General features: G+C 73.3%; 44 protein-coding genes and 1 pseudogene (2 of these 45 cut by a window edge). 26 read left to right on the top strand and 19 right to left on the bottom strand.

Annotated features, from left to right (window positions below):
• On the bottom strand, positions 1-238 hold the start of the coding sequence (gndA, locus tag ACIQ9G_RS06220; RefSeq protein WP_403607063.1) for an NADP-dependent phosphogluconate dehydrogenase. Its footprint begins 1,202 nt before the window's first position; only the first 238 of its 1,440 coding nucleotides appear in the window; its start codon is at positions 236-238; its stop codon lies off the left edge, out of view.
• A gap of 314 nt (positions 239-552) precedes the next feature.
• Between gndA and ACIQ9G_RS06225 the strand changes: the two genes are divergently transcribed.
• Positions 553-1,845, top strand: a complete 1,293-nt coding sequence (locus ACIQ9G_RS06225; protein WP_403607065.1) for a transglycosylase family protein — start codon at positions 553-555, stop codon at positions 1,843-1,845.
• Here the strand turns inward: ACIQ9G_RS06225 and ACIQ9G_RS06230 are convergent.
• On the bottom strand, positions 1,835-3,007 hold the full coding sequence (locus ACIQ9G_RS06230; RefSeq protein WP_403607067.1) for a DMT family transporter: 1,173 nt from the start codon (positions 3,005-3,007) through the stop codon (positions 1,835-1,837). The two genes, ACIQ9G_RS06225 and ACIQ9G_RS06230, sit on opposite strands and share 11 nt — an antisense overlap.
• Before the next feature lie 496 nt (positions 3,008-3,503).
• On the opposite strand from ACIQ9G_RS06230, the gene ACIQ9G_RS06235 reads away from it, so the two are divergent.
• The 8 genes from ACIQ9G_RS06235 to ACIQ9G_RS06270 all read left to right on the top strand — a co-directional run bounded on the left by ACIQ9G_RS06235 (position 3,504) and on the right by ACIQ9G_RS06270 (position 13,661).
• Complete coding sequence (locus ACIQ9G_RS06235; RefSeq protein ID WP_403607069.1) at positions 3,504-4,340, top strand: (2Fe-2S)-binding protein; 837 nt, start codon at positions 3,504-3,506, stop codon at positions 4,338-4,340.
• 39 nt (positions 4,341-4,379) lie between these two features.
• On the top strand, positions 4,380-5,540 hold the full coding sequence (glgA, locus tag ACIQ9G_RS06240; protein WP_403607071.1) for a glycogen synthase: 1,161 nt from the start codon (positions 4,380-4,382) through the stop codon (positions 5,538-5,540).
• 50 nt (positions 5,541-5,590) lie between these two features.
• Positions 5,591-6,811 carry a glucose-1-phosphate adenylyltransferase gene (gene glgC, locus ACIQ9G_RS06245; RefSeq protein ID WP_403607073.1) on the top strand — a complete coding sequence of 407 codons (1,221 nt, stop codon included), beginning with the start codon at positions 5,591-5,593 and terminating at the stop codon, positions 6,809-6,811.
• Between the two features lie 241 nt (positions 6,812-7,052).
• Entirely contained in the window at positions 7,053-9,374 is a 2,322-nt protein-coding gene (locus ACIQ9G_RS06250; RefSeq protein ID WP_403607075.1) for a GH92 family glycosyl hydrolase, read from the top strand.
• A 175-nt stretch (positions 9,375-9,549) separates the two neighbouring features.
• Positions 9,550-10,911 carry a wax ester/triacylglycerol synthase family O-acyltransferase gene (locus ACIQ9G_RS06255; RefSeq protein WP_403607077.1) on the top strand — a complete coding sequence of 454 codons (1,362 nt, stop codon included), beginning with the start codon at positions 9,550-9,552 and terminating at the stop codon, positions 10,909-10,911.
• Between the two features lie 105 nt (positions 10,912-11,016).
• On the top strand, positions 11,017-12,510 hold the full coding sequence (locus ACIQ9G_RS06260) for an SDR family NAD(P)-dependent oxidoreductase (RefSeq protein ID WP_403607079.1): 1,494 nt from the start codon (positions 11,017-11,019) through the stop codon (positions 12,508-12,510).
• 441 nt (positions 12,511-12,951) lie between these two features.
• Positions 12,952-13,125, top strand: coding sequence for a hypothetical protein (locus tag ACIQ9G_RS06265; RefSeq protein ID WP_403607081.1), 174 nt, complete (start codon positions 12,952-12,954; stop codon positions 13,123-13,125).
• A 53-nt stretch (positions 13,126-13,178) separates the two neighbouring features.
• Positions 13,179-13,661 (top strand): GNAT family N-acetyltransferase, encoded by a 483-nt coding sequence (locus ACIQ9G_RS06270; protein ID WP_403607083.1) that lies wholly within the window; start codon positions 13,179-13,181, stop codon positions 13,659-13,661.
• Positions 13,662-13,682: 21 nt separating this feature from the next.
• Here ACIQ9G_RS06270 and ACIQ9G_RS06275 read toward each other — a convergent pair whose 3' ends face one another.
• The gene (locus ACIQ9G_RS06275; RefSeq protein ID WP_403607085.1) at positions 13,683-15,026 is read right to left on the bottom strand and encodes an amidase; all 1,344 of its coding nucleotides are present in this window, start codon (positions 15,024-15,026) and stop codon (positions 13,683-13,685) included.
• Positions 15,027-15,308: 282 nt separating this feature from the next.
• On the opposite strand from ACIQ9G_RS06275, the gene ACIQ9G_RS06280 reads away from it, so the two are divergent.
• Positions 15,309-18,332 (top strand): alpha-mannosidase, encoded by a 3,024-nt coding sequence (locus ACIQ9G_RS06280; protein WP_403607087.1) that lies wholly within the window; start codon positions 15,309-15,311, stop codon positions 18,330-18,332.
• A gap of 60 nt (positions 18,333-18,392) precedes the next feature.
• Here the strand turns inward: ACIQ9G_RS06280 and ACIQ9G_RS06285 are convergent, their stop codons facing one another.
• Positions 18,393-19,814 carry a lipase maturation factor family protein gene (locus ACIQ9G_RS06285; RefSeq protein WP_403607089.1) on the bottom strand — a complete coding sequence of 474 codons (1,422 nt, stop codon included), beginning with the start codon at positions 19,812-19,814 and terminating at the stop codon, positions 18,393-18,395.
• A 147-nt stretch (positions 19,815-19,961) separates the two neighbouring features.
• Here ACIQ9G_RS06285 and ACIQ9G_RS06290 point away from each other — a divergent pair, with 147 nt between their 5' ends.
• The 3 genes from ACIQ9G_RS06290 (at position 19,962) to ACIQ9G_RS06300 (ending at position 24,279) form a co-directional block, all read left to right on the top strand.
• Positions 19,962-21,095 (top strand): DUF6777 domain-containing protein, encoded by a 1,134-nt coding sequence (locus tag ACIQ9G_RS06290; protein WP_403607091.1) that lies wholly within the window; start codon positions 19,962-19,964, stop codon positions 21,093-21,095.
• Between the two features lie 118 nt (positions 21,096-21,213).
• Entirely contained in the window at positions 21,214-23,301 is a 2,088-nt protein-coding gene (locus ACIQ9G_RS06295; protein WP_403607093.1) for a SpoIIE family protein phosphatase, read from the top strand.
• 114 nt (positions 23,302-23,415) lie between these two features.
• Entirely contained in the window at positions 23,416-24,279 is an 864-nt protein-coding gene (locus ACIQ9G_RS06300) for an Fpg/Nei family DNA glycosylase (protein ID WP_403607095.1), read from the top strand.
• Positions 24,280-24,306: 27 nt separating this feature from the next.
• On the opposite strand, the gene ACIQ9G_RS06305 is transcribed toward ACIQ9G_RS06300, so the two are convergent.
• From ACIQ9G_RS06305 to ACIQ9G_RS06315, 3 genes are all read right to left on the bottom strand, one after another.
• Complete coding sequence (locus ACIQ9G_RS06305) at positions 24,307-24,969, bottom strand: zf-HC2 domain-containing protein (protein ID WP_403607097.1); 663 nt, start codon at positions 24,967-24,969, stop codon at positions 24,307-24,309.
• A 144-nt stretch (positions 24,970-25,113) separates the two neighbouring features.
• The gene (locus tag ACIQ9G_RS06310; protein WP_403607099.1) at positions 25,114-25,629 is read right to left on the bottom strand and encodes a hypothetical protein; all 516 of its coding nucleotides are present in this window, start codon (positions 25,627-25,629) and stop codon (positions 25,114-25,116) included.
• Between the two features lie 144 nt (positions 25,630-25,773).
• Complete coding sequence (locus ACIQ9G_RS06315) at positions 25,774-26,328, bottom strand: sigma-70 family RNA polymerase sigma factor (RefSeq protein ID WP_403607101.1); 555 nt, start codon at positions 26,326-26,328, stop codon at positions 25,774-25,776.
• Between the two features lie 227 nt (positions 26,329-26,555).
• On the opposite strand from ACIQ9G_RS06315, the gene ACIQ9G_RS06320 reads away from it, so the two are divergent.
• A complete protein-coding gene (locus ACIQ9G_RS06320) occupies positions 26,556-26,747 on the top strand; it encodes a hypothetical protein (protein WP_403607103.1) in 192 nt (63 codons plus the stop codon).
• Positions 26,748-26,850: 103 nt separating this feature from the next.
• Here the strand turns inward: ACIQ9G_RS06320 and ACIQ9G_RS06325 are convergent, their stop codons facing one another.
• Both ACIQ9G_RS06325 and ACIQ9G_RS06330 read right to left on the bottom strand, forming a co-directional pair.
• Complete coding sequence (locus ACIQ9G_RS06325) at positions 26,851-28,263, bottom strand: amino acid permease (protein ID WP_403607105.1); 1,413 nt, start codon at positions 28,261-28,263, stop codon at positions 26,851-26,853.
• A gap of 153 nt (positions 28,264-28,416) precedes the next feature.
• The gene (locus ACIQ9G_RS06330; protein WP_403607107.1) at positions 28,417-28,878 is read right to left on the bottom strand and encodes a universal stress protein; all 462 of its coding nucleotides are present in this window, start codon (positions 28,876-28,878) and stop codon (positions 28,417-28,419) included.
• Between the two features lie 111 nt (positions 28,879-28,989).
• Between ACIQ9G_RS06330 and lysX the strand changes: the two genes are divergently transcribed.
• Positions 28,990-32,274, top strand: coding sequence for a bifunctional lysylphosphatidylglycerol synthetase/lysine--tRNA ligase LysX (gene lysX, locus ACIQ9G_RS06335; RefSeq protein WP_403607109.1), 3,285 nt, complete (start codon positions 28,990-28,992; stop codon positions 32,272-32,274).
• 96 nt (positions 32,275-32,370) lie between these two features.
• On the top strand, positions 32,371-33,231 hold the full coding sequence (locus ACIQ9G_RS06340; RefSeq protein ID WP_403607111.1) for a polysaccharide deacetylase family protein: 861 nt from the start codon (positions 32,371-32,373) through the stop codon (positions 33,229-33,231).
• A gap of 173 nt (positions 33,232-33,404) precedes the next feature.
• On the opposite strand, the gene ACIQ9G_RS06345 is transcribed toward ACIQ9G_RS06340, so the two are convergent.
• The 4 genes from ACIQ9G_RS06345 to ACIQ9G_RS06360 all read right to left on the bottom strand — a co-directional run bounded on the left by ACIQ9G_RS06345 (position 33,405) and on the right by ACIQ9G_RS06360 (position 35,949).
• Positions 33,405-34,073 (bottom strand): class F sortase, encoded by a 669-nt coding sequence (locus ACIQ9G_RS06345; RefSeq protein WP_403607113.1) that lies wholly within the window; start codon positions 34,071-34,073, stop codon positions 33,405-33,407.
• A 157-nt stretch (positions 34,074-34,230) separates the two neighbouring features.
• On the bottom strand, positions 34,231-34,770 hold the full coding sequence (locus tag ACIQ9G_RS06350; RefSeq protein ID WP_403607115.1) for a hypothetical protein: 540 nt from the start codon (positions 34,768-34,770) through the stop codon (positions 34,231-34,233).
• Positions 34,771-34,965: 195 nt separating this feature from the next.
• The gene (locus ACIQ9G_RS06355) at positions 34,966-35,730 is read right to left on the bottom strand and encodes a hypothetical protein (protein ID WP_403607117.1); all 765 of its coding nucleotides are present in this window, start codon (positions 35,728-35,730) and stop codon (positions 34,966-34,968) included.
• A gap of 90 nt (positions 35,731-35,820) precedes the next feature.
• On the bottom strand, positions 35,821-35,949 hold the full coding sequence (locus ACIQ9G_RS06360; RefSeq protein WP_403607119.1) for a hypothetical protein: 129 nt from the start codon (positions 35,947-35,949) through the stop codon (positions 35,821-35,823).
• Positions 35,950-36,596: 647 nt separating this feature from the next.
• Between ACIQ9G_RS06360 and ACIQ9G_RS06365 the strand changes: the two genes are divergently transcribed.
• The 3 genes from ACIQ9G_RS06365 (at position 36,597) to ACIQ9G_RS06375 (ending at position 40,725) form a co-directional block, all read left to right on the top strand.
• Positions 36,597-37,556: an SCO0930 family lipoprotein gene (locus tag ACIQ9G_RS06365; protein WP_403607121.1), complete on the top strand. Its 960-nt coding sequence runs from the start codon at positions 36,597-36,599 to the stop codon at positions 37,554-37,556.
• 218 nt (positions 37,557-37,774) lie between these two features.
• Entirely contained in the window at positions 37,775-38,587 is an 813-nt protein-coding gene (locus ACIQ9G_RS06370) for an SAM-dependent methyltransferase (protein WP_403607123.1), read from the top strand.
• The gene (locus ACIQ9G_RS06375; RefSeq protein WP_403607125.1) at positions 38,584-40,725 is read left to right on the top strand and encodes a putative bifunctional diguanylate cyclase/phosphodiesterase; all 2,142 of its coding nucleotides are present in this window, start codon (positions 38,584-38,586) and stop codon (positions 40,723-40,725) included. Before ACIQ9G_RS06370 ends, ACIQ9G_RS06375 begins: the two co-directional genes overlap by 4 nt.
• A 924-nt stretch (positions 40,726-41,649) precedes the next feature.
• On the opposite strand, the gene ACIQ9G_RS06380 is transcribed toward ACIQ9G_RS06375, so the two are convergent.
• Positions 41,650-42,534 (bottom strand): LysR family transcriptional regulator, encoded by an 885-nt coding sequence (locus tag ACIQ9G_RS06380; RefSeq protein WP_403607127.1) that lies wholly within the window; start codon positions 42,532-42,534, stop codon positions 41,650-41,652.
• Positions 42,535-42,654: 120 nt separating this feature from the next.
• Here ACIQ9G_RS06380 and ACIQ9G_RS06385 point away from each other — a divergent pair, with 120 nt between their 5' ends.
• The 6 genes from ACIQ9G_RS06385 to ACIQ9G_RS06410 all read left to right on the top strand — a co-directional run bounded on the left by ACIQ9G_RS06385 (position 42,655) and on the right by ACIQ9G_RS06410 (position 49,443).
• Positions 42,655-43,326 (top strand): succinate dehydrogenase, encoded by a 672-nt coding sequence (locus ACIQ9G_RS06385; RefSeq protein ID WP_403607907.1) that lies wholly within the window; start codon positions 42,655-42,657, stop codon positions 43,324-43,326.
• A 1-nt stretch (position 43,327) separates the two neighbouring features.
• Positions 43,328-45,277: a fumarate reductase/succinate dehydrogenase flavoprotein subunit gene (locus ACIQ9G_RS06390; RefSeq protein ID WP_403607129.1), complete on the top strand. Its 1,950-nt coding sequence runs from the start codon at positions 43,328-43,330 to the stop codon at positions 45,275-45,277.
• On the top strand, positions 45,274-46,023 hold the full coding sequence (locus ACIQ9G_RS06395) for a succinate dehydrogenase/fumarate reductase iron-sulfur subunit (RefSeq protein ID WP_403607131.1): 750 nt from the start codon (positions 45,274-45,276) through the stop codon (positions 46,021-46,023). The genes ACIQ9G_RS06390 and ACIQ9G_RS06395 overlap by 4 nt, the downstream gene beginning before the upstream one ends.
• A gap of 183 nt (positions 46,024-46,206) precedes the next feature.
• Positions 46,207-47,715 carry a glycosyltransferase family 39 protein gene (locus ACIQ9G_RS06400; protein ID WP_403607133.1) on the top strand — a complete coding sequence of 503 codons (1,509 nt, stop codon included), beginning with the start codon at positions 46,207-46,209 and terminating at the stop codon, positions 47,713-47,715.
• 142 nt (positions 47,716-47,857) lie between these two features.
• Positions 47,858-48,634, top strand: coding sequence for a GNAT family N-acetyltransferase (locus ACIQ9G_RS06405; protein WP_403607135.1), 777 nt, complete (start codon positions 47,858-47,860; stop codon positions 48,632-48,634).
• A complete protein-coding gene (locus ACIQ9G_RS06410) occupies positions 48,634-49,443 on the top strand; it encodes a lysophospholipid acyltransferase family protein (RefSeq protein ID WP_403607137.1) in 810 nt (269 codons plus the stop codon). The genes ACIQ9G_RS06405 and ACIQ9G_RS06410 overlap by 1 nt, the downstream gene beginning before the upstream one ends.
• A gap of 79 nt (positions 49,444-49,522) precedes the next feature.
• On the opposite strand, the gene ACIQ9G_RS06415 is transcribed toward ACIQ9G_RS06410, so the two are convergent.
• Positions 49,523-51,022, bottom strand: a complete 1,500-nt coding sequence (locus ACIQ9G_RS06415; RefSeq protein WP_403607139.1) for an alpha/beta fold hydrolase — start codon at positions 51,020-51,022, stop codon at positions 49,523-49,525.
• 161 nt (positions 51,023-51,183) lie between these two features.
• On the bottom strand, positions 51,184-53,514 hold the full coding sequence (locus ACIQ9G_RS06420) for an ABC transporter (protein ID WP_403607141.1): 2,331 nt from the start codon (positions 53,512-53,514) through the stop codon (positions 51,184-51,186).
• Between the two features lie 136 nt (positions 53,515-53,650).
• On the opposite strand from ACIQ9G_RS06420, the gene ACIQ9G_RS06425 reads away from it, so the two are divergent.
• Complete coding sequence (locus ACIQ9G_RS06425) at positions 53,651-53,983, top strand: deoxyxylulose-5-phosphate synthase (RefSeq protein ID WP_403607143.1); 333 nt, start codon at positions 53,651-53,653, stop codon at positions 53,981-53,983.
• A gap of 67 nt (positions 53,984-54,050) precedes the next feature.
• Here the strand turns inward: ACIQ9G_RS06425 and ACIQ9G_RS06430 are convergent.
• The 3 genes and pseudogenes from ACIQ9G_RS06430 to ACIQ9G_RS06440 form a co-directional block, all read right to left on the bottom strand.
• Positions 54,051-55,112 (bottom strand): annotated as a pseudogene (locus ACIQ9G_RS06430) (MerR family transcriptional regulator); the annotation flags it as partial.
• A 61-nt stretch (positions 55,113-55,173) separates the two neighbouring features.
• Positions 55,174-57,180 carry a serine/threonine protein kinase gene (locus tag ACIQ9G_RS06435; RefSeq protein ID WP_403607145.1) on the bottom strand — a complete coding sequence of 669 codons (2,007 nt, stop codon included), beginning with the start codon at positions 57,178-57,180 and terminating at the stop codon, positions 55,174-55,176.
• A 202-nt stretch (positions 57,181-57,382) separates the two neighbouring features.
• Positions 57,383-57,671, bottom strand: partial view of an LLM class flavin-dependent oxidoreductase gene (locus ACIQ9G_RS06440; protein ID WP_403607147.1) — the 3' end only. Its footprint extends 725 nt past the window's final position; 289 of the gene's 1,014 nt are visible here — the last part of the coding sequence; its start codon lies beyond the right edge, outside the window — the gene reads right to left on this strand; it ends in the stop codon at positions 57,383-57,385.

Raw genomic sequence — 57,671 nt, forward strand, 5'->3', positions numbered from 1 at the left:
CGCCCGCCTTGACCATGATGACCAGGCGGCGCGGCCGCTCCAGCGCCGCCACGAAGTCCTTGGCTGTCTCCGCCGCGACGAAGTCGCCCTCGTGCCCGAACTCCTCCACCAGGGCGTGCGTCCGCGACGACGTGCGGTTGTGCACCGCGACCGTGTAGCCGTTGCGGGCGAAGTTGCGGGCGAGGTTGCGGCCCATGACCGCGAGGCCCGTGACGCCGATCTGGGCTGTAGTGCTCATACCGCCTGCTCCTCAAAGATGCGATGGATCGCGTGGGTACTGCCGTCGGGGGTGCCGACCGTGGCCGTCAGTATCGCTGTTCCCGGCCCTGCGACCATCCTGACGTGCCGGTACGGCGACCGGACATCCGGCCCCCGCGGGCTTGAATACGCGCGGGGGGTGCCCCGCGGCTCAGTGCGGAGGCGGACGATCCGGCCAATGGCGACCTCGTACCGGCCACTTGGGGTGACGAAGCGGCTGATAGCCGTCTTGTCATGGCCTGTTGGCGGCGTTTACTTTTGCCCCTCCTGACGCATGTCGAGGGGGCTTGAGACATGGCCGCACGCGGCCGGCATCGCCGGTACCAGCCGAACAGGATCAACCGCGCCTCACTCACCGTCACGGCGGGCGGCGTCGGCATGGCGATCCCGCTGATCGGCTCCGGAGCGGCCCACGCGGCCGACGCGTCCGTCTGGAACAAGGTCGCGGCCTGCGAGTCGAGCGGCGACTGGGGCATCAACACCGGCAACGGCTACTACGGCGGGCTCCAGTTCACCCGGTCCACGTGGGAGGCGTACGGCGGGACCCGCTACGCGCCGCGCGCGGACCTGGCGAGCCGGGACCAGCAGATCGCCGTGGCGGAGCGGGTGCTCGACGGGCAGGGGCCCGGCGCCTGGCCGGTGTGTTCCGTACGGGCAGGCCTGACCCGGGGCGGCGGCGCCCCCGAGGTCCACCCGGACGGTACGGCGACCCGCACCACGAAAGCCGCCAAGGCCACCGAGTCCGCCGGGGTCGCCAAGGCCGCCGGTGCGGCCAGGGCCGCCAAGACCTCCGTGCGCGACGTGCAGCCGCACACCACGCCCCAGTCCCGGGCCGGCACCGCCGAGATGTACACGGTGGTCCGCGGCGACTCCCTCTCCGGCATCGCGGACGAGCGTCAGGTCGCGGGCGGCTGGCGGCAGTTGTACGCGGCCAACCGTACGGTCGTCGGCGACGACCCCGACCTGATCCTGCCGGGCCAGCGGCTCGCCCTCCGCCCGGCGTCCGCGCCCCACCACCCCGACGCCGGACCCTCGACCCACAGGACGCCCAAGACCCACCACACCCACACGACGCCCAAGACGCACGAGAAGCCGGCGACGCACGAGTCGGGCAGGTCCTCCCAGTCCGCCCCGCACTCCACCTCGCGCTCGACCTCGCACGCCACCTCCCGCTCCGCCTCGCACACCGTCGTCGCCCCGGTGACCGGTGCCGTCGGCACGCCGTACCACGCGGCCGGCAGCCACTGGTCGAAGGGCTACCACACCGGGGTCGACTTCGTGGTTCCCACCGGCACGTCGGTGCAGGCGGTGGAGGCGGGGCACGTGGTGAGCGCCGGCTGGGGCGGGTCGTACGGCTACCAGGTGGTGATCCGGCACGGCGACGGGCGCTACAGCCAGTACGGGCACCTGTCGGCGATCTCCGTGCGGGCCGGGCAGGGCGTCGGCGCCGGACAGCGCATAGGCCGCTCGGGCGCCACCGGCAACGTCACGGGTCCGCATCTGCACTTCGAGATGCGGACGGGGCCCGGCTTCGGTTCGGACATAGACCCGGTCGCCTATCTCCGGGCCCGCGGCGTCAGGATCTGACCCGCGCGCGATGCAGGTCGGGGTCCGGTACCGGGACGTACACGCCCGCGTAGAACGGGCCGAGCACGATCAGTGAACCCGTCTGTGCCGGCACGGCCGGGTCCGGCAGCGCCGGTGGAGCCTGGACGAGGAGGTCCGCCGCCGCTGCTTCGGGCCGACGGCCGGGGACCTCCGCGACTGCCGCCGACGTCCTCGCGGGCGTGGGGGCGGGGGCGGGCACGGACGCGGGCGCTGCGGGCACGGGTATGGCGGGCACGGGCGCTGCGGGCGTGGGCGCGACGACCGGGAACTCGTACGGCTCGGAAACCGGGACCCGGCCCGCGGCAGGCGCCGTGTGCTCCAGGCGCTCGGTCGTCAGCAGGATCAGGCCGCCCGCGGCCACCACACCGCAGCCGAGCGCGAGCGCCGTGCCCGTCGGCCCATAGCGGAAGGTTTCGCCGAACATGGTGATGCCGACCGCCGCCGCCACCACCGGGTTCGCCACCGTCAGCGTCGCCAGCGGCGCCGCGAGGCCGCCGCCCCGGTAGGCCGCCTGCGACAGCAGCATGCCGGCCGTGGCCAGCACGCCTATGACGGCGAGGGACGGCAGGTCCGCCGCCGAGACCCCGTCGGTCCAGTCGACCGCGACCGTCTTGGTGAACACCGAGGAGACGCCGAAGGCGAGGCCGGAGGCGGTGGCGAGCAGCACGCTGCGCACCGCCGGATGCCGGTGGGCCGCGCGGCCCGCGGCCATCAGGGCCACCACCACGCCACCGGTGACCACGGCCACGGCCGCGCGCTGCGCGGTGTCCAGCGACTGCGCCTGCGAGGAGCCCACCAGGGACAGCAGGCCCGCGAGGCCCACGGTCGCCATGATCGCGCCCCGCCAGGCGGCGGCACCGGCGCGGCGTCCGACGAAGAGCGCCGCCATCGGCAGCGCGACCACGATGGTCAGGGCGCCGAGCGGCTGGACGAGGCTGAGCGGACCGTAGGCCAGGGCCACTACGTGCAGCAGCCCGCCGAGACCGTTCAGTGCCACCGCCGCCCACCAGGCCCACCGGCGCAGCGGCGCGTAATGCTCGCCGGGGGAGGACACCGCGACCTGCTCCTGCACGATCGCTCCGCCCGCGTAGGCGAAGGCGGAGACGAGCGACAGCAGCACGGACAACGCGAGGGCGCTCATGAGCTGCTCCTCTGCGTGAGGCGGGGGCGGTGACCCCGGCGCGACGAACGGTCTGCGTTCATGGGGAACACCCTGCCGTGCCGATCACTTCCCGTCGTCGTCCCTGAGCACGCAATGGGTCCTACTGCCGATGGAGTACGCCCGGGGCCCCCTCCTACCCCGGGTGGGCGACGGACGGCGGAGCAGCCCCGACGACACCCTTAGGGCCTGTCCGGCGGATCATGCCGCAGACGCGGGGTCCGGCACGCCCTCCCCCAAGCTCTTCGAGCAGGGGGTACCCCCAGCGGCGTTGTCGTCGGTCGCCGACTCCCCCAAGCTCTCGGCTTCGCTCGAGCAGGGGGGACCCCCATCGCGTCGACTCCCTCCTCCGCCTTGCAGGTGCACGCACCCGACCCCGCTCACCTGCGCTGATGAGGCGCCGTTGCCTCTCTGCGACTTGATCCGCCGGACAGCCCCTAGGGGGCGCGGGAAAGCACTGCTGGTACTACTGCTCTTCGTGGACCTCGACCCCGAACTCGCCGCGCTGCGCCCGCTCGGCGGCTTCTTCCTCCTGCGCACGGGCGGCGGCGCGCCCCGCGGGGACCTGCCCACGCTGGCGCACGCCTACGAACGCCCGGCGACGGACGGCCGCGGGGACGATCCGCTGACGCTGCGGGTGCGCAAGGTGGCCGACGGCATCCGCGCCCCCGAGGCACGCGTCGCCGCCTCCGTGGCGCAGCAGGCGCTCGCGGCCCGGCTGTGGTCGGTGGCGCTCGGCTCCGCCGCCGTGTACGGGCGGGTCCCGGACCTCGGTCCGCGCCTGCTGCGCTGGGACCCGCGGGCCGGCGCCCCCGACGACCTGTGGCTCACCGAGGTGCGCCCGCGGCCCGCGGACGCCGCGACCCTCGCGGAGGCCGTCCTGCACGGCCATCTGGCGCCCCTCGCGGCGGCCCTGCGCGCCCGCCACCGGATCGCTCCGGGACTGCTGTGGGGCAACGCGGCGTCCGCGCTGGTCGGCACGGTCCGCCAACTGGGCCGGTGGGCGCACGCCCACGGCCGTCCGGAGACGGCCCGGCGATCCTGGGACCTGGCCGCGCGCCTCCTCGCGCACCCCCTCCTCGCCGGCACCGGCACACTCACCCCCCTCACCGGCGCCGGCGCCAACACCGACACCGGCACCGGTACCGACGCCGGCACCGCCCCCCGCCCCGGCAAAGGCCCCCGCACCGCCGCCTCCGCCGTCTTCCGGCGGCGCAGCTGCTGCCTCTACTACCGTGTGCCGGGCGGCGGTGTGTGCGGTGACTGTTGTTTCACACGAGCCCCGCGCTCTTCCCCACGCGCCGCATCTGGGTGACCATGAAAGCGACCGGCCGCTGAGATCAGGGGGTTGCGGGTGCGAGTGGGACTGCTGACCCGGGAGTACCCGCCGGATGTGTACGGCGGTGCGGGCGTCCATGTCGAGTTCCTGGCGCGGGAGTTGCGGCGGCTCGTCGACCTGGAGGTGCACTGCTGGGGCGAGGGCCGCGCGGACGGCGTGGTGCGGCACCGCTCCTGGCGCGCCCTGGACGGCGCCAACGACGCCCTGCGCACCTTCTCCGTCGATCTCGCCATGGCCGCCGCCGCGGAGGGCCGCGAACTGGTCCACTCCCACACCTGGTACGCCAACCTCGCCGGCCACTTCGCCAAGCTCCTGTACGGCGTCCCGCACGTGCTGACCGCCCACTCGCTGGAGCCGCTGCGCCCCTGGAAGGCCGAGCAGCTCGGCGGCGGGTACGCCCTGTCCAGCTGGGCCGAGCGCACCGCGATCGAGTCCGCCGACGCGGTGATCGCGGTGTCCGGCGCGATGCGCGAGGACGTCCTCGGCTGCTACCCGGCGCTGGACCCGGCCCGGGTGCACGTCGTCCACAACGGCATCGACACCACCCTGTACCGGCCCGCCCCCGGCACCGAGGCGCTGTCCCGCGTCGGCCTCGACCCGCACCGCCCGTATGTGCTGTTCGTCGGCCGCATCACCCGGCAGAAGGGCGTGCCGCACCTGCTGCGCGCGGTCCGGGGCATCGACCCGGCAGCCCAGGTCGTGCTGTGCGCGGGCGCGCCCGACACCCCGGAGATCGAACGCGAGTTCCGGCAGCTGTACCAGGAGCTGAGCCGGATCCGCGAAGGCGTGTTCTGGATCCCGCAGATGCTGCCCCGCCCGGACGTGATCCAGCTCCTCACCCACGCGGCCGTCTTCGTCTGCCCCTCGGTGTACGAGCCGCTCGGCATCGTGAACCTGGAGGCGATGGCCTGCGGAACCCCCGTGGTGGCCTCGCGGGTCGGCGGCATTCCGGAGGTGGTCGAGGACGACCGCACCGGGGTACTCGTCGCCGTGGACGACGACGAGGAGGAGTTCGAGGCGGGCCTGGCCCGCGCCCTGGACCGGGTGCTGGGCGACCCGGAGAGTGCGCGGCGGATGGGCGAGGCCGGCCGGGAGCGTGCGGTGGAGGAGTTCGGCTGGGACGCGGTCGCCCGGCGCACGGCGCGGCTGTACGAGGAGATCCTCAAACAGGCTTAGTGCTCCCTGCTCAGGGGCAGGAGTGGTGCAACCGGGTGAGGGGAGCGGCCATGCGTCGTGGTGGACCTTCGGTCCTCGGAATCGTCCTGGCGGGCGGGGAGGGCAAGCGCCTGATGCCCCTGACCGCCGACCGCGCCAAACCGGCGGTCACCTTCGGCGGCACCTACCGGCTCGTGGACTTCGTGCTCTCCAACCTCGTCAACGGCGACATCCTGCGGATCTGCGTGCTGACGCAGTACAAGTCGCACTCCCTGGACCGGCACGTCACCACCACCTGGCGGATGTCCAGCCTGCTCGGCAACTACGTCACCCCGGTGCCGGCACAGCAGCGGCTGGGACCCCGCTGGTACCTGGGCAGCGCCGACGCGATCCTCCAGTCGCTCAACCTGGTCCACGACGAGCAGCCCGACTACGTGGCGGTCTTCGGCGCCGACCACGTCTACCGCATGGACCCGCGGCAGATGCTCCGCCAGCACATCGAGGGCGGCGCGGGCGTCACCGTGGCCGGGATCCGGGTGCCGCGCGCGGAGTCCTCCTCGTTCGGGGTGATCACCCCGGGCTCCGACGGCCAGACCGTGGAGCGCTTCCTGGAGAAGCCCGCCGATCCGCCGGGCCTGCCCGACGACCCCGGGTGCGTCTTCGCCTCCATGGGCAACTACATCTTCACCACCAAGGCGCTGATCGAAGCGCTGTACCGGGACGCCGAGGACGCGAACTCGGTGCACGACATGGGCGGCTCGATCCTGCCCCAGCTCACCGACCGGGGCGAGGCGCAGCTGTACGACTTCAGCGCCAACCACGTGCCGGGGGAGACCACCCGCGACCAGGGCTACTGGCGCGACGTGGGCACCCTCGACGCGTACTACGACGCCCACATGGACCTGATCGCGGAGCGCCCGGCCTTCAACCTCTACAACCGCAGCTGGCCCGTCTACACGCACTCGTACCAGCTCTCACCGGCCCGCTTCAACGCCGGCGGCATCGCCAGCGAGTCGATCATCAGCGCCGGCTGCCTGATCCGCGGGCAGGTCACCCGGTCCGTGCTCTCCCCGGGGGTCGTGGTGGACCCGGGCGCGGTCGTCCAGGGCTCGGTGCTGCACGACAACGTCCACATAGGCCGCGGCGCCATCGTGCGGGGCGCCGTCCTGGACAAGAACGTCGAGGTGCCGCCGGGCGCGACCATCGGCGTCAATCCGGAGCGCGACGCGGAGCTCTACACCGTCTCCAAGGGCGGTGTGATCGCGCTGGGGAAGGGGCAGCGGGTGCCGTAGCCCCCCGCCCCGACCCACCCGCACCGCCCGCACCACCCCGCGCCCCACTGCCGTGGGCCCCACAGCCAAGCGTTCGATCGCCGTGCCTCCGATGGGTGTGTGTTCGACGGAGAGGCCCGTCCGCGCCGCGTCGAGGCGCCGATCCGCGACGCGTCGCACGCGACACTCGCCGGATGCCCGGCTGACCGCCCGTCAGACGTGATCATGCAGGAATCGATGTCTCCCCGCGGAGGTCTCCTGCATGAGATGGACCCGGCGCCTGCGCCTGTGCGTGGCCGGCACGGTGGCAGCGTCCGCGCTGTCCGCCGCTCCCGGAGCGGCACGGGCCGCCGCGCCCCGTGACGGCCGGCTCACCGACCTGGTCGACCCGTTCATCGGGACCGCGAACGAGGGCAACACCTTTCCCGGCGCGGCGGTGCCCTTCGGCATGGTGCAGTTCTCGCCGGACACCGGGCACAGCACCGGCTACGACCACGGCCAGGACCACATCCGCGGCTTCTCCCTGGTCCATCTCTCCGGCGTCGGCTGCCGCCTCGGCGGCGACCTGCCGGTGCTGCCGACCACGGGCGAGGTGACGCGGACCGACGACGCGAAGTACGCGGCGGGCTTCCGCCACGAGCACGAGGCGGCGAGCCCCGGCTACTACCAGGTCGCCCTGGACTCCGGCATCGAGGCCGAACTGACCGCGACCGCGCGCACCGGCGTGCAGCGGTACACGTTCCCCGCCACCGACAAGGCCAATGTGCTGCTCGACGCGGCGCAGGCGCTGCACAAGGGCGTCTCCTCCGAGGTGGAGATCCTCGACGACCGCACCGTGCGCACCGCCGTCACCGGCCGCGGCTTCTGCATGGACACGCTGCCCTACACGGTCTACACGGTCACCCGGTTCGACCGGCCCTTCACGGCGTACGGCACCTGGGACGGCCCGACCGTGACCGCGGGCTCGTCCACCGGGCGCGGCGGCGCCTACGTCCGCTTCGACACGACCAAGGACCGTACCGTCGAGGCGACCACGTCGCTGTCCTACGTCGACGCGCGGGGCGCGGCGGGCAACCTCAGGGCCGAGGGCGGACGGCCCTTCGACGCAGTACGGGACGCGGCCCGGCGGGCCTGGGAGGACCGGCTCGACGACGTGCGCGCGCAGGGCGGCACCCCCACGCTGCGCCGCACGTTCTACTCGTCGCTCTACCGGGCGTTCCTCGCGCCCAACGTCGGCAGCGACGCCGACGGCCGCTACACCGGCTGGGACCGGAGGATCCACCGCGCGCGCGGCTTCACGTACTACCAGAACTGGTCCCTGTGGGACACCTACCGCACCCAGGCCCAGTTGCTGGCCCTGTTCGCGCCCCGCGAGTCCCGGGACATGGCGCTGTCCGTGCTCCGGATCGAGGAGGAGAGCGGCTGGCTGCCCAAGTGGGGCTACGGCACGGTCGAGACGAACATCATGACCGGCGACCCGGTCACCCCGTTCCTCACCAACGCCTACCAGCAGGGCCTGCTCAAGGGCTACGAGGACCGGGCGTACGCGGCGCTGAGGAAGAACGCCGACGGGGTGCCGCCGGCCGATTCCCCCGCGGTGGGCCGGGACGCCAACCCGGACTACCTCACCAAGGGCTTCGCGCCCTACGTCAAGGGTCACTCGCCCACCAAGGCCGGCCACTCCGACTACGCCTTCGGTGCCTCGGCGACCCTGGAGTACGCCCTCTCCGACGCGATGCTCGCCCGGATGGCACGCGACCTGGGCCACCGGGAGGACGCCGAGCGCTACGCCGCCCGGGCCCAGAACTACCGCAGGATCTTCGACCCCTCGACGGGCTTCTTCCGCGCCCGTGACGCCTCGGGAGCGTTCACCGGCCCGGCGGACCCGGCCAGGAGCGAGGGCTTCCACGAGGGCACGTCCTGGCAGTACCAGTGGCTGGTGCCGCAGGACCTGCCCGGCATGGTCGACCTGATCGGCGGCGCGCGGGCCGCCAACGAACGGCTGGACGCGTTCTTCGCCTACGACCGGGTGCTGCGCGACCCCGTGGGCACCGCGCGGGACGTGTGGGTCAACGGGCCGTACGCGTACTACAACGCGGACAAGTACAACCTGCAGAACGAGCCCGACCTCATCGCCCCGTACACCTACCTCTCGACCGGGCAGCCGTGGAAGACCACCGACGTGGTGCACGCCGCGCTCACCCTCTTCACGGACACCCCCACCGGCATCACCGGCAACGACGACCTCGGCACCATGTCCGCCTGGAACGTGCTGTCGTCCATCGGCCTCTTCCCGGTGCAGCCCGGCTACGACACCTGGGGCCTGTCCACCCCCGTCTTCGAGCGCGTCGACCTGAGGCTGGACCGCCGCTACTACCCGCGCGGCGCACTGACGATCAGGACGCCGGGCACCTCGGACCGCGACCGGTACATCCAGACGGTCCGCGCCAACGGGGTGACGTACGACCGGACGTATCTGACCACCGGAAAACTGCGCACGCTGGGGACGCTCGACTTCACGGTCGGGCCGCGGCCGTCCCGGTGGGGCACCGGCCCGGAGGCCGCGCCACCTGCGCTGAAGTGACCCGTCACCGGGGAGGGTGACACCTCGTACGCCTCTTCCACCCCGTCCGTCCCACCACTTTCTCCCCGGGTGGGACTTAATCTGCTGTTAACTGAGCGTAGCTTGATCGTACTTGACCGTAATCGGTTGAGGGCGGTTGACTGCAGACTCACCCACCGCCGATGCGAGGAAAGCCTTGACCTCTGACCTGCTCGCGCCCCTCGACCTGGCGTTCTGGAACATCGAGTCCGCCGACCATCCCATGCACCTCGGTGCGCTCGGGGTGTTCTCGGCCCACTCGCCGACCGCCGGCGCGCACGCCGCCGACCTGCTCGCCGCCCGCGCGGCCGCCGTGCCCGGACTGCGCATGCGCATCCGGGACGTGTGGCGCCCGCTCGGCGCGGGGCGGCCGCTGGCGGCCGGCCTCGGGCGGCCCCTGGCCTTCGGCGGCGCGGCCCGCGAGCCCGACCCCGGCTTCGACCCGCTGCACCACGTCCGGCTGCACGCCCCGGCCGCGGACTTCCAGGCGGTGGCCGGCCGGCTCATGCAGCGGCCGCTCCAGCGCAACCGGCCGCCGTGGGAGACCCATGTGCTGCCGGGGGAGGACGGTGTCTCCTTCGCCGTGCTGTTCAAGTTCCACCACGCCCTCGCCGACGGGCTGCGCGCACTCACGCTCGCCGCAGCGATCATGGACCCGATGGACATGCCCGCGCCCCGGCCCCGCCCCGCCGAGCCGCCGCGCGGTCTGCTGCCCGACGTGCGCAAGCTGCCCGGACTGCTGCGCGGCGCGCTGTCCGACGTGGGCCGGGCCCTCGACATCGGCGCCGCGGTCGCCCGCTCCACCCTCGCCACCCGCTCCACACCGGCGCTCACCGCCGAGCCCACCGGCACCCGGCGCACCGCCGGAGTGGTCGTCGACATCGACGACGTGCACCTGGTGCGCAAGGCCGTCGGCGGCACCGTCAACGACGTCCTCATCGCCGTCGTCGCGGGCGCCCTGCGCCGCTGGCTGGACGAGCGCGGCGACGGCAGCGAGGGCGTCGCGCCCCGCGCGCTGATCCCGGTCTCCCGGCGCCGGCCCCGTACCGCGCACCCGCAGGGCAACCGGCTCTCCGGTTACTTGATAGAGCTTCCCGTCGGCGACCCGGACCCGCTGCGCCGGCTCGGCGCCGTCCGCACCGCCATGGACCGCAACAAGGACGCCGGCCCCAACCGGGGCGCGGGCGCGGTCGCGCTGCTCGCCGACCACGTGCCCGCGCTCGGCCACCGGCTCGGCGGTCCGCTGGTCGGCCAGGCGGCCCGGCTCTGGTTCGACATCCTGGTCACCAGCGTGCCGCTGCCGAGCCTCGGCCTGAAGCTCGGCGGCCATCCGCTCACCGCCGTCTTCCCGTTCGCGCCGCTGGCCCGCGGGCAGTCACTGGCGATCGCGATCTCCACCTACCGCGGCAGCGTCCACTACGGGCTCGTCGCCGACGCCAAGGCCGTGCCGGACCTGGGCCGGCTCGCCGCCGCCGTGTCCGAGGAGGTGGAGGCCCTGATCACGGTCTGCGGACGGTGATCATCACGCGTTTGGCGATGCGGCCCGGCGCTGAAGTAAAATTCCGCGTTCGAAAGCGGGCGCGAGTCGGAGCGCCGCGCGGGTGACCCAGGGAACGGCAGCGCGATGACGGTGACACAGGACGGCCCGAAGGCCACCGAGGAGATGGTCCACGGCCCCGGCATCGACCCCGAGCGCCTCGCCGTCTGCCTCAGTGTGCTGGAGGAACTCGACCAGCTGGAGGTCGACCACCCCGACGCCGTCGCGGTGCGCCGGGCCACGGCCGGCGTCTACCGGACGGTCAAGCAGCGCCGCCGCCAGGAGCGCCGGGCCGCCAAGACCGCCCACGACAAGGAGGTCACCGAGGCCACCGCGACCGGCTCCGCCCAGCGCATCGACGACGAGACCGAGGGCATCCTGCCGTCGTCGATGACGGAGGAGGGGCGGATCGCGGGGATACTCCAGCGCCCCCGCTCCTGCTACACCTGCAAGGCCCGGTACGTCGAGGTCGACTACTTCTACCACCAGCTCTGTCCGGACTGTGCCCGGACGAACCGGTCCAAGCGGGACGCGCGCGCCGACCTGACCGGCAAGCGCGCCCTGCTCACCGGCGGCCGCGCCAAGATCGGCATGTACATCGCGCTGCGGTTGCTGCGCGACGGCGCGCACACGACGGTCACCACGCGATTCCCCAAGGACGCCATCCGCCGGTTCAAGGCGATGGACGACTCGGCGGACTGGATGCACCGGCTCGAGGTCGTCGGCATCGACCTGCGCGACCCGGCGCAGGCCGTGGCCCTGGCCGAGCGGGTCGCCGAGGCGGGGCCGCTCGACATCCTGATCAACAACGCGACGCAGACCGTGCGCCGGCTGCCCTCCGCGTACGCGGCGCTGGTCGACGGCGAGAGCGCCCCGCTGCCCGCCGGTGAACTCCCCGCCCACCACGTCATCGGCGCCTTCAACTCCGGCGCGGTCGACGGCATCGCCGCGCTGCCCCTCGGCACCGGCGGCCTGGACGCGCAGAAGGTCGCCGACCTCGCGCTCGTCGCGGGCAACGCCAGCGTCGCCCGGCACCTGGACGGCACCGCCATCGACGCGGGCGGCCTCGTGCCCGACGTCGTGGAGAGCAACACCTGGGTGCAGACCATCGAGCAGATCTCGCCGGTGGAGCTGCTCGAGACGCAGCTGTGCAACTACACGGCGCCGTTCATCCTCATCAGCATGCTGCGCCCGGCCATGGCCGACGCCGCCCGGAAGGCGGACCGCGGACGCTCGTACGTCGTCAACGTCTCCGCGATGGAGGGCGTCTTCGGCCGCGGCTACAAGGGCGCCGGGCACCCGAACACCAACGCCGCCAAGGCGGCCATGAACATGGTGACGCGGACCAGCGCCCAGGAGATGTTCGAGACCGACGGCATCCTCATGACCTCCGTCGACACCGGCTGGATCACCGACGAGCGTCCGCACTACGACAAACTGCGCCTGGCCGAGGCCGGTTTCCACGCCCCCCTCGACCTGGTGGACGGCGCCGCCCGCGTCTACGACCCGATCGTGCGCGGCGAGGCGGGCGAGGACCTGTACGGCGTCTTCCTGAAGGACTACGCGCCGGGCAAGTGGTGAGGGGGCGGGGCCGGTTGCGCCCGTAGGCGCCCGCGCCCCGCCTCAACGGCACCCTTTTCGCGGCCCGTCGGCCCGGTGCCCCCCACCCCTCGCTCGCTTAGCCCGGACGGGTGAATTACGCGTCGCACATGATGTGACAAATCCGCTCGTACATGGCCCAATGAACACAGCGGACTTCAGATAGTTACGCGTTGTTTGCAGCCCCATCGAGCAGGGGGCCGCTCATTTGGTTAACCTGAGGTGGACGGACAGCACCAAGGGGTCCCATCCACACCCACGGTCCGTCCCGGGGCAAGCCGTTGCACCACGGCCGGCTCGGACCTTCAGTGCCGGCGCCACCGCGTCCGACCAGCCTACGACCGAAATCCGAGCGGGCGTCAGGTGCCGGACCGCAGACTGGCCACGACGCCCCGAGGGTGACCGACACAGAAGGAGTGCGCGGTGACACCGGAGAAGACGAATCGCGATCAGGGCCCCACGGAACGCACGGAGCGCGCGGGCCGGCGGCCCGGAGACCTCGGCAGCCTGGACGTGTGGGCCAGGTCCGCCCCGATCCGCCTCGCGGGGTACGAGGACGACCTCGCCGAGCCGCACATCCTGCCCAGCGTGGACTGACCCGCGGGACCCGTCGCGATCGCCGGCAGCATGGGCGTGCCAGACTCACGCCCATGCTGATCAGACAAGCCGTGGCCGAGGACTGGCCGCGGATCTGGCCCTTCTGGCACCGGATCGTCGCCGCCGCCGAGACCTACGCCTGGGACCCGGACACCTCCGAGGAGGACGCCCGGGCGCTGTGGATGAACCCCGCCAAGAGCGTGTACGTCGCCGAGGACGAGACCGGCGCCGTCGTGGGCTCCGCCTATGTCACCCCCAACTACGGCGGCCCCGCAGCCCGCATCGCCAACGCGGGCTTCATGGTCGACCCCGACCACGCCGGCCGGGGCATCGGCCGCGCCCTCGCCGAGCACGTCCTGGAAGCCGCCCGGGCCGACGGCTACCGCGGGATGGTCTTCAACGCCGTCGTCGAGACCAACCCGGCCGTCGCGCTGTGGACCTCCCTCGGCTTCCGCGTCCTCGGCACCGTGCCGGAGGCGTTTGAACACCCCCGGCACGGACGGGTGGGACTGCACATCATGTACCGGGCCCTGTGACCTCCCGAACGTGGCGGGCCGCTACTCCAGCCCGGCCGTCCGCTGCCACGGGCGCAGCCGCTCCAGTTGCTCCGCCAGGTCGAGCAGCGCCGCCTCCGAGCCCGGGCGGCCCACCAGTTGCACCGCGCAGGGCGCGCCGGAGGGCAGCGTGCCGAACGGCACCGCCATCGCGGGCCAGCCGGTCAGGTTCCACGGGGGCGTCATGGGCGAATAGGTGGTGTTGGCCAGCACATTGCGCAGCCAGCCACGTTCGTGCCAGGGCCCGGCCTGCGGTGAGCGGCGGGCCAGCGCCGGAGTGAGCAGCACGTCGTGCTCGGTGAAGAACGGCTCCATCCGCCGGCGCAGTTGCTCCCGCGCCTCGCCCGCTCGCACCCCGTTCACGAAGCGCCGTCCGACGGCGGCGTGGGCCCGGGTACGCCGCGCCAGCTGGCGCGGGTCCAGGCCCGCCGCGTCCACGGCCGTGCCCGCCGTCCAGTGCCGCAGGGCGGTGACCCCGAGCGACAGCGGATACGGCGGATCGGCCCGCCGGACCCGGTGCCCCGCCCCGGCCAACAGCCCGGCCGCCTCCCGCGCGGCGGTGACGTACGGCTTGCTGATTGCGGTCCCGGCGAGCGGGCTGCGCACCGAGACGGCTATGGTCCGAAGCCCGGGCTCCTCCGCGCGCGCGACCTCGGTGTCCGCGAGCACCGACAGCATCAGGCGGACGTCCTCGACCGTCGTGGCCAGCGGCCCGTTCTCCGACATGCCGAACCAGTCGCCGTCGCTGATGCCCGCCGGCACCACCCCGTGGCCCGGCTTGACGGTGACCAGTCCGCAGTTGGCGGCCGGGATGCGCAGCGAGCCCATGCCGTCGTTGCCGAGCGCGATCGGCACCATCCCGGCGGCGACCGCGGCCGCGCTGCCGCCCGACGAGCCGCCCGCCGTGCGCGAGGTGTCCCACGGATTGCGGGCGGTGCCGTACACGCCCTCCGTGGTGCCGAAGACGCACAGTTCGGGCACGTTCGTCAGGCCGACCACCACGGCGCCCGCCGCCCGCAGCCGGGCCACGGTCACGTGGTCCTCGTCGGCGGGTGTGTCCGGGGTCGCCGCGGTGCCGACCCGGGTCGACTCGCCGCGCACCGCCAGGTTGTCCTTGACGGCCACCGGCACGCCCGCGAGGGGCAGTTCGGCCAGGTCCGGCCGGGCGGCCACCTCGTCGGCCTCGGCGAGCGCGGCCTCGGCGCGGACGGTCCGGAACGCGCCGACACGGCCGTCGAGCCGCTCGATCCGGGCGAGGTGCTCGGCCACGACCTCGCGGGGCGTGGCCCGCTTCTCGCGTACGGCGGCGGCGATCTCGGCGGCACTCCGGCCGGCCCAGCTGGTCACGGGCGCTCCTCGGAAAGAAAAAAGGGGGGGACGGGCATGGTCGTACTCGCGAGTACGTAGGGAGAACTGTGCCCGCACTCGGGCCTCACGTCGAGAGGTCCGCCGCGCCGCCGTCCGTGAAGGAGTCCGCATGGTTCTCCGCGGGTCCGGCGCCCGCACCGGGCGGTCGGGCGGCGCGGTTGGAACCGGGCGCGGTGGGGGAGCTGTATACCTCGTCCGCCCCCGTGACCGTCGTCCACCCTGGTAGTCACCCGCCGACGTACGACCTACGGAGCATCCCCCATGCATGACGACCGCAGCCTGGTCGAGGCCCGTCTCCGGCGTGTCCTCGACGAGCGCATCCGCCCCGCCGTGTACCCGGAGTGCGTCCCCCTGGACGTGGCGGTGTGGCACGCACCCGGCGAGCCCGTGCCGGTCGCGGAGGGACTGGCCGCCGAGCCGGAGCCGATCGAGGTGGGCGCCCGGTGGGGTGCTCCGTGGGGCACCAGCTGGTTCCGGGTCACCGGCACCGTGCCCGAGGCGTGGGCCGGGCGGACCGTCGAGGCCCTCCTCGACCTCGGCTTTGACGAGAACATGCCCGGCTTCCAGTGCGAGGGCCTGGTCTACCGGTCCGACGGCACCCCGGTGAAGGGCCTCAACCCGCGCAACCAGTGGGTGCGCGTCGGCGCCCCCGTGGCGGGCGGAGAGGAGGTGCGGCTGCACGTCGAGGCCGCCTCCAACCCGGTCGTCTTCGGCCGCCACCCCTTCCGGCCCACCCCGCTCGGCGACAAGGAGACCGCCGGCAGCGAGCCGCAGTACACCCTCGCCCGCATGGACCTCGCCGTCCTCGACGAGACGGTGTGGGAGTTGGTGCTCGACCTGGAGGTGCTCGGCGAGCTGATGGCCGAACTGCCGGTGGAGTCGCCGCGGCGCTGGGAGATCCTGCGCGCGGTGGACAGGGCGCTCGACGCGGTCGACCTCCAGGACGTCAACTCCACGGCGGCGCGGGCCCGTTCCCTGCTCACCGGGGTGCTCGCCGCGCCCGCCGCCCCCTCGGCGCACCGCATCAGCGCCGTCGGGCACGCGCACATCGACTCGGCGTGGCTGTGGCCGCTGCGCGAGACCGTGCGCAAGGTGGCCCGGACGACGGCAAGTATGACCGCGCTGCTGGAGGACGAGCCCGGCTTCGTCTTCGCCATGTCCCAGGCGCAGCAGTGGGCGTGGGTCAAGGAGCACCGGCCCGAGGTCTGGGCGCGGGTGAAGAGGGCGGTGGCGGACGGACGCTTCGTGCCGGCCGGCGGCATGTGGGTGGAGTCCGACACCAACATGCCCGGCTCGGAGGCCATGGCCCGGCAGTTCGTGCACGGCAAGCGCTTCTTCCTGGACGAGTTCGGCGTCGAGAACGACGAGGCCTGGCTGCCCGACACCTTCGGCTTCGCCGCGGGCCTGCCCCAGATCATCCGGGCGGCGGGCTCGACCCGGCTGCTCACCCAGAAGATCAGCTGGTCGCGGACGAACAGGTTCCCGCACCACACCTTCCTGTGGGAGGGCATCGACGGCTCCCGGATCTTCACCCACTTCCCGCCGGTCGACACCTACAACTGCGCCATGCACGGCGGCGAGATCGCGCACGCCACCCGCAACTTCAGGGACAAGGGCGTGGCCCGGCACTCCCTGGCCCCCACCGGCTGGGGCGACGGAGGCGGCGGCACCACCCGCGAGATGGTCGCCAAGGCGGCCCGGCTGCGCGACCTCGAAGGCTCGGCGAGGGTGGTGTGGGAGACCCCGCGGGCCTTCTTCGACCGGGCCGAGGCCGAGTACCCGGAGCCGCCCGTCTGGGTCGGCGAGCTCTATCTCGAACTGCACCGGGCCACCCTCACCAGCCAGGCGAAGACCAAGCAGGGCAACCGGCGCAGCGAGCACCTGCTGCGCGAGGCGGAGCTGTGGGCGGCGACGGCCGCCGTCCGCACCGGATTCGCCTACCCCTACGAGCAGTTGGACCGCGTCTGGAAGACGGTGCTGCTGCATCAGTTCCACGACATCCTGCCGGGGTCGTCGATCGCCTGGGTGCACCGCGAGGCGCGCGCGACCTACGAGCGGATCGCGGCGGAGCTGGACGGGATCGTCGAGGCCGCCCAGCGTGCCCTGGCCGGCGAGGGCACGACCCCGCTCGCCTTCAACGCGGCCCCGCACCCGCGCTCCGGCGTCCCCGCGGGCGGCGCCGCCACCCCGGCGGACGCGGGCGGCGGCACCCGGCTCACGCCCCGCGCGGGCGGCGGACACGTGCTGGACAACGGCCTGCTGCGGGTCGAGATCGACGGGCGGGGCCTCGTGGTGTCCGCGTACGACATCGGGGCCGACCGCGAGACCGTCGCGCCGGGCCGCGCCGCCAACCTCCTCCAGCTCCACGCCGACCTGCCGAACATGTGGGACGCGTGGGACGTGGACGAGTTCTACCGCAACACGGTCACCGACCTCACGGACGCCGAGTCGGTCACGGCCGGCGAGGACGGCGCGTCGGTGCGCGTGGTCCGGTCCTTCGGCGCGTCCCGCGTCATCCAGGTGCTCTCCCTGCCGCCGGGGGAGCGGCGGCTGGTGGTGGACACGGAGGTCGACTGGCACGAGACGGAGAAGTTCCTCAAGCTCGCCTTCCCGCTCGACGTGCACGCCGAACGGTACGCCTCGGAGACCCAGTTCGGGCACTTCCACCGGCCCACGCACACCAACACCTCCTGGGAGGCGGCCAAGTTCGAGGCGTGCAACCACCGCTTCGTGCACGTGGCCGAGCCCGGCTGGGGCGTCGCCCTCGTCAGCGACTCGACGTACGGCCACGACGTGACCCGCACCGTCCGCAGCGGCGGCGACCGCGGTACGACGACCACGGTCCGCGTCTCCCTGCTGCGCGCCCCGCGCTTCCCCGACCCCGAGACCGACCAGGGCGTCCACCGCTTCCGGCACGCCCTGGTGCCGGGCGCGGACATCGGGGACGCGGTGCGGGAGGGCTGGCGGATCAACCTGCCGGAGCGGCATGTCACCGGCGCCGGTGAGGTCGCCCCGCTGGTGACGGTGGACGAGGACGCGGTCGTCGTCACGGCGGTGAAGCTGGCCGACGACGGCAGCGGTGACGTGGTGGTCCGCTTCCACGAGGCCCATGGCGGCCGGGCCCGCGCGACCCTGACGCCGGGATTCGCGGTCGCCGGCGTCACGGTCACGGACCTGCTGGAACGCCCGCTGTCCGACACCCCTGCCCCGGAACGGGACGGCGAGCGGATCACCGTACGGCTGCGACCGTTCGAGCTGGCGACCCTGCGGCTGCGCCGGGCCTGACGCGGCCCGCCGTCCGTGCCCGGCGGGCGGCCGGCCCGGCTGCCGGTCGCCGGTCCGCGTTCACGAGCGCCGGACCGGCTCCGTCAGCCGGGTCGGGGGCAGGAATTCGCGCACGTACGTGCGCTGCCAGCAGGCGCCGGTGGCGCGCAGTTCCCGCCAGGTCGTGTAGCGGTAGCGGAACAGCCGGGCGCGGACGAAACGCGGCGGTTCGCCGGGCGGGAAGGGGGAGCGGCGCAGCAGCCGCAGCGTGTCGCGGTCGTTCTCCAGCAGCCGCTCCACCAGCGCGCCGAACCAGGCGCTGGTGTACGCCGGGGACAGCGCGGCGAACCACATCAGCCAGTCCAGGCGCAGATGGTAGGGCGCGAACTGGCGCGGCCAGCGCCGCGGATCGCCGGGCTTGCCCCGGAACTCGTACTCCCGCCAGTCGGCGTCCTCGCGCGGGACGTCGTCGAGCGTGCCCTCGACCACCACCTCGTGGCGGATCCGGCTGACGGTGCCGAACGCCCCGTAGGTGTTGACCAGGTGCAGCGGGTCGAAGGAGCGGTTCATGACCTGGCGGCGGGAGACCAGGTTCACCACCGGGTGGTAGCTCAGGCAGACGATCAGCGCGGCGACGGCGAGGACGACGACCTCGTACCACAGCGGCGCGCCGGGCACGGCCGGCGGGCGGGACGGGAACCGCACCACGGGCAGCGCCAGTACGATCGTGATCCAGTTCAGCCAGGCGAAGTTGCCCGACAGCACCAGCCACAGCTGGGTGAGGATCATCAGCGCGGCGGCGGCCGTGGCGATGGGCTGCGGGGTGAACAGCAGGAACGGCACCACGAGTTGGGTGAAGTGGTTGGCGGCGACCTCCACCCGGTGCAGCGGGCCGGGCAGATGGTGGAAGAACCAGCTCAGCGGGCCCGGCATCGGCTGGGTCTCGTGGTGGTGGTGCAGGCAGGTCAGCTTCCGCCAGCACTCGTCGCCGCGCAGCTTGATCAATCCCGCGCCGAACTCCACCCGGAAGAGGATCCAGCGCAGCAGGAACAGCACGACGACGGGCGGCGCGACCTCGTCGTTGCCGAGGAAGACGGCGAGGAAGCCGGTCTCCAGCAGCAGCGACTCCCAGCCGAACGCGTACCAGGTCTGGCCGACGTTGACGACGGACAGGTACAGCGCCCAGGGCACCAGCCACAGCAGCATGGCCCCCCACAGCGGGAGTGCCGCGTCCAGCCCGGCGACCAGCGCGGCGGACACGGCGCAACCCGCCCACGCGCAGGCCGCGAAGAAGCGGTCCGAGTAGTGCAGGTGGAACAGGCTCGGCGCCCCCCGGAACGGCACCCGTGCCACGAAGCGGGGGATCGGCAGCATGCCGCGCTCACCGAGCAGCGCCCGGAACTGCAGCGCCGCCGTCAGGAACGCGACGAGGTACACCGTGGCCAGGGCCCGCTGGAAGACCAGCCGGCTCAGCCAGTAGTCGGGTGCGGTGAACCAGCCCACGGCCGTGCGCTCCTCTCTCCTCACCGACGCCAGATGTGATCGCCGTGTGTGACGGTGCGCTCCGCTTGCGTGATCGGCGCGCGTGGAGCAGACAATGGTGCAGCGGACAACAGGGACGAAACGTCCCGGACGAAGCAGGAGAACGGGGTGCGGACACCCAGCGGAACCTTCGCCACGGCTTGCGCCCTCTCGGTCGTGCTCCTCGTCGCCGGATGCGTCGGCGGCGAGCGGACCACCAGGCTGAACGTGGAGCTCTTCCTGGAATCGGCCGCGGAGCGGGGGCCCGATCCCTTCACGGACTCCACGGCCATCTCCCTGGCTACCCCGCCCCCGGCCACCCGAACACCGCAGCCGGCCCGGCCGACGCCGTCGGTCCCGAAGGTGCCGTCGGTGAAACCCCCGTCCGCCCCGCGGGGAGTGCGCTCCCTGGTCGGCAGCACGCCGGGACTGTACGGCGGCACGCCCGGCGTCGCCGTCTGCGACGTACGGCGGCAGATCTCCCACCTGACCGCCGACGGCGCCAAGGCGCGCGTCTTCGCCGACGTCCTGGGCGTGGAGCCGAAGTCCCTGCCCGGTTATCTGCGCGGCCTGACCCCGGTCCTGCTGCGCGCCGACACCCGCGTCACCGACCACGGCTTCCGCGACGGCCGCGCGACCACCCGGCAGTCCGTGCTGCAGTCCGGCACGGCCGTCCTCGTCGACGACCACGGGGTGCCGCATCTGCGCTGCGTCTGCGGCAACCCGCTCGAACCCCCGGTGGCGATGGCGGGCGCGCCGCTCACCCGGGGGCGCCCGTGGTCCGCGTTCCGCTCCTCCGAGGTGGTCGTGGTCTCCCCGGCGCCGCAGGCGCTCACCAGGATCACGATCGTCGACGCCGCCCACGGCACCTGGATCGAGCGGGCGGTCGGCCAGGACGTCCGGCGCGACCGCGTCGTACCGCCGCCGCGCGGGGCGGACGAGCCGGCGTGGGGGGAGACACACGGCCACGGCTCGTACGACGGCGACCACTCGGACCATCCGGACCAGGACGCGACCGGGACGCAGACCGAGCCCCGGGTGCCTCCGGGCGACGGGGTCTCCCTGCCGCGCTCCTCACCGGACCCGCACGCCGCGGGGCAGGCTCCCCCGGCCCGCTCCGGCCTCCCCGCGCCCTACGGCGCCTCCGGCCCCGCCGGGTCCACCGCCGGTGCGGACCCCGCCGGCGACCTCGGCCCGCCGGCCGAGCCCGACACCCCCGGCTCCCCCGACGGCGGCGGGCCGACCCCGTACGAGAGCACGTGACCGGCGCCCGCTCGGGCGGCGGCACCGCCTGAAAGCCGGCCGCGCGGTACCCGCCCGGGACCGCGCGAGGCGCCCACCCCGGCTCGAAGAATCACACGATCCCTGGCAAGGTGGCTCCATGGCTGAACGGGGAGCGAACGCCCTGTCACTCCCGGACGACTGGCCCGCGCACTCGGATCCGATCCTGGCGCTCAACCGCATGGGCAGCTTCGACTGGGACCTGGACGCGGGTCTGTTCATCATGGACCCCCTGGCCGAGGAGATCTTCGACGTCCGCCCCGGCGAGTACGACGGCCGGCCCGAGAGCCTGGCCGACCGGGTGCCGCGGGCCGAGGGCGACCGCCTCGACGCCCTGGTGGCCAAGGCGCTCAAGGACGGCAGCGAGAACTACGGCACCTACTTCCGTATCCGCCGCCGCGACGGCAGCCTGCGCTGGACCCACACCCAGGGCTACATCCGGCGCGACGAGACGGGCCGCCCGCGCCGGATCATCGGCATCGTCCGGGACGCGACGGAGGAGCTCAGCGACAGCGCGGCCCGGCAGGAGCGCGCCGCGCAGGCGGCGGCCCGGCGCGACCAGACCAACGTGGTGGAGGCCGCCACCGCCGCCCTCGCCCACGCCCGCACGGTCCAGGACGTCATCGACGTGGTCAAGGACACCCGCGGCCTCGCCCTGCTCGGCTCCACCAGCCTGGTCCTCGGCCTGGTCGAGGCGGGCCGGATCCGGCTGGTCGCCGAGGGCCCGGCGGGCAGCTTCGTGCCCGGCACCCTGGTCACCCGGATCGACGAGCCCTACCCGATGAGCGAGACGGTACGGACCCTGAGCCCGTGCTTCATCGAGTCCCCGGAGGACTTCTCCGAGCGCTTCCCCGTCCTGTGGCCGCACATCACCGGGCTGAACATCACCTCGGCGGCCTATCTGCCGCTGATCGCACAGGCCCGCCCGATCGGCTCCATGGGGCTGCTCTACAACGACCGGCGCGGCTTCTCCCAGGAGGAGCGCAACGTGCTGGTCGCCCTCGGCAGCAGCATCGCGCAGAGCCTGCAGCGGGCCATGCTCTACGAGCAGGAGAAGGACCTGGCGCAGGGCCTCCAGCAGGCGATGCTGCCGCGCACCATCCCCAGCGTGCCCGGCGCCGACGTCGCCGTGCGCTACCGCTCCGGGTACGCCGGCGGCTCCCTGGGCCGCGACATCGGCGGCGACTGGTACGACCTGATCCCGCTGCCGGGCGGCCGGGTCGGCGCCGTCATCGGTGACGTCCAGGGCCACGACACGCACGCCGCCGCCGTCATGGGCCAGTTGCGCATCGTGCTGCGCGCCTACGCCGCCGAGGGCCACACCCCGGCCACGGTGATGGCCCGCGCCTCCGTCTTCCTGCACGAACTGGACACCGACCGCTTCGCCACCTGCCTGTACGCGGAGGCGGACCTGTCCACCGGCGTCGTCCAGGTGGTGCGGGCCGGGCACATCGACCCGCTGGTGCGGGGCGACGACGGCACCTGCCGCCGTATCGCGGTCGACGGCGGTCTGCCGCTCGGGCTGTCCGCCGAGTTCGGCAGCCTGGAGTACCCCGTCGCCGCCCTGGAGCTCGACCCCGGACAGACCCTGGTGCTGTGCACCGACGGCCTGGTGGAGCAGCCCGGGGCCGACCTGGACGACGGCATGAGGGATGTCACCGCGCTGATCGCCGGGGGCCCGGAGGACGTACGGGACCTCGCCGACCTGCTCATCGACGCGGCCGAGGAGCGCGGCGGCGACGACGACGTGGCCCTGCTGGTGCTGCGCCGCCGGGGCCTGACCGAGCGGCAGCCCGTCAGCCGGCTCCAGCGGCACGTGGTCCCCGGCGACCCGGATGCGCTGAGCGACACCCGGCACATGATCCGCTCCACGGTCCGTGCCTGGGGCGCCCGGGAACGCTCCGACGAGATCGAACTCGTGGCCGACGAGCTGATCACCAACGCCCTGATGCACACCGAGGGCGCCGCGATCGTCACCCTGCGGGTGCTTACCGGCACCGACCGGCGGCTGCGGGTCGAGGTCGAGGACTCCTCCAGCGCCCTGCCGCGCCGCCGGGAGCCGGGGGAGGTGGGCGTCTCCGGCCGCGGGCTGCTGCTCGTCGACCGGCTCACCGACGTGTGGGGCGTCGAGGCCCGGGGCGGCGGCAAGTGCATGTGGTGCGAGTTCGTGGTGCCGGAACGCGCCTGACCGGCGCGGGCGGGGGTGTGGACGGAGGGCGCGCAGCGCGGGCCCGGTGCGCGCCCGGCGGCTCCCCGGGTGCGCCCGCGCGGCGTTGTCGGCGCCGGGTGGCACTCTGGACCCATGCCGGAACTGCCCGAGGTCGAAGCGCTCAGGGACTTCCTCACCGACCATCTCGTCGGCCACGAGATGGTCCGGGTGCTGCCCGTCGCCGTCAGCGTCCTCAAGACCTACGACCCACCCGTCACCGCCCTCCAGGGCCGGCCGGTCACGGCGGTGGGCCGGTACGGCAAGTTCCTCGCCGTCGCGACTCAGGGCGGCCCGCACCTCGTGACCCACCTCGCCCGCGCGGGCTGGCTGCAGTGGAAGGACCCGCTGCCGCAGGCCCCGCCACGCCCCGGCAAGGGGCCGCTCGCCCTGCGCGTCGCCCTGGAGACCGGCGCGGGCTTCGACCTCACCGAGGCCGGCACCCAGAAGCGGCTCGCGGTGTACGTCGTAGGGGATCCGCGGGACGTGCCGGGGGTGGCCCGGCTCGGTCCGGACCCGCTGGCCGACGACTTCGACGAGGCGCGCCTCGCGGGCCTGCTCGCGGGGGAGCGGCGCCAGATCAAGGGCGCGCTGCGCGACCAGAGCCTGATCGCGGGAGTGGGCAACGCCTACAGCGACGAGATCCTGCACGCGGCGAGGATGTCCCCGTTCAAGCTCGCCGCCTCCCTCACACCGGAGGAGACCGCGCGACTGCACGCGGCGCTGCGCACCACCCTGACGGAGGCCGTCGAGCGCTCCCGGGGCATCGCCGCCGGACGGCTCAAGGCCGAGAAGAAGAGCGGCCTGCGGGTGCACGGCCGCACCGGCGAGCCCTGCCCGGTCTGCGGCGACACCATCCGTGAGGTCTCGTTCAGCGACTCGTCCCTGCAGTACTGCCCGACCTGCCAGACGGGCGGCAAGCCGCTGGCGGACCGCAGACTGTCCCGGCTGCTGAAGTAGCGCCCCGCCCGGGGTTCGCGGCGCCGGTCAGTGCGAGGCCAGGGTCACCAGGGGCCGCCCGTCCGCCGTGCGCACCTCGAAGCGGGCGATCTCACCCGTATGCATCGCGGTACCGCCCGCCATGGTGTTCGGCCGGGCGTCGTGCGAGGGGACCGCCCAGCTGGTCACCGTCTGCTCCGAGCCGTCGCGGCCGACGACGACGAGCCGGCAGGAGCGGGGGCCCGCCCCGTCCTTGATCCTCAGCTCGACCTGGCTGCCCCAGTCCGCGTTCTCCGCGCTGACCTGCGCCCACACGCCCGTCCGGGCGTCGGTCGCCGAGACCTGCATCGGCTCCTTCCCGGCCCCGGACCCGGACCCGGCCACGAACGCGATCCCGGGTCCGGCCACGGCGAACACCACCGAGGCGGCCACGGCGTACAGCAGGCGGCGGCGTCCGGCCCGGCGCCGCCGGGACACCTCGCCGACGAGCCGGTCCAGCAGCCGGGGGCCGGGCTGGGTCATGGGGTGCACGAAGCGCGGTGTGGCCCGCCGGTACAGCATCAGCTGCCGCGCGGTGGGACCGAACTCGGTGACGTGCGCCGCGCAGCGCGGGCACTCCATGAGGTGGTCCTCGAAGCGGAAGGCGTCCGCCTCGTCCAGCACGCCGAGCGCGTACGCGCCGACGTCGCGATGCCGTTCCAGGGACCTCATGCCGAATCCTCGTGCCGATGAGTGCGGGTGGGGTTACTCCTTGCTCCCACCCGTACGCACCGGACAGCCGAATCACTCAAGCCACGGATCACAGAATGGCAACCAAGACGTTCGGAGCGGTCCGGGCCGCGGATTGGTGCGAATCTAAAAAAGATGGATCGCGAGGTGCCCGAGGGGCAGTCCGAGCCGCCAGGCCGGTGTCCACACCTTCGGCCCCTCGTCCTCCCCGATCAGTCCCGCGCCGCCCGGGACCGCGTCCAGGTCGGGGGCGAGCAGTTCGGTCTCCTCCAGCCAGCGCCAGGCGGCCTCGGCCAGCGCCAGGTCCGGCGAGGGCACACCGGCGGCGTGCGCGTCGGCCGCCAGCTCGGCCATCCGCTCGCCCACCCAGTGCTGCCACGGCTGGTCGTACGCCGTCAGCGACATCCAGGTCTCCAGCTGTGAGACCACCTGGATGCCGGACAGTTCACCACTCGTGTCGGAGAGGAAGACGGTCAGCGCCAGCGCGTCCCGCCCGGCGCGGAACTCGAAGGACGTGGGCGGCATCAGATCGCCGGTGCGCAGCAGCTCGTCGGCGATGTACTCGGCGTACAACCACGCCATGGGGACGGCCAGTTCACCGCCACCGCTGCCGTCCGTGCTCTCGTGACCTCTGTGCAGCATCCCTTCCCTGCCTTCCTCCGGTGCGTGCGCGTCGCCCGGGACCGAACCCTGGGACCCCTGTCCGGAACACGGATGAGGACAGCCGATTACTCAACGAGGGTCCTCAGCAAGGCACTTTACGGAGGTTTGACTCACGGTCCGGTTTCACCGCAGGTCGGCCGCATATCCCGGAAGTACCCGGCGCAGGGCGCGCAGCGCGTAGTACGCGCGGGACTTCACGGTACCGGGCGGAATCCCCAGTGTTTGCGCCGCTTCCGCCACACTCGCCCCCTGGAAATACACCAGCACCAGGACTTCACGGTGTTCCGGAGTGAGTGTCTTCACAGCCTCGCGCACGTCGAGCGTCGCGGCGGAGCGCTCGGCGTGGTCGGCGATCACCCGCGCGTTCTCCAGCACCGCGTCCCCGACCTCCGGCGGCCGCGCCTGCCGGGCCCGGCGCGCGTCGATGGCGAGCCGGCGCGCGACGGTCAGCAGCCAGGGCCGTACGGAGTCGAAGGCGTCGGCGCGCAGCGCCTCGGGATGCTGCCAGGCGCGGACGAGGGTCTCCTGCAGGAGGTCCTCGGCGCGCTGCCGGTCGCCGTCGCAGAGCCTGAGCAGCAGCGCGAAGAGCGGCCTGCCGTGCTCGCGCTGCAGTGCGGCGAGCTCGTGCTCGGCGGTCGTCGTCCCGTGCGGGATCGGGAGGGTCATTCCGGCCGTCATGGCCGTATGGCACCGCGAAGGTCCCGGCGGGGACAGGGCGCGCGCACGGCTCTGCGGCGGACGGTCGATCGCGTCGACGAACGGTTCGACGAACGGTCACCGGATCACGGAAGCACGCCGGACGGGTTAACGGAGGGGGCGATCCCGTTTGCGGCGGCGGCCATTTTCGTACCCATTCATCTGACCGTACGACTTTGTCCGACGCATGATCGCAGTGGGGTGAACCGATGATCGCACGCAGACGGCAGGTGGCCCTGGCCGTGACGGCCCTCCTCGCCGCGGCGGCCGCCTGCCAGGCCCACCAACGGGAGCAGCACGCCGCGCCGGGGCATCCGGCGCCGCGCGCGGCGTCCGCCGCCGCCCTCCCGCCCGTCGCCGGCGGCGAAGTCCGGGCTTCCGACGACTCGTCGAGACGTTGAGACGTTGAGCCGTTCAGCCGTGGAGCCGTGGAGCCGTAGAGCCCTTCAGTCCTTCAGCCCTTGAGCCGTGGAGCCGGGCCTGAGCCGGGCCCGGGCCGCGCGGCTAGCGCCGCGCCAGCGCCGACCGCTTGTACGAGTAGGCGAAGTAGATCACGCATCCGATCAGGAACCACACGGCGAACCGCACCCAGGTCTGCCACTGCAGGAACGTGATCAGCCAGATCGAGAAGACCACGCCGAGGGCCGGCACGAACGGCATCCACGGCGTGCGGAAGGCGCGCGGCAGCTCCGGCTGCCGGTAGCGCAGCACGATCACCGCCGTGCACACCACCACGAACGCCAGCAGAATGCCGATGTTGGTCAGCTCGGCCGCCTCGGCGATCGGCAGGAACCCGGCGATGACCGCCGAGGCCAGCCCGACGATCCACGTCACCCGCGTCGGCACGTGCCGCGTGGGATGCGTCTTCGCGAACCACTTGGGCAGCAGCCCGTCCCGGGACATGGCGAACCACACCCGGGTCACGCCCAGCATGAAGGTGAACATCACGGTGAGGATGCCGATGATGGCGCCCACCGCGATCACGTCCGCCAGCCCGCCCAGGCCCACCGACTTGAACGCCGTGGAGAAGCCGCTCTCCTTGTCGATCTCCTTGTAGTTCTGCATACCGGTCAGCACCAGGCAGGCCGCCACGTACAGCACCATCGAGATCGCCAGCGAGTAGACGATCGCCTTGGGCATGTGCCGCTGCGCGTCCCGCGACTCCTCCGCCGCCGTCGACATCGCGTCGTAGCCGAACACGGCGAAGAACACCGTCGCCGCACCGGTGAACGTCCCGCCGATGCCGTACGGGAAGAACGGCCGGTAGTTGGCGGTCGTGATGTGGAAGACGCCGACCCCGATCACCAGCAGCACCACCAGGACCTTCAGCGCCACCACGAACGTCTCGAAGCGGGCCGCGCTGCGCATACCGAGGTTCAGCAGCCACGCGATGAGCAGACACAGCACGGCCGCGAACAGGTCGACCCGGTGCCCGGCACCGGTGCCCGGCGCGCCCAGCATCCAGGACGGCAGCTGCGCGCCCATGTCCTCGACGAGGAAGCCGAAGTAGCCGGAGATGCCGATCGCGACCACCGCCACGATCGCCGTGTACTCGAGCAGCAGGTCCCAGCCGATGAACCAGCCCGCGAACTCGCCGAGCACCGCGTATCCGTAGGTGTAGGCCGAGCCCGCCTTCGGGATCAGACCCGCGAACTCGGCGTACGACAGCGCCGCCGCCGCGCTGGCGAGGCCGGCGATGAGGAAGGACACGACCACCGCCGGGCCCGCCGTGCCGTTGGCCACCGTACCGGCGAGGGTGAAGATGCCCGCGCCGATGATGCCGCCCACACCGATCGCGGTCAGCTGCCACAGGCCCAGCGAGCGCTCCAGCCGGGGGCCCTCGGCGACCTCCGTCTCTTCGATGTGCTCGATGGGTTTGCGGCGGAGAATGCCCTCGCCCATTCGGAGTCCGGCCATGCGCCTCACCTCTTCGCAGACGGCAAACGGCTGACGGCGGATCATGATGGCCCAGCACTGCCGGTCAGGGAAGACACCACGCACGACCGGGACGGCGACGGCCGCCCCGGCCCGCCGCGGTGAGCTACGGTCGCCCCGGCCCGCAGCGGTGAGTTACGGCACCACCGTCACCGGCCACCGCCCCGCCTTCACCAGACGCACCGCGACCGAGCCGACGATCCGGTGGCCGGCCTGCTCGGAGGCGCCCACCACCACGGCATCCGCCTTGAGCTCGTCGGCGGCCGTGACCAGGCCGTTGTACGGGTCGCCCCGGAAGGTGTGGAACTCCCAGCGGATCTCGTATATCCCCTTGACCCGCTCGGCCGCCTCGCGGATCTGCTGGACCAGGTCCTCGGCGATCTCGTCGGTCGCCTCCGCCACCGGCGCACCGAGCGCGGCACCCGCCGTCATCACCGGCTGCACGTACACGACGGCGAGCAGGGCGTGCTGCCTGCGGGCCAGACCGCCCGCGTAGGCCGCGGCCCGCATCGACGAGTCGGAGCCGTCCACTCCGACCAGGATCACCTTCGGCCCGTCCGTGCCCCGCTCGAACCGCTGTGCGTGCTGTTCCGTCACGTCGTGAGGCTATCGGAGGCCGCGGCCGGCACCGGAGCGCGGGCCACTTCGACGGGCGCGGCGCACGGGGTGTTCCTACAGTCGGAACATGAGCGCCACCCCGAAGGAACCATGACCGCCACCGCCGACGCCGCCCCGGCCGCGGCCGGGGCCGGAAGCCGGCCCGGGCGGCCGCCCCGCGACGGCTTCCTCCACCGGGTGCCCGAAGGCGTCGGTGCCTTCTTCGGCGCCCTCGGCCTGTTCTGCGTCCTGCTGGACCTCGTCGCCCCGCTGCGCGTGCTGCTCCGCCCGGTCGTCCGCGCCCTCGAACTCCTCCTCGTCCCGGTCAGCGCCAACCTCGCCTACGCCGCCTTCCTCTTCCTGCTGGCCGCGGCGACCGCCGCCCGCAAGAAGGTCGCCTGGTGGCTGGTCGTCGTCTACCTGGGCCTCGTGGTCCTCAGCGACGTGCTCGGCCTGGCGGCCGGCGAGTACGCCGAGTCGCTGCCGTCCCTCGTGGTCTGCTCCCTCGCGCTGCTGCTGCTCATCGCCGCCCGCGACGAGTTCTACGCCGCCTCCCGCCGCGGCGCCGTGTGGCGGGCGCTGGCCGTGCTGGCCGCCGGGATCGCGGCGGCGATCCTGGCCGGCTGGGGCCTGGTAGCGCTCTTCCCCGGCACCCTGCCCGAGGGCCAGTACCTGGCCTGGGCCGCCGACCGGGTCTGCGGCGGCCTGGTCGGCGCACGCGCCTTCGACGGCCGCCCGCCGCGCGCCGTCACCTTCCTGCTCGGCCTGTTCGGCGCGCTCGCCCTGCTCAACGCCGCCGCCACGCTGTTCCGCTCGCAGCGTCTGGAGGCGGCCCTGCACGGCGACGAGGAGGACCGTATCCGCGCCCTGCTGGCGGCCTACGGCGAAGAGGACTCCCTCGGCTACTTCGCCACCCGCCGCGACAAGGCCGTGGTCTTCTCGCCGAGCGGCAAGGCCGCCGTCACCTATCGCGTCGAGGCCGGGGTGTGCCTGGCCAGCGGCGACCCCGTCGGCGACCGCGAGGCCTGGCCGCACGCCATCGCCGCCTGGCTGGACGTCGCCCGCCGCCACGCCTGGGCACCCGCCGTGATGGGTGCCTCCGAGGACGGGGCCAGGGCCTACGCCCGCGCCGGACTCGGCGCCCTGCAACTGGGCGACGAGGCGATCGTGCACGTCGCCGACTTCGACCTCGCGGGCCGGGACATGCGCGTGACCCGGCAGGCCGTGCACCGCGTCCGGCGCACCGGCGCCACCTGCCGCATCCGCCGCCACGCCACCCTCGGCGACGCCGAGATGGAGGAGGTGATCGACAAGGCCGACGCCTGGCGCGACACCGAGACCGAACGCGGCTTCTCCATGGCCCTGGACCGCCTCGGCGACCCCGCGGACGGCGACTGCCTCCTCGTGGAGGCCCTCAGCGCCGACGGGCGGCTGCTCGCCCTGCTCTCCTTCGTCCCCTGGGGCCGCGACGGCGTCTCCCTGGACCTGATGCGCCGGGACCGCGCCGCCCCCAACGGCGTCATGGAGTTCATGGTCGCCGAGCTGTGCGCGGCCGCACCGAAGCGGGGCGTGCACCGCATCTCGCTGAACTTCGCCGTCTTCCGCTCGGCGTTCGAGGAGGGCGCCCGCATCGGCGCCGGACCGGTGCTGCGGCTGTGGCGCCGCCTGCTGCTTTTCCTCTCCCGCTGGTGGCAGCTGGAGGCGCTCTACCGCTCCAACGCCAAGTACCACCCCGAGTGGTACCCCCGCTTCATCTGCTACGGAGACGCCGCCCAGCTCGCCCGGATCGGCCTGGCCTCCGGCATCGCCGAGGGCTTCGTCTCCGTACCCTCGCTGCGCAAGCTATGGGGCAAGGGCCACACCGGGCACGGAGCCGGGCCCGCCGCGCCGGGCGCCCCGTCCGCCCCGGCGGCCCCCGGCGCCGGCGAGGAGCGGCGGGCCGCACCCGCCGACCCGCTCGCCGGCCTGCCCGAGCAGGTCCGGGTGCGCCACCGCACCCTGGACCGGCTGCGCGCCGCCGGCACCGACCCCTACCCGGTCGGCGTCCCGGCCCGCACCCGGACCCTCGCCGAGGTCCGCGACGGGGAACAGGTCACGGTCGCCGGGCGGATCATGCTGATGCGCGACTTCGGCGGCATCGTCTTCGTCGTCCTGCGCGACTGGTCCGGCGACCGCCAACTCGCCCTCACCCGCTCCGGCTCCGGCCCGGCCCTGGACCGCTTCACCGCCGACGCGGACCTCGGCGACCACATCACCGCCACCGGCCGGGCGGGCGTCAGCGACCGGGGCGAGCCGACCGTCTTCGTCACCTCCTGGACGCTGCTCGGCAAGTGCCTGCACCCGCTGCCCGACAAGCGCCGGGGCCTCGCCGACCCCGAGGCGAGAATCCGGCGCCGCCACCTCGACCTGGTGACGAGCCCCGAGGCCCGCGCCGTCGTCCGCACCCGCTCCACCGCCGTCCAGGCCCTGCGCCAGGGCCTGCTGGACCGCGGCTTCCTCGAGGTCGAGACCCCGATGCTGCAACAGGTCCACGGCGGCGCCCACGCCCGCCCCTTCACCACCCACATCAACGCCTACGACCTGGACCTGTACCTGCGCATCGCCCCCGAGCTGTACCTGAAGCGGCTCTGCGTCGGCGGCCTGGAGCGGGTCTTCGAGCTGGGCCGCACCTTCCGCAACGAGGGCGTCTCCTACAAGCACAACCCCGAGTTCACGATGCTGGAGGCCTACCAGGCCTACGCCGACTACGACGTGATGCTCGACCTCACCCGCGAACTGATCCAGGCCGCCGCGACCGCCGCCCACGGCCGCGCGGTCGCCCGCCGGGGCGGCACCGAGTACGACATCTCCGGGCCCTGGCCGGTCAAGACCGTGCACGGCGCGATCTCCGAGGCGCTGGGGGAGGAGATCGACGCGGGCACGGACCTGGCGGTGCTGCACCGGCTCTGCGACCGCGCGGGCGTGCCCTACACCGCGGACGACGGCCCCGGGGACGTGGTCCTGGAGATGTACGAGCGGCTGGTGGAGGAACGGACCGGGCCGCCCACCTTCTACAAGGACTTCCCGACCGAGGTCTCCCCCCTCACCCGGCAGCACCGCACCGACCCGCGCCTCGCCGAGCGCTGGGACCTCGTCGCCTTCGGCACCGAACTCGGCACCGCCTACTCGGAACTGACCGACCCCGTCGAGCAGCGGCGCCGCCTCACCGCCCAGTCGCTGCTCGCCGCCGGCGGCGACCCCGAGGCGATGGAACTCGACGAGGACTTCCTCGACGCCCTCGCCTACGCCATGCCGCCCACCGGCGGCCTCGGCCTCGGCGTCGACCGCCTGGTCATGTTCCTCACCGGACTGACCATCCGCGAGACGCTGCCCTTCCCGCTGGTGCGCCGCCGCTGAGCGGGACCGGCCCGGCACTGGGCCGGGCGGGTGTTTTCCCGGCTCCGCTCCGGCCGTCGCGTGGTCCCGCGGTGCTCCACGGGCGACTGATGAGTCATGCAGAAGGAACAGTTGCTCACACGGCGGCGGGCCCTGCTCGCCGGGGTCGCCGCTCTGGGGGCGGCGGGAGCGGCCGGCACCGCCGGTCTGCTGTTCCCCGGCTCCTCCGGCTCCTCCGGTCCTCCCGTGCGGCCCGCCGGCCCGGTCGCGGGCTCCCCGGCGCGCGGTGCCCTCGCCCCCTCCGCCTACCGTCTGCGGCCCCTGACGGGTGAGGGCACGCCACGCGCCGTCCCCGGGCCGCCCCGGGTACGCCGCGCGCCGATCCTGCGCATGTCCGGACGCGGCCGCACCATGATGCTGACGTTCGACGACGGTCCCGACCCCCGCTACACCCCGCACATCCTGGACACGCTGGCCAGGTACGACGTCCGGGCCACGTTCTTCGTGTGCGGGGGGAGGGCCGACGGGAACCGGGACCTGCTGGCCCGGATGGCCGACGAGGGACACGTCGTCGGCAACCACACCTGGACCCACCCGCTGCTCACCAAGCTCTCCCGCCGCCGCATCCGCGCCGAGATGGAACGCACCAGCGACATCATCGAACGCGCCTACGGCGAACGCCCCCTGTGGTTCCGCGCCCCCTACGGCGCCTGGAACCGGGCGACCTTCCAGCTCGGCGCCGAGATGGGCATGGAACCGCTGGCCTGGACGCTGGACAGCTTCGACTGGACCGAACCGCCCCCCGTCGCCGACGCGATCACCGACCAGGTCGTGGGCGGCGCCGCCCCCGGCTTCCTGGTCCTCAACCACGACGCCGGCGGCGACCGTTCGCAGAGCGTCCGCGCGCTGCGCGCCTACCTGCCGGAGCTGCTGGACGAGGGCTACCACCTGACCGTGCCCCGCCGGTCGTACACCTGACCCGGCGTCGGGGCCCGCCGGGCCGGGCGCCGCTCAGCGGACCTCGGCCGGTGGACCTCGGTCAGCGGACCTCGGCCGGTGGACCTCGGTCAGCGGACCTCGGCCGGTGGACCTCGGTCAGCGGACCTCGGCCGGTGGACCTCGTGGAGCGGACCTCGGCCGGTGGACCTCGGTCAGCGGACCTCGGTCAGGCGGGCGAAGACGACGACGTTGCCGTCGTAGCCGATCCCCTGGGAGAAGCCGCCGCCGCAGGTGATCACCCGCAGCTCCGGTGCCCCCTTCGAACCGTATACGCGCTCCCCGGGGAAGCCGTTCTTGGGGAACACCTCGACGCCGTAGATCCCGAACACGGCCGTCCTGCCGTCCTGCCGCCGGATCTCGATCCTGCTCCCCTTCCGCAGCGCGCCCAGTCCGTAGAACACGGCGGGACCGGTCCTGTTGTCGACATGGCCGACGACGACGGCGGTGCCCTTCTCGCCGGGGGTCACCGCACCGGTGAACCAGCCCGCCAGATTCGGGTTCTCCGGCGGCGGCGCGCCGACCCAGCCGTCCGCGTCCAGACCGACCGGTGTGAGGGGCGCGTCGACCCGGATCACGGGGATCCTGACCCGCCGCGGAACCGAGTACGGCAGGGGTGCGGGGGCCGCCGAGGACGTACGGCCGCCGTCCGGGGCGACCGCTCTCGCGGGCTGCGGCGGGCCGGTGCCGAACTCACCCGAGCCGCCGCGGACGAGCGCGATCCCGGTGAGCAGGACGAGCGCCGTCACGCCCCACGGGACATGCTTACGCGGTACGCGCTCCTCCTCCTCGCCGACCGCCCCGGACAGCCCGCCCACAGACATCCGCTCTCCTCTCCCGCTCCGGCCGTCGCCCCTGCACGCCCGCTCACGAGAACGCTAAGGACCGCACGCGCGGCCGGCGACGGGGCGGGCGCGAACGGGTGGCCCGGCGGCCCTCGCCGCGCCGTCCCATGGCTTCGGGCCCGGTGCCGGGCCGTGGTCAGGTGCCGTTCTCGCCGGAGCGGCGGCGCGCGAGGCAGTACGCCGCGCCGAGCGACCCGGTGACGAGGGCGGTGCCGATGCCGAGTTCCTCGAGGCCGGGGCCGGCGAGGGTGCCGCCCTCGCCCGCGCGGACGCCGTGCTGGACGGCGGCCGGGCCGCCGCCGTCCTGGCCGTGGCCGCCGGCGATCGTCAGGTCCGCGGCCCCGCTGTGGCCGTCGCAGGTGAACGTCACCTGGTAGACGGCACCCGGCCGGGCGTCCCCGTCGCCCCGCACGGTCTGGGACGACCGCCCGCGCGGGATGCTGACCGCGTCGAAGACACCGGACGACACGGTCGCGGGGCCCCGGCAGCCGCCCTGGCCGCGATCGATCTCCAGCGTGACCTGCGCGCCCGGCGCGACGGTGGACGGCCTCACGCCGACCCGGAACGCGCTGCCGCCGGGACGGCCGTCGCCGCCGCTCGCCACGGCGGCAGGGGCGGCCAGGGCGAGAGCGGCGACGGCCGGCAGCGCGGCCGAGGCGGCACGTACGACGCGCATGACGGATCCTCCCGGTTCCCGAGGAGCGGTCGCGGACCTGCTGCGTCCGTGCCGGAGACGCGCCTCGACGATCGAAACGCTAGGAAGGTCCGCGCCCGGCCGCGATCGCACCCGGGCGAACGGAGCAACCGGGTGCGCCGCCCGGGGGACGGCTCTCCCGACGCCCCGTCGGCTGAGGGGCCGTCACCGTCCCGGTCAGTGGCCGAGGTGGGGGAACAGGGCCAGGAAGGGGTCCGCCGACGCCGCGATGCCCCGGCTGAAGGGCGCGTCGAAGTCCCAGATCAGGAAGAGCAGGAAGGCGATCAGCGCGGAGAACAGCCCGGCGAGGATCAGCTCCCGGGTCGTCCGTCTGATCTGGAGCGCGAACACCATGCCGATGGTGATCACGGCGCCCGCGATCAGCCCGAACCACACCACGCCCGGCATGGTCGCCCCCGTGGAGTCTGCCCGCGCGGCGCGTGCCTGGTCGGCCGCGGACACCTGGTCCACGAGCGGCTGGTACGCCTGCGCCTGGAAGTCCGACGTCGGGCGGTAGTCGGTGACGTCCGCGCGGACCCGGTCGAGCAGCCGGCCGCCCTGCGGCGTGACCTCGCCGCGGTCCGCCATCGCCTTCCACTCGGTGGTGACGACGTGTCCGACATAGGCGTTGACATCGGAGCGAATGCGGTCACGGACATCGGGCGGGTAGACCCGGACCCGTTCGGAGATCTCGTGCAGCGCCTGCGCCTCAGCCTGGACGTGGTCCTGCGCGGCGACGCGGCCCTCCCAGACACCGGCGATGGCCAGGCCCAGGACGATGGCGTACACCACGCCGATCCACATCGTCATGTACTCGATGACGTCCGGGGTCTCACTGGGATCGTCGTCCTCGGCCGCCGTGCGGTGCCGCAGGAAGGTGACGATGACGACCACGGCGCAGGCGGCCAGCATCGCGAGGACGAGAACAAGCCATTCCGACAACAGTTTCCTCCAGGGGTCGGTGCGGGGGATCGGTGTCTGGGATCGGTGCGAGGGGCCGGGGTGAGGGGTCGGGGTGAGGACGCGTGAGGGTCAGCGCGGACGGAGCGCGGCGACGGCGGCCAGCGCGGGCACCGCGATGAGCAGGACGTAGGTGACCGGCGACGGGCCGTGCTGGGGCGTGCGCCGGTGCGGTCGGGGGTGGTACGACGGGTAGCTCACCGGGGCCACCGACGGGTGGGGGCGGGGCTTGGGCGCCGGCTTCGGAGCCGGTTCCGGAGGCGGGGCGGGCGCCGGCGGGGGTGCCGGGCGCGGAGGGGGTGGCGGCGCGGGCCGCGGCTTCACGGGCGGAGGCACCGGGCGGGGAGCCGGCTTGGGCGGAGGCGGCGGTGGGGGTGGTGGAGGCGGGGGAGGCGGGGGAGGCGGGGGGCTGGGGGTCGGGGTGGGAGTGGGTGCCGGGGTGGGTCCGCACGGCGGGAACGCCGGCCAGGAGCCGCTGGCCACCGACACCGCCACCATGCCGTCCGGGCCCGTGGAGGCGTACGCGCAGGCGTCGGCCGCGGCCGTTCCGCTCGGCACGCCCACGCACAGCCATGCCAGCGTCACCGGGGCCAACACCCGGAGAATGAGGGCGAATCGGGTCGGTTCGGGTCGATGCACGTCGAAGATCATGAGCCGTGACACGCCCCGGCACTCCGCCGGAAGCGTGGATTGCCCCGAAGGAGGGACGGGTGGCGCGAAACATGTCACGGCTCTCGGAAAGAAATTCGCGCCGCCGTTGAACACAACCACCGCTCCCGTGCGTACCCAGTGTCGTGCGGCGGCGCAGCAGGGCGCCACAACACCATTGGGATCATTGGGAGTTGACGATGAAGACCTCCTGGCGGAGCGCCTCGCTCGTGGCGACGGCCGCGGCCGTGCTGGCGCTGACGACGGCGTGCGGTCAGGAAAGCACTCCGCCGGCGGGCAGTCAGAACGTGGGCGCGACGGCCCCGGTCGGCGGCTACGGCAGCGCGGGCACGGGCAGCGGCGTCGGTGCGGGCACGGGGGTCGGCAACGGCTACGGCGCCGACGGCCAGCAGTCCGCGGGCGGCTCCAAGTCCGCGGGGAAGCTCGCCGTCTCCGCCAACGCGGAGCTGGGCAAGGTGCTGACCGACAGCGCCGGGATGACCCTGTACCGCTTCGACCAGGACACGGCCGAACCCCCCAAGTCCTCCTGCGACGGCGACTGCGCCAAGACCTGGCCCCCGGTCCCGGCGGACGACGCCACCGCCGGCGCCGGCATCGACAAGGCCCTGCTGGGCGAGGTCACCCGCTCCGACGGCACCAAGCAGCTGACCGTCGCCGGCTGGCCCGCGTACCGCTACGCGAAGGACGCCAAGGCCGGTCAGACCAGCGGCCAGGGTGTGGGCGGCAAGTGGTTCGCCCTCGCGCCCGACGGCAAGAAGGCCTCGCTGTCGAGCCTGCCCGGCCTGTCGGTGAAGAAGTCCGACCTCGGCGACATCGTCGTCGACAAGAACGGCATGACGGTCTACCGCTTCCTGAAGGACGAGGCGTGGCCCAAGCCGGTGTCCGCCTGCACCGGGGCGTGCCTGGAGAAGTGGCCGGCCGTGGCCCCGGTCACCGCCAACGACACCAAGGGCGTCAAGAAGAAGGGCCTGATGGGCTTCACCCGGCCGGACGGGGTCAAGCAGATGACCGTGAACTGCTGGCCGATCTACACCTTCTCCGGGGACAAGGTGCCCGGGGACATCAACGGCCAGGGCGTCGGCGGCACCTGGTACGCCGTCTCCCCGGACGGAAAGCCGGTCGGTGCACCGGCGAAGTAGGTAACCCACCGACCGGACCGCCCCCTCCGCACCGCACGGAGGGGGCGGTTCGCCGTGTCCGCGTGTCCCCGCGACTGCTCCGACGCGGGCGCCGGCAGGGAGAGTGCCGCAGGCAGCGACCGGGAACGGATGGTCAATTTCCGGTTCCGCTCGCTCCTTTGGCGGGCGATCAGTAGCCTCTGCTCGAACACCGGATCGCCTCAGCCTTGGAGAGATCGATGGAGCGTCCCGCCTGGGCCCCCCGGAGCATCGACATCTCGGTGCCCAGCGTCGCTCGCATCTACGACTACTACCTGGGCGGTTCGCACAACTTCGAGGTCGACCGGGAAGCGGCCCGCAGGGCCATGGAGTTCCTGCCGGGCCTCCCCAAGATCATGCAGGCCAACCGGGCGTTCATGCGCCGGGCCGTGCGCTTCGCCCTCGACGAGGGCGTCACCCAGTTCCTGGACATCGGCTCCGGCATCCCCACCTTCGGAAGCGCCCACGAGGTCGCCCAGGCCGCCCGCCCCGGCGCGCGCGTGGTGTACGCCGACCACGACCCGGTGGCGGTCGCCCACAGCCAGGCGGTCCTCGCGGGCAACGACGACACGGACGTCGTCGCGGCCGACCTGCGCAAGCCCTCGGACATCCTCAACAGCCACCAAGTGGAACGGCTGATCGACCTGAATCGGCCAGTCGCGCTGCTTCTCGTTGCCATACTGCACTTCGTGGAAGACGCGGACGAACCTTACTGTGCGGTGGAACAGTTGCGAGACGCACTCGCGCCCGGCAGCCTGCTCGTACTCACGCATGCCTCGTACGAGGGAATCCCCCTGCCGCCGGAACGGAGCGAGGGCGCGGTCGACGTGTACAAGGACATTCGCAATCCGCTGATCATGCGTTCGCGCGACGAGATCGCGCGGTTCTTCGAGGGGTACGACATGGTGGAGCCCGGACTGGTGCCGATGCCTCAGTGGCGGCCGGAGACGGCACCGGAGGACGAGGATCCGTATGCCTTCTCCGGTTTCGCCGGCGTGGGGCGTACGGCGTGAGCGCGGAACCGGACGGGCCGGAGGACAGACTGCGCCGGCTGACGACGATCTGGAGCCGGGCGGTCTTCCCGGTCACCGCGACGTCGCTCACCCGGCCGGAACTCGAGGAACGACTCCTGCCGCTGGCCCGCCGGTTGAGCCGGGCGCTGCGGGCCAGGACGTTCGACGCCGACGAGGGCGAGGCGGTCGGCGCGGCGCTGGTCGGCGCGCACTGCACCGCCCCCGAGGCGCTCAGCCGTTCCCTGGACTGCGTGGACGCCTACCTGGTGCTGTACTGCGGCGGGGACGGCGAGCAGGAGGACCTGCGCGCCCGCTCCTCCCGGCTGCAGCACGCGATGGCCGCCGGGTTCGCCCGGGCGCTGCGGGATCGCACCCTCGCCGAGCAGGAGGCGATCGCGCAGGCCGCGCTGCGCGCCCAGGGCGTGGTGGCGAAGGAGCTGCACGCGAGCGAGGCCCGGTTCCGGGCGGTGTTCGAGGGCGCGGCCATAGGTATCGGGATCGCCGACCTGGACGGCAACATCCTCCAGGGCAACGGCGCGTTGCTGCGCATGTTCGGCGGGGCCGAGCCGGGGATGCGCGGCCGCAACTTCAAGGAGTGGACGCACGCCGAGGACGCCCCGCAGATCTGGCGGCTGTACGAGGAACTCGTGCGCGGCGAGCGTGAGCACTACCACGTGGAGAAGGCCTTCTCCCGCCCCGACGGAACGGCCCTGTGGACCAACCTGAGCGTCTCCCTGCTGCGGGACGCCGAGGGCAGGCCCCAGTACCAGCTCGCCCTGATGGAGGACACCACCGAGCGGCGGCTCCTGAACCTCCGCCTGCGCTACGAGGCCACCCACGACGCCCTCACCGGCCTGCCCAACCGCACCCTGTTCTTCGAACGCCTGGAGAAGGCGCTGAACGCGGGCGAGGGCCAGCGCTTCGGTCTGTGCTATCTCGACCTGGACGGCTTCAAGACCATCAACGACAGCCTCGGGCACGCCGCCGGCGACCGGCTGCTCGTCGAGGTCGCCGACCGCCTCCAGTCCTGTGCGACGGCGCCCGGCGAGATGGTCGCCCGGCTCGGCGGCGACGAGTTCGTCGCGCTGACCACCGGGCCCGACACCGAACGCGAGGTGGACGAGCTCGCCGCCCGCATCATGAACGCCCTCGTCGCGCCGGTCAGCGTCGACGGCCGGGAGCTGACCGTGCGCGGCAGCATCGGCATCGTCGAGGGGCCGGTGGGCGAGCGCAGCGCGGCGGAGGTGCTGCGCAGCGCGGACATCACCATGTACCGGGCCAAGTCGGCCGGCGGCAACCGCTTCGAGCTGGCCGACCCGGAGGCGGACGCCCGCGTCATCACCCGGCACGGGCTGACCACGGCCCTGCCGACGGCCCTGGACCGGGGCGAGTTCTTCATCGAGTACCAGCCGCTGGTGCACCTCGGCGACGGCAGTGTGCGGGGCGCCGAGGCGCTGGTGCGCTGGCTGCACCCGCAGCACGGGGTCCTCGGCCCCGACCGGTTCATCCCGCTCGCCGAGCACACCGGGCTGATCGTGCCGCTGGGCCGCTGGGTCATGGAGCAGTCGGTCCGTCAGGCCCGCGAGTGGCGCCGGCACCACGGGGACGGCTCCGCGGGGCCGCTGCGCATCAACGTCAACCTCTCGCCGTGCCAGCTCTCGCACCCCCATCTGGTGCAGGACACCGTCGAGATCCTGGAGCGGGAGGGCGTGGAGCCCGACGCCCTGTGCCTGGAGGTCACCGAGTCGGCCCTCATCGGCGCCGAGGACGATCTGCTCAAACCGCTGCGCCGGCTGGCCGAGATGGGCGTCGACATCGCCCTGGACGACTTCGGCACCGGCTACTCCAACCTGGCCAACCTGCGCCGGCTGCCCGTGAGCGTGCTGAAGCTGGACCGATCCTTCACCCGGGGGATGCAGCAGTTCCCGGCGGACCCCGTGGACCTCAAGATCGTCGAGGGGATCGTCGCCCTCGCGCACAGCCTCGACCTCGCGGTCACCGTGGAGGGCGTGGAGACCGGCGCCCAGGCCGAGCAACTGCGCATTCTGGGCTGCGACACCGCCCAGGGCTGGTACTACGCCCGCCCCGGCCCCCCGGAACGCCTCCACGAACTGACCCTGGTGGACGCGACGGGCTGAGCCGGACGGCCCGTCCGCCTCGGCGGCCGGTGGGACCGCACGCCTCCGGCCGTGACCGTCGCGCCCGCCCCGCCCGCTTCCGCGCGGCGCCCGCCCCGCCCGCTTCCGCGCGGCGTCCGGCCTGCTCGCTTTCGTGCGGCGCCCGGCTCGCCCGCTTTCGTGTGGCGTCCGCCCCGCTCGCTTGCGCGTGGTGACCGGCCCGTCCGCCTCAGCGGGCGACCGGACCGCGCACTTACGTGCGGCGTCCGGCTCGCCCGCTTTCGTGCGGCGCCCGGCCTGCTCGCTTTCGTGCGGCGTCCGGCTCGCCCGCTTTCGTGTGGCGTCCGCCCCGCTCGCTTGCGCGTGGTGACCGGCCCGTCCGCCTCAGCGGGCGACCGGACCGCGCGCTTACGGCTTTGACCGGCCCCTGCGCTGCCGCGCGGCGCCCGGCTCGCTTCTGCCCGGCTCCCGGGCCGTCCCGCCTCCGCCCGGCGACCGGCCCGCCCGCCGCCCGGCCTGGGTCCGCTGCCCGCGCGCGGTCTGCGGGCGTCCGTCCGGCGCCCGGCGACCGGCCCAGGCGACCCTCGTCCGCGGGCCGGTCCGTCCGCCGCCGCCCGGGCCCGCGGGCATCCGCCGCTCGCCCGCACCCGGGCCCGCAGCCCGGTCTGCTGCCATCCGCCCGCGGCCACCCCGCAGGCCTTCGCCCTGCGGGCACGGCGGGCGGTGGGCCGCCCGCTCCGGCGGGCCTTGCAGTCGGGGCGGAACGGTCCGCAGATATCCGCCCGGCGCCCGGCCCTGCGACACCAGCCCGCGCTCGGCCCGCACCTCGCTGCCCCGGTGCCCGGCCCGCGGACGGATACTCGCTACCACGCCCCAGACCTCCGCCTGCCGTTCCCGGTCCTCCGTCCGCCCGCGGTTTCCGCCCGCCGCCCGGCCCGGGCGATCTCACCGCTCCAGCAGCATCCGCTGGAGTTCCCGGGCCGCCCGTGGTGGGGCCACGTCGCTGCGGTGGGCCAGGGCGATGGTGCGGTGCAGGCCGGGCCGGGCCAGTGGGGTGACGCGCAGGCCGCGGCCGGACCGGGTCGCGACCATGCGCGGGACGACGGCCACCCCGAGCCCCGCCCGGACGAACCCCAGGACCGCGTCCATCTCGCCGCCCTCGACCGCGAAGTCCGGCTCGAAGCCCTCGGCGCGGCACGCGGCGACGGTCAGTTCCCGCAGGTCGTAGCCGTGCCGGAACATCACCAGACGCTCGCTCTCCAGGTCCGACACCCGTACCGTCCGCCGGCCCCCGCCCGGCGCGGACGCCTCCGGCGACGACACCACCACCAGGTCCTCGCGCAGCAGCTCCACCGTGGTCAGCGCCGGGGACGGAGTGGGCAGCGGGAGCACGACCAGCGCCAGGTCCAGGGCCCCGCGCGCCAGTTCCCGTACGAGGTCGTGCGAGCCGCCCTCCTCGATCAGCAGCCGGATGCCCGGATAGCGGTCGTGGAAGGCCCGCAGCACGTCCGGCAGCAGCCCGGTGCACAGGCTCGGCGTCGCGCCGAGCCGCACCCGGCCGCTGCGCAACTGCGCCAGCTCCTGCACCTCGTGCCGGGCCGTGTCCGCGTCGGCGAGGATGCGGCGGGCCAGCGGCAGCAGCGCCTCGCCCGCGTCGGTGAGCGTGATGTTGCCCCGGGCCCGCAGGAACAGGTCGGCCCCCAGCTCCCGCTCCAGGGCCTTGATCTGCTGGGACAGGGACGGCTGGGCCACGTGTACCAGCTCGGCGGCCCGGGTGAAGTGCCGGGTCTCGGCGACGGCGACGAAGTACTGGAGTTGCTGGAACTGCACGCTGCCATCATAGGCCCCAGCTATCGAAACGAGCCGGACCATGTCTTGGACCGATGGGGTCGTTCGGCCCTAGCGTGCTGAGTCATGGCACTGGCAACGAGGACGGGCCGACGGCCGTCCATGGCACGCACCGTGTGGGACTCCACCGTCGGCAAGAAGACCGTGATGGCGGTCAGCGGACTCGTCATGCTGCTGTACCTGGTCGCCCACATGATCGGGAACCTGAAGATCTACTTCGGGGCCGGCGAGTTCAACCACTACGCCCACTGGCTGCGCACCGTCGGCGAGCCGTTCATGCACTACGAGTGGACGCTCTGGATCGTCCGGGTCGTGCTGGTCGCGGCCGTCGTCGCGCACGCCGTCTCCGCCTACCAGCTCAGCCGCCGCGACATCAGGGCGCGCCCGGCGAAGTACGTCCACAAGCGGCCCCGGGCGAGCTACGCGACCCGCACCATGCGCTGGGGCGGGATCATCCTCGGTCTGTTCGTAGTCTGGCACCTTCTGGACCTGACCACCGGCACCGTGCACTCCGGCGGTTTCCAGGAGGGCCGGCCGTACCAGAACGTCGTGGACACCTTCTCCACCTGGTACGGCGACGTGATCTACATCGTCGCCATGCTCGCGCTCGGCCTGCACATCCGGCACGGCTTCTGGAGCGCCGCCCAGACCCTCGGCGTCGGCAGCCGCACCCGCGACCGCGCCCTGAAGACCCTCGCAAACGTCCTCGCGCTGCTGCTCACGGCCGGTTTCATCGCCGTACCCGTGGGTGTCATGACCGGAGTGGTGAGCTGACATGACTGCTTACGCCGACTACCGCACGGGCGACCCGGTCGCCGACACCAAAGCCCCGTCCGGCCCGGTCCACGAGCGTTGGGACAAGCGCCGCTTCGAGGCCAAGCTGGTCAACCCCGCCAACCGGCGCAAGCACACGGTGATCGTCGTCGGCACCGGACTCGCCGGCGGCTCCGCGGGTGCCACCCTCGCCGAACAGGGTTACCACGTGGTCCAGTTCTGCTACCAGGACTCCCCGCGCCGCGCCCACTCCATCGCCGCGCAGGGCGGCATAAACGCCGCGAAGAACTACCGCAACGACGGCGACTCGGTCCACCGGCTCTTCTACGACACCGTCAAGGGCGGCGACTTCAGGGCGCGCGAGTCCAACGTCCACCGCCTCGCGCAGATCTCCGTGGAGATCATCGACCAGTGCGTGGCGCAGGGCGTCCCCTTCGCCCGCGAGTACGGCGGACTGCTCGACACCCGCTCCTTCGGCGGCGTCCAGGTCTCCCGCACCTTCTACGCCCGCGGCCAGACGGGCCAGCAGCTCCTCCTCGGCGCCTACCAGGCGCTGTCCCGGCAGATCGCGGCCGGGAACGTGGAGATGCACCCGCGCACCGAGATGCTCGACCTGATCGTCGTCGACGGCCGGGCCCGCGGCATCGTCGCCCGCGACCTGATCACCGGGAGGATCGACACGTACTTCGCGGACGCCGTCGTCCTCGCCAGCGGCGGCTACGGCAACGTCTTCTACCTGTCGACGAACGCCATGAACTCCAACGCGACCGCGATCTGGCGGGCGCACCGGCGCGGCGCGTACTTCGCCAACCCCTGCTTCACCCAGATCCACCCCACCTGCATCCCGCGCACCGGCGACCACCAGTCCAAGCTCACCCTGATGAGCGAGTCGCTGCGCAACGACGGCCGTATCTGGGTGCCGAAGGCGAGGGGCGACGACCGGCCGCCGAACGAGATCCCCGAGGACGAGCGCGACTACTACCTGGAGCGCGTCTACCCCTCCTTCGGCAACCTCGTCCCCCGCGACATCGCCTCCCGCGCCGCGAAGAACGTCTGCGACGAGGGCAGGGGGGTGGGCCCCGGCGGTCAGGGCGTCTACCTCGACTTCGCCGACGCCATCGAGCGCATGGGCCGGGCGAAGGTGGAGGAGAAGTACGGCAACCTCTTCGACATGTACGAGCGGATCACCGCGGAGAACCCGTACGAGGTGCCGATGCGGATCTACCCCGCCGTGCACTACACGATGGGCGGCCTGTGGGTCGACTACGACCTCCAGACCACGATCCCCGGCCTGTTCGCGGTCGGCGAGGCCAACTTCTCCGACCACGGCGCCAACCGCCTCGGCGCCTCCGCGCTGATGCAGGGCCTGGCCGACGGCTACTTCGTCCTGCCCGCCACCATCAACGACTACCTGGCCCGCCACCCGCACCAGGACGCCGTCACCGGCGAACACCCCGCCGTCCGGGAGGTGCTGGCCGAGACCGAGGACCGCCTCCACCGGCTCCTCTCCGTCGACGGCGACCGCACCCCGGACTCCTTCCACCGCGAAGTCGGCGAACTCATGTGGGAGTTCTGCGGCATGGCCCGCACCGAGACCGGCCTGCGCAAGGCCCTGGAGCGCATCCCGCAGATCCGCGAGGAGTTCTGGCGGCGCATCAAGGTGCCCGGCACCGGTGAGGAGTTCAACCAGTCGCTGGAGAAGGCCAACCGCATTGTCGACTACCTGGAACTGGCCGAGCTGACGTGCCTCGACGCGCTGCACCGCTCCGAGTCCTGCGGCGGCCACTTCCGCGAGGAGTCGCAGACCCCGGACGGCGAGGCCGCCCGCAGGGACGAGGAGTTCTCGTACGCGGCCGCCTGGGAGTTCACGGGTACGGGCCGGGCCCCGACCCTGCACAAGGAAGACCTGGTCTTCGAGTACGTCCACCCCACCCAGCGGAGCTACGCATGAAGCTCACCCTGCGCGTCTGGCGGCAGAAGAACGCCGACGCCGACGGCACCATGTCCACCTACGAGGTGGACGGCGTCTCGCCCGACATGTCCTTCCTGGAGATGCTGGACGTCCTCAACGAACAGCTCATCCTCTCCGGCGAGGACCCCGTCGCCTTCGACCACGACTGCCGTGAGGGCATCTGCGGCGCGTGCAGCCTGGTCATCAACGGCGACGCGCACGGCCCCGAGCGGACCACCACCTGCCAACTGCACATGCGGTCCTTCCGCGACGGCGACACCATCGACGTCGAGCCCTGGCGCGCCGCGGCCTTCCCGGTCGTCAAGGACCTCGTGGTGGACCGCTCGGCCTTCGACCGGATCATCCAGGCCGGCGGCTACATCACCGCTCCGACCGGCTCCGCCCCCGAGGCGCACGCCACGCCCGTGCCGAAGCCGGACGCCGACCTCGCCTTCGAGCACGCCGAGTGCATCGGCTGCGGCGCCTGCGTCGCCGCCTGCCCCAACGGCGCGGCGATGCTCTTCACCTCGGCCAAGGTCAACCACCTGAACGTCCTGCCGCAGGGCGCGCCCGAACGCGAGACCCGGGTGCTGGACATGGTGGCCCGGATGGACGAAGAGGGCTTCGGCGGCTGCACCCTGACCGGCGAGTGCGCCACCGCCTGCCCGAAGGGCATCCCGCTCATGTCCATCACCGGCATGAACAAGGAGTGGCTCCGGGCGACCCGCAAGGCGGCCGGGCGGTAGCGCCGCCCGGACATCGGACGTTCGCCGGCAGTGTGCGGACGGGCGGAACCGGAGATGCGGTGCTCAACTCCGGTTCCGCCAGGCATACTACGGCTGGTACGGCAGGGCCGAACGGGGGAATGCCGTCCGTACCGGGCGGGTCACGGCTGACGCCCCTGCCGCCGCACCGCTATGGCTGTCGGCATGGCGATTCTTTCCCCCACCGAGCAGCGCGCGGGCGACGGTCCGGCGTCCGAAGCACCACACGGCGACCAGAGAGCGACGACGGTCGGACTGTGGGGCTGGCCGGCGCTGGCCACCATGGCCCTGGCGATGTACCGGATCAGTGAACCTCTGCTCGGCCGCGACGAGTTGACCAGCTGGGACATGGCCGGCCGCAGCTTCGCCCAGGTGCTGGCCACGGTGCGGCGGGTGGACGCGGTGCTGGGCACCTACTACCTGGTCCTGCACGCCTGGACGAGCCTCCTCGGTGACTCGCCCGCCGTCCTGCGCATGCCGTCCGCGATGGCCCTCTCCGGCGCCGCCGCCTGCGTCGCGCTGGTCGGGCGACGGCTGTTCGGCCACCGCGCGGGACTGGCCGGCGGTCTGCTGTTCGCCCTCCTTCCGGGCGTGAGCCGCTTCGCCCACGAGGCGCGTCCCTACGGCCTGGTGATGCTGGCCGTGGCTCTCTCCACCCTGCTGCTGCTCCGGGCCCTGGACCGCCCCGGCAGTCCATGGCGCTGGGGCGGCTACGCACTCGGCCTGACGGCGGTCGGACTGTTCCACCTGATCGCGCTGACGTGCCTGACCGGGCATCTGGTGCTCGTGGCCATGCGGGCCCGGCGCGAGCGCCGGGTGTGGTGGGGGATGTGCTCCGCGGTGCCGGCCGTCGCGCTCGCGCTCATTCCGGTCGTGGTGCTGGGCAGGCAGCAGACCGAGCGGCAGATCTGGTGGATCACGAAGCCGGAGGCCTGGGGTCTGCTCGACATCTGGCCGCAGGTCTTCTACTCCGGGCTGTGCGCGGGCACGGTGCTGCTGCTGGCCCTGGTGGCGCTGGCGGCGCTAGGGGAGCGCCGCGACGCCGTCGTCTTCTGCGCGGTGTCGGCCGTGGTGCCCGTCCTGATCATCTGGGCGCTCTCGCACGGGCACGTCTCGTACTTCTACTTCCGGTACATGCTGTTCACCCTGCCGCCGCTCGCGGTCCTGGCCGGTGCCGGGCTCGCCGCCGCGGCACGGTCCCGGCGGGCGGTCGCGGCGGTTCTCGCGCTCCTCGCACTGCTCACGCTGTCCGACCAGAAGGCCCTGCGGGAGCCGCTCGCGCACTACTGGGCGGGCGGCCCCGACTTCGCCGCGGCCGCCGAGGTGATCCGGAAGAACTACGCGCCCGGCGACGCGATCGTCTACAACAGGGTTGAGGAAGAGGCCATCTCCCTGGGCGTGCGCTACTACCTTCCGCGCGATCTGCGGCCGCGCGACGTCTTCCTCGCCGCGTCGCCCGTCCAGCGCGACGACCTGGCGGCGACCGAGTGCGCGGAGCCGGCCCGATGCCTGCGGGGCGAGAAGCGGATCTGGCTGGTGGCGGCAGGCAACACCCCGGATCCGCTGCTGGGGCTGCCCGCCGGCCAGGCGGCCGCCCTGCGGGCCCACTACCGGACCTCCTGGGCGGAGCGGCCCAGCGGACTGGCGGTCTCCCTGCTGGTACGCACCGAGTAGGGGGCGGCTGCCGGGTGCCGCCCCCGGCATTCAGCAGCCGCACATCCACGGGTCCCGCGCCGGACACACCGAGGCCAGTCGGCCACGGAAGAAGTGGAAGCAGAAGATCCCGTCATGCTTCCGTCCGGCACTGGAGACCGTCATGACCGCCCTGCCCGCCTCGCCCCCCGCACTCGCCGCCGCGCCCGGCGCCTCCGGCTATCTGGTCTCGCTCGCCCGGGACCAGGACGACGTCCGGGCCGCGCAGCGTCTGCGGTACCAGGTCTTCGCCCAGGAGATGGGCGCCCGGCTCGACGGCCCCGAGCCGGGCCTGGACGTAGACGCCTTCGACGCGTACTGCGACCACCTCCTGATACGGGAATCCGGCACCGGGCAGGTCGTCGGCACCTACCGGCTGCTGCCGCCGGAGCGGGCCGCGGTCGCCGGACGCCTCTACGCCGAGAACGAGTTCGAGCTGACTCCGCTCGACGCGATCCGCCCCGGCCTGGTCGAGGTGGGCCGCTCCTGTGTGCACCCAGGCCACCGGGACGGCGCCGTGATCGGGCTGATCTGGGCCGGGATAGCCCGCTACATGGTGGACCGGGGTCACGAATGGCTGGCCGGCTGCTGCTCGATCCCGCTCTCCGACGGCGGCGCGCTCGCCTCCGCCACCTGGGACCGGGTCCGGGCCAAGCACCTGGCCCCGGAGGGGTTCCGGGTACGGCCGCTGCTGCCGTGGACCCCGCCGGACGCGGCCGGGCCGGCGACCGGCCCGGAACTGCCCGCGCTGCTGCGCGGCTACCTCCGCCTCGGCGCCCGGGTGTGCGGCGAGCCCGCGTACGACCCGGACTTCGGCGTCGCCGACCTGTACGTACTGCTGTCCATGCGCCAGGTCAACGCGCGCTACCTGCGCCACTTCCTCTCCCTCGTCCCCGCCTGATGAGCGCCTGGCTGCCCGGCGCGCCCTGCACCCCGCGGGCGTGCGTGGAGGCGACGAGGTCCGCGGCCGCCGTGCCCCGGGCCGCGCTGCGGCTCATGGCGGTGGCGGTCCTGGTCCTCGCCGGGGTCGCGCTGTCCCCGCTCGCCGGCCGGATCCCGGCGGACTGGACACGGCGCTGGTGCCGGGCGATCGTCCGGGCCTGCGGCGTCCGCGTCCGCGTCACCGGCACCACCCCGCCCTCCGGCGGCCTGCTCCTGGTCGCCAACCACATCTCCTGGCTGGACGTCCCGCTGCTCGCCGCGGTACGCCCGGCCCGGATGCTCGCCAAGTCGGAGCTCCGCCGTTGGCCGGTGGCGGGCCCGCTCGCGGCCCGCGGTGGCGCCCTGTTCATCGAACGCGACCGGCTGCGCGCCCTGCCCGACACGGTCGCGCGTATCGCCGGGGCACTGCGCGGCGGCGCCGCCGTCGCGGCCTTCCCCGAGGGCAGCACCTGGTGCGGCCGGTCGCAGGGCACCTTCCGCCGGGCCGTCTTCCAGGCCGCCCTGGACGCGGGCGTCCCGGTCCAGCCGGTCCGCATCCGCTACCGCGCCGCCACCGGGACGGCCAGCACGACCCCCGCCTTCGTCGGCGAGGACACCCTGCTGGCGTCGCTGTGGCGGGTGGTGTCTGCCCGCGGCCTGATCGCCGAGGTCGAGGTACGCCCCGCTCTCGCACCCGGCAGCCACCGGGACCGCCGCACCCTGGCCCGCGCCGCCGAACCGGGCACCACCAGCGAGCCCCGCTGGACACATACGGCACTGGTGGCGTGAGCGCCGCCCCCCCCCGGGGCGGGGCGCCGCACCACCGAGCGGCCCCGCCCACGGCGGAACTCCCTTGCGGCGGAAGCCGTCAGCCGCAGTACGCGTCCTGCCCGGGGCGCGCACCCGTCGTCAGGAAGCGCGAGACCGCTCGGTCGCCGCACGCGTTGCCGTTGGCCAGGTACGCGCCGTGGCCGGTGGAGTCGACCACCACCATGACCGCACGGCCGCCCAGGGCCTCACGCAGCCGCAGGGCACCGCTGAGGGGAGTGGCGACGTCACGGCGGTTCTGCACCATCAGGACGCGGGAGGAACCGGAACCGGTGATGCGCACCGGTGGCCTGCCCGGCGGATACGGCCACGCGGCGCAGACCATCGCGTTGCGGGGCATCCCCGCGGTCAGCGGGTGCGCCGCGCGGCTCTCGGCGACCGCCCCGCGGTAGTCGGCGGCGGAGGAGGGCCAGGCGACGTCGTTGCACAGGGTCGCGGCGGCGACCGCCGCGAGGTTCTGCTGCTGCTCCTGCGAGGGCGGCGTGGGCGCCGGCGGAAGCGGCGTGCCGTCCAGCGCGGCCCGTATCAGCCGGGCCAGGACGGGAAAGCGGCTCTGCGGGGCGTAGAAGCTGTCCAGCATCGTCTGCCGCAGCACGTTGCCGTCCAGCCGTGGCGGGTTGGCGCCCGGCCAGGGGATCGGTTCCCGGTCGAGTCGTGCGGCCAGCCGCAGGAACAGCGGGCGCACCTCGGATGCGGTGGCCGCCAGCCTGACCGGGCTGCCGGGCGCCGACGCCCAGGCCGCGAACTCGGGGAAGGTGTCCTCCGCTCCGGTCTCGTAGCCGGCCAGCCAGGCGCGCGACAGACGGGCCGGATCCGGGTCGTCGTTGCTGTCCAGCACCACGCGGTCGGCGCGGTGCGGGAACAGCTGGGTGAACACGGCGCCGACGTAGGTGCCGTACGACACGCCCCAGGCGGAGATCCGGCGCTCGCCGAGGGCGGCGCGGACGCGGTCGATGTCCCGGGCCTCGTTGACCGTGTTGATGTGCCGCAGTAGGGCGCCGCCGTTGCGCGCGCACGCCTCCGCCGTCCGCCGCGCGGTGGCCATGTTGCCGTCGACGGACCCGTCGGGGGCCGGCCACGGACGCAACCTGGTCAGGGCGAGATCCTCCTGTGCGAGGCCGCAGGAGACCGAGGTGGACGGCGCCAGGCCACGGGGCGCGAACCCGATCAGGTCGTAGCGGTCCCGGACCTCCTGCGGCAGCTTCCGCCCCTTGCCCGAGGGATCGCCGAGACTGGAGCCGCCGGGACCGCCGGGGATCAGCAGCAGGGCGCCGCGCCGGGCGGCCGGATTCTCGGCGGGGACGCGCGAGACGGCGATGTCGATGGTCCGTCCCCCGGGGGCGCCGTAGTCCATCGGCACGCGCACGGTGGCACACAGCCGACGCGGGTCGGGACCGCCGTCCTGGCAGGCGGACCAGCGGAGCGGGACGTGGGGGGCGGCCGCGGCCGCGGACGGCGCCTGCGCCAGGGGGGCGACGAGTCCGAGGAGCGCGATGGAGACGACGGCCCGGGCGGCCTTCTTGCGGGTGGTCTGCTTCATGTGCACGAGCCTCGTGCACCGGGACCCTGACCTGACATCCTGTCAGCTGGAGAGAATGCCGGGGGTGTGCCCCCCGTTCACCTCTCGGGTCGTCCCTCCTCCGTTCCGCGGGGCGGGTCGAAGAGACCGTGCGGCCGGACGTGTTCGGGCCCCTCGTCTGCTCACCTCAGAGCCCGCGCCAGGTAGGGCGCCGTGGCGCTGCCCTCCGTCCGGGCCACCTCGGCCGGTGGCCCCGCCGCCACGACGCGGCCGCCCGCGTCGCCGCCGCCCGGCCCCAGGTCGACCACCCAGTCGGCGCCGGCCACCACCGACATGTCGTGCTCGACGACGATCACCGTGTGCCCGGCGTCGACGAGTCCGTGCAGCTGGCGCATCAGCACCTCGACGTCGGCCGGGTGGAGCCCGGTCGTCGGCTCGTCCAGCAGGTAGAGGGTGTGGCCGCGCCGGCCCCGCTGCAACTCGCTGGCGAGCTTGATGCGCTGCGCCTCGCCGCCCGACAGCTCGGTCGCGGGCTGGCCCAGCCGGAGGTAGCCGAGGCCGACGTCGAGGAGGGTGCCGAGGCTGCGGGCCACGGCCGGGGTGTCGGCGAAGAACTCCGCGGCGGCCTCCACCGTCAGACCCAGCACCTGCGCGATGTTCCGTCCCCGGTACGTCACTTCGAGCGTCTCGGGGTTGTAGCGCGCCCCGCCGCAGTCCGGGCACGGCGTGTACGTGCTCGGCAGGAACAGCAGCTCCACGCTCACGAACCCCTCGCCCTGACAGGTCTCGCACCGCCCTCCGGCCACATTGAAGGAGAAGCGCCCGACGCCGTAACCCCGTACACGGGCCTCGCCGGTGGCCGCGAAGACCTTCCGCACGACGTCGAACAGCCCGGTGTACGTGGCCAGGTTGGAGCGCGGAGTACGCCCGATCGGCCGCTGGTCCACCGACACCAGCCGCCCGACCCCCGCCAGGTCCTCCGTGATCTCACCGATCAGCGTCGACTTCCCCGACCCCGACACCCCGGTGACGGCGGTGAAGGCGCCGAGCGGGAACTCGGCGGTCACCGCACGCAGGTTGTGCCGGGTGACCGGGCCCACCTCCAACTGCCCCCGCGGCCGCCGGACTTCCCGCACGGGTGCGGGGGAGTGGTCGAACAGGAAGCGGGCCGTGGCCGACTCCGCCACCCCGGCCAGCTCCGCCACCGGCCCGCTGTGCAGCACCAGCCCGCCGTGCTCTCCGGCCCGCGGGCCCACGTCCACCACCCAGTCCGCGCCGCGCACGACATCGAGGTGGTGCTCCACGACGAACACCGAGTTGCCCGCCGCCTTCAGCCGCCGCAGCACCGTCGACAGTGCCTCGGTGTCCGCCGGATGCAGCCCGGCGGAGGGCTCGTCGAGGACGTACACCACCCCGAACAGCCCGGACCGCAGCTGTGTGGCGAGCCGCAGCCGCTGCAACTCGCCGGCGGAGAGCGTGGGCGTGGCCCGGTCGAGACCGAGGTAGCCGAGGCCGAGCTCCACCACGGGAGCGATACGGGCCTTGAGATCGTCGGTGAGGACCCGCGCGACCTCGGACGTCCCGTGGAGCAGACCGGTGAGCTCGGTGAGCGGCAGCGCGGCCAGCTCGGCGATCGTCCGGCCCGCGAAGGTCACCGCCAGCGCCTCCGGACGCAGCCGGCTCCCGCCGCAGGCCGGGCAGGGCACGCTGGTGAGGAAGCGCTCCGCCTTCGCCCGCAGGGCCGGGCTCTTCGAATCGGCGAACGTCTTCATCACATACCGCCGGGCGCTCATGTACGTGCCCTGGTAGGGCCGTTGGATCCGGTCGGCGTCCCGCACGGGGTGCACGGTCACCACCGGCTGCTCGTCCGTGAACAGGATCCACTCCCGCTGCCCGGCGGGCAGTTCGCGCCAGGGTCGGTCCACGTCGTACCCGAGCGCGTCGAGGATGTCCCGCAGGTTCTTGCCCTGCCAGGCCCCCGGCCACGCGGCGATCGCGCCCTCCCGGACGGACAGCGACGGATCGGGAACGAGCAGTTCCTCGCTCGTCCGGTGCACCCGCCCGAGCCCGTGGCACTCCGGGCACGCCCCGGCCGCCGTGTTGGGCGAGAACGCGTCCGAGTCGAGACGCTCGGCGCCCGGCGGGTAGTCACCGGCCCGGGAGAACAGCATCCGCAGGGAGTTCGACAGGTTCGTCACCGTCCCCACGGAGGAGCGCGACGTCGGCGCCGCCCGCCGCTGCTGGAGCGACACGGCGGGCGGCAGACCGGTGATCTCCCCGACCTTCGGCGCCCCGACCTGGTGGATCAGCCGGCGGGCATACGGCGCCACCGACTCGAAGTACCGGCGCTGCGCCTCCGCGTAGACCGTCCCGAACGCCAGCGACGACTTCCCCGACCCCGACACCCCCGTGAAAACGACCAGCGCGTCCCGCGGAATGTCGACATCGACACCTTGGAGATTGTGCTCCCGGGCACCGCGGACACGGACGTAGGGGTCGTGGGGGGTGTGCATGGTGGGGACTCCGTGCGGGACTGCGGGATTGTGGGCCATGAGGCGCAAACCACGCAATCGTATGCGAGGCCGTCCCTGGCACCCCGAGGCCGAAAACGTGTCGCGTCCTCGCTCGCGCGGCCTCTAACGTGGGGCCGTGTCCGCCGCGAAGACCTCCTTCGTCTGCCTGCCCTGCCGGGCCTCCTTCAAGCAGCCCTACGACCGGGACAGGCCCGACCGGATCTGCCCGAGCTGTGCGGGCCCGCTGATCCATGCGGGCTCGGCCTTCGCCGCGCCTCCGCGCCGGGACCGGGCGGCCTGGCGGGTCCTCTCCGTCCTGCTCCACGCGGGCGTCGGCTTCCACAAGAGCTGCTGCGGCGGGCCGGGGTACCGCCCGCGCACCCTGCGCGAGATCCGTGAGCGGATGACCCACGCCCGTCGCAGCGGCGAGCCCCTCGGCAAGGCCCTCGCACGCTACGACGTGCCGTGACCGGGAGCGCCCCGGCGCGGGGCCGGTCGGCTGACCAACCCCGGCACGATCCGAAGGAGAGACCCTGGTCCTCCAGGCGCACCGGCATCAGGATCGAGAACGTCTCCTCGTCGTCGGGCCGGCGGATCGCGAGGGGCGCCGTGGGAGCGGCGACCTCCACGATCAGTTCGTCCCGCGCGCCGGCGGCGAGCGCCTGGAGCAGGAACTCGCGGTTGACGGCGATGCGGTTCTGGTCGCCGTCACCGTCGTCGCGGACCGTGACCGTGCCGTCGTCCGCGATGCCGAGCACGCTCAGGTCGCAGGGCACGCCGTCCTGCTCGCGCACCTCGCCCGCCCGGACGGGCCCCGTCTCCAGCGCCTTCCGGAACACCGCCACATCGACGAGGGCCCGGCGCCCCGCAGGCAGGCTGACGAGGCGGCGGTAGTCGGGGAAGTCGTGGCCGAGGGACTGGCCGGCCGTCTGGCGGTCGCCCGCCTCCAGGGTCACACGGTCCCCGTCCACACCGAGCCGGACGGGCTCGGTGCCGCCGAGCAGCGCCCGCATCGCGTCGGCGAGCGGAGCGGGCACGACGACCTGGACACGGGGGCCGGCGTGGGCGACCGCCATCCGGTAGCGGTCGGTGGCCACGACCCGGAGTCCGTCGCCCTCGATGTCGAACAGCACCCCGCCCAGCATCGGCAGCTCGGGGTCGCCGCCGGCCGCGAAGCGGACCGCGTCCAGCGCAGCGGCCAACTCGGCTGCGGTGACGGACAGTCGGGCGGCTGAGGTCTTGATGGACGTCATGGGGTTCTCCCTGCGGTCGAGTAGAGCTCGGAGCGTGGAGAACTCATCGCGGGCATCGGACAGCCCCGCTTCGAGCCGGCGCAGATGCGCCTGGAGAAGCCCGCGCACGAGGTCGGTGTCCGCGCCGGACCAGCCGGCCAGCACCAGCCGGATGTCCGCCAACGGCATCGCGGCCCGGCGCAGCCGCGCCAGCAGCCGCGCCTCGTCCAGCTGCTCCGGCTCGTACCAGCGGTAGCCGCTCACCGGATCCACCCAGGCGGGGACCAGCACCCCGGCACGGTCGTAGAACCGCAGCGCGCTCACGCCCAGTCCGCTGTCGCGGGCCATCTCCCCGATACTGCGCATCTCGCTCTCCACACCCGGGACCCTGGGCCCTCGACCAGGTCGAGGGCCAACCCGCCGCCCGTCAGGCAGGGCAGTCGGCCAGTGTGGTGGCCGCGCCCCAGCGGATCATCAGGTAGTGGTTGCCGCCGATCACGGCCACGGCGTAGCGGGTGTACGGCCACGCGTCGCCCGCGAGGTCCCGCTGGTTCACGAGGGCCCGGCACGCCTCGCCCGCGGTCATGGCCGCCCAGGTGCCGACCTGCTTCTGGTCCCATGTCCCGTAGTCCGACCACACGTACATCGCCGAGTTGCCGGGGTCGAAGCCCACCTTGAGCTCCCCGTTGCCGAGCACGCGATCGGTGCCGAGCGTCGGGCGCATCCCGTTGGTCCGCTGGATGATCGTCCTGGCCGCGTGGTCCGCGACCCTGATCTCGTCGCCGTCGGTGCTGGGGATCATCGCCTGCCCGAGCCCCTGCTCGTCCGGCGTCCAGCCCGGTACCGCACCCGAGCCCTGTCCGGCGGCGGAACTCTGTCCGGCGCCGGAGCCCTGCCCGCCGTCGTTGTCGGCGGCCGACCTGCACCGCGTGTTGGTGACGAAGTCGTCCTGCCAGGTCACCTGCGGGTCCTGGTCCGTCCCTTCCCGCACCATGACGTAGGTGCGGTAGGGCAGGTTCGGGTGCACACGGAGTACGACGTCCCTCAGCGTCTCGCACATCGACCTGGCGATCTCCGTCTCCGCGTACATCGTGCCCTGCTCGTCGGAGGCCAGCCGGTACGAGAGGTAGACCTCCCGGCGCGGCTCGTCGAAACGCACGGTACCGGGGGTGAAGTCGATGCCCTCGCTCAGTTCCTGCGCGAGAACACCCTGGTCGTGCAGCACCCCGCGGGCCACGTCGTGCTCGCCCTCGCCCTGTGCCGTACGCGTCCGGGCCCAGCTCTGCGCACTCGCCGAGTCGGCGTTCGCCGCCTGTCGCTGCTTCGCCTTGCCGTCCGTTCCGGCGGAGGAGGAAGGGGTGGCCGAGGCTGGGTGTTCGCCGTCCCCGGTGTCGCCGGGCATCAGGGCCACCACGCCACCGGCCAGGGCGCCGATGACGGCGGCGGCGACAACCAGGGCGCCCAGCCGGCGCCTTCGGGAACCGCTCGTGGGCAGGTGCCATGCCGGATCGTCGCCGGGCGGAATGTCCCAGACGGCTTCGGTGATGTTCCCGGCCTGGGTGGGCAGCGCGTCGACGCGCACCACCTGGGTGGCCTGGGAGGCCAGCAGTTCCCAGCACTCCTGGGCCGCCTCGGCGGCCGACGGGCGACCCCCGGGGTCCTTGGCCAGGGCCCGCTCCACGACTCCGCGCAGGGGGCCGGGGACTCCCTCCAGGTCCGGCTCACCCGACATCACACGGAACGCGACCACGTCGGGCGCACCCGTCCCGAACGGCATTCTCCCGGTGGCCGCGTAGGCCACCAGCGCTCCCCAGGCGAACATGTCGCCCGCGGGTCCGGTGGCCCCCGTGCGGTACTGCTCGGGGCTGATCCAGCCGGGGGTGCCGGTCATCACTCCGGTGCGGGTGACGCTGGTGCTGTCGGCGGCGTGCGCGATGCCGAAGTCCAGCACGCGGGGGCCGGAGGGCGTGAGGATGACGTTCTGCGGTTTCACGTCGCGGTGCACCACGCCGACCGCGTGGACGGTGGCCAGCGCCTGCGCGGTGGCGGCCGCGAGCGTGTAGAGCGTCCCCGCCGTGGCGAGCGCGCCCCGCGCGGCCACATGCTCGTTCAGGGTCGGACCGGGGACGTAGGGGGTGGCCAGCCACGGGGTCTCCGCGTCCGTGTCGGCGCCGAGCAGCGGCACCAGGTAGGGGCCGGTGACGCGGGAGGAGAGTTCCACCTCGCGCCTGAAGCGCGCCCTGAACTCCGGCTCCTGGGCCTGCTGCGGATGAATCACCTTCACGGCCACGCGTGTTCCGTCGGCGGCCACTCCCGCGTGGACGGTCCCCATGCCCCCGGCGCCGAGACGGCCGATGATCCGGTACGGGCCCATGCGAGAGGGGTCGCCGGGACGAGCCGGCTGCACTCTGGCACCGGAGCCGATTTCACTCACTGGTTCTTCCTTCTCCGGTTCCCCGCAGGCCGGCTCCCGGCGACCCCGAACCGGGTGGTGGCAACGGCAGCGCCCTCCCGCATGAGCGGCCCCCTCCCCGGCCGTCTGCTTGCGAACCGCGAGTCTATGCCCGGTACCTGTTGAAAGTCAGTCAGGTGCGTTATGCCCGTGGAAAGTTGCGATGACCTCGGTCCATGGACGGTCAGGACCGGCGAGTCCGGGTCGTGAAGATCCGGGCCAGGCGGCGGTAGGAGTCCAGCAGGGCCGTGCGGTCGTACGTGCTCGTCGTGACGAGGAGTTCCTGGGCGCCCGTCTCCTTCAGGACCGTCTCCAGTTCGTGCGCGACCTGGTCCTCGGTGCCGGCGAGCTGTCCGGCGAGGCCGGACTCGTAGCGGCCGCGCTCCTTGGCGGTCATCGGCAGGGACTCGACGCGGCCGGCCGGTGGCAGGGGAGGGAACGTGCCGTGGGTGCGGGCGTGCGCCATGGACCAG

It is taken from the genome of Streptomyces sp. NPDC096152, assembly GCF_044763235.1.
Classification (GTDB): Bacteria; Actinomycetota; Actinomycetes; order Streptomycetales; family Streptomycetaceae; genus Streptomyces.

Excerpts from the sequence above, each read along its gene's own strand:
- ACIQ9G_RS06225 (WP_403607065.1), top strand. The coding sequence starts at position 553 with ATGGCCGCACGCGGCCGGCATCGCCGGTACCAGCCGAACAGGATCAAC.
- ACIQ9G_RS06230 (WP_403607067.1), bottom strand. The coding sequence starts at position 3,007 with ATGAGCGCCCTCGCGTTGTCCGTGCTGCTGTCGCTCGTCTCCGCCTTC.
- glgC (WP_403607073.1), top strand. The coding sequence starts at position 5,591 with ATGCGTCGTGGTGGACCTTCGGTCCTCGGAATCGTCCTGGCGGGCGGG.
- ACIQ9G_RS06250 (WP_403607075.1), top strand. The coding sequence starts at position 7,053 with ATGAGATGGACCCGGCGCCTGCGCCTGTGCGTGGCCGGCACGGTGGCA.
- ACIQ9G_RS06260 (WP_403607079.1), top strand. The coding sequence starts at position 11,017 with ATGACGGTGACACAGGACGGCCCGAAGGCCACCGAGGAGATGGTCCAC.
- ACIQ9G_RS06270 (WP_403607083.1), top strand. The coding sequence starts at position 13,179 with ATGCTGATCAGACAAGCCGTGGCCGAGGACTGGCCGCGGATCTGGCCC.
- ACIQ9G_RS06280 (WP_403607087.1), top strand. The coding sequence starts at position 15,309 with ATGCATGACGACCGCAGCCTGGTCGAGGCCCGTCTCCGGCGTGTCCTC.
- ACIQ9G_RS06295 (WP_403607093.1), top strand. The coding sequence starts at position 21,214 with ATGGCTGAACGGGGAGCGAACGCCCTGTCACTCCCGGACGACTGGCCC.
- ACIQ9G_RS06300 (WP_403607095.1), top strand. The coding sequence starts at position 23,416 with ATGCCGGAACTGCCCGAGGTCGAAGCGCTCAGGGACTTCCTCACCGAC.
- ACIQ9G_RS06305 (WP_403607097.1), bottom strand. The coding sequence starts at position 24,969 with ATGAGGTCCCTGGAACGGCATCGCGACGTCGGCGCGTACGCGCTCGGC.
- ACIQ9G_RS06310 (WP_403607099.1), bottom strand. The coding sequence starts at position 25,629 with ATGCTGCACAGAGGTCACGAGAGCACGGACGGCAGCGGTGGCGGTGAA.
- ACIQ9G_RS06315 (WP_403607101.1), bottom strand. The coding sequence starts at position 26,328 with ATGACGGCCGGAATGACCCTCCCGATCCCGCACGGGACGACGACCGCC.
- ACIQ9G_RS06320 (WP_403607103.1), top strand. The coding sequence starts at position 26,556 with ATGATCGCACGCAGACGGCAGGTGGCCCTGGCCGTGACGGCCCTCCTC.
- ACIQ9G_RS06325 (WP_403607105.1), bottom strand. The coding sequence starts at position 28,263 with ATGGCCGGACTCCGAATGGGCGAGGGCATTCTCCGCCGCAAACCCATC.
- lysX (WP_403607109.1), top strand. The coding sequence starts at position 28,990 with ATGACCGCCACCGCCGACGCCGCCCCGGCCGCGGCCGGGGCCGGAAGC.
- ACIQ9G_RS06340 (WP_403607111.1), top strand. The coding sequence starts at position 32,371 with ATGCAGAAGGAACAGTTGCTCACACGGCGGCGGGCCCTGCTCGCCGGG.
- ACIQ9G_RS06345 (WP_403607113.1), bottom strand. The coding sequence starts at position 34,073 with ATGTCTGTGGGCGGGCTGTCCGGGGCGGTCGGCGAGGAGGAGGAGCGC.
- ACIQ9G_RS06350 (WP_403607115.1), bottom strand. The coding sequence starts at position 34,770 with ATGCGCGTCGTACGTGCCGCCTCGGCCGCGCTGCCGGCCGTCGCCGCT.
- ACIQ9G_RS06365 (WP_403607121.1), top strand. The coding sequence starts at position 36,597 with ATGAAGACCTCCTGGCGGAGCGCCTCGCTCGTGGCGACGGCCGCGGCC.
- ACIQ9G_RS06370 (WP_403607123.1), top strand. The coding sequence starts at position 37,775 with ATGGAGCGTCCCGCCTGGGCCCCCCGGAGCATCGACATCTCGGTGCCC.
- ACIQ9G_RS06385 (WP_403607907.1), top strand. The coding sequence starts at position 42,655 with ATGGCACGCACCGTGTGGGACTCCACCGTCGGCAAGAAGACCGTGATG.
- ACIQ9G_RS06390 (WP_403607129.1), top strand. The coding sequence starts at position 43,328 with ATGACTGCTTACGCCGACTACCGCACGGGCGACCCGGTCGCCGACACC.
- ACIQ9G_RS06395 (WP_403607131.1), top strand. The coding sequence starts at position 45,274 with ATGAAGCTCACCCTGCGCGTCTGGCGGCAGAAGAACGCCGACGCCGAC.
- ACIQ9G_RS06400 (WP_403607133.1), top strand. The coding sequence starts at position 46,207 with ATGGCGATTCTTTCCCCCACCGAGCAGCGCGCGGGCGACGGTCCGGCG.
- ACIQ9G_RS06405 (WP_403607135.1), top strand. The coding sequence starts at position 47,858 with ATGACCGCCCTGCCCGCCTCGCCCCCCGCACTCGCCGCCGCGCCCGGC.
- ACIQ9G_RS06410 (WP_403607137.1), top strand. The coding sequence starts at position 48,634 with ATGAGCGCCTGGCTGCCCGGCGCGCCCTGCACCCCGCGGGCGTGCGTG.
- ACIQ9G_RS06415 (WP_403607139.1), bottom strand. The coding sequence starts at position 51,022 with ATGAAGCAGACCACCCGCAAGAAGGCCGCCCGGGCCGTCGTCTCCATC.
- ACIQ9G_RS06420 (WP_403607141.1), bottom strand. The coding sequence starts at position 53,514 with ATGCACACCCCCCACGACCCCTACGTCCGTGTCCGCGGTGCCCGGGAG.